The organism is Lacibacter luteus, assembly GCF_004118265.1.
GTDB lineage: Bacteria > Bacteroidota > Bacteroidia > Chitinophagales > Chitinophagaceae > Lacibacter > Lacibacter luteus.
Genome location: NZ_SDHW01000007.1, coordinates 173,015 through 230,685 on the forward strand (window position 1 = coordinate 173,015; position 57,671 = coordinate 230,685).

Consider the following 57,671-nt stretch of genomic DNA (forward strand, 5'->3'; position numbering starts at 1 on the left):
GGCGGTGGCGAATACCCTTGGTGGAAATATGTAAGCCGGCCTAATACAAAGTTCAAAGAAATGCCTCCTGTTAAGCAACGGATGTCGCTGGCCGCTAATGTAGCATACACCTATTTTAATGCTTCTACTATTGATTATAAAGATGTATCGCTTTCTACTGTAAACTGGTATGGTGTAACAGAAGAGTTTAACGAAATACAGCCGGTTGAAATGGGCTCGGGCCGCTACCTTTCTAACAACGAATTTGCTTATGGCACAGCCAGTGTTGTTATGGGTTATAATGTTGCTGAAAAATTATTTGAGAAAGCTGAATATGCTGTTGGTAAAACAGTAGACATTAAAGGACGTAAAGTGAATGTGGTGGGTGTAATTAAAAAGCAGGGACAAAACCTGTTAGGCGGTTGGGATTTTGATAACGTAATTATTATTCCTTACCGTTTTGCCAGTCAGATTGGTAATGAAGCAAGAAGCGATGGATTTATGTTGGTGAAGGGAAGGGAAAATGTACCTGTGGAAGATATGAAAAACGAATTGCGTGGTGTAATGCGCAGTGTACGTAAGCTTAACCCTAAACAGGAAGATAATTTTGCATTGAATGATGTTAGCACAGGTGCAACACAGATCACTTCCATTTTTACAGGTATGACCATCGGTGGTATCTGCATTACCATTCTTTCGTTTATTGTAGGCATTTTTGGTGTTGCCAACATTATGTTTGTAACTGTTCGTGAACGTACAAGCATCATCGGTTTAAAGAAAGCCATTGGTGCGAAACGCAGAACTATACTTGCCGAATTTTTAATGGAAAGTGCATTTCTCTGTATACTTGGCGGTATTATTGGTTTAGTGATGGTGTTTGGGTTAACGTTCATTTTATCTGCAGCATTTAAGTTCAAAGTATTTATTTCAATAGGTCTCTTTCTCGGCGCAGTAATGGTTTGTATACTTACCGGAATTCTCGCAGGTATTATTCCGGCTTTTATTGCGGCAAAAATGGATCCTGTAGTAGCGATACGAAGCAAATAATATGAGTGATGAGTAATGAATGATGAATCGGCAGGTTGCTGTATTTTTACATTTCTCATTTTTCATTTTTAATTTTTAATTTCCGTTTTGATCACCATTCTCGCCATCGAATCTTCCTGCGACGAAACTTCAGCATCCGTTTGTCGTAACGGTGTTATTCTTTCTAATGTAATTGCAACACAGGCTGTACATGAACAGTTTGGTGGGGTTGTACCAGAGTTGGCAAGCCGTGCACACATGGAGAATATTGTACCCGTGGTTGACAAAGCGTTAAAAGAAGCAGGCGTGGAAATGAATGAGCTGAGTGCAATTGCGTTTACGCAGGCTCCCGGTTTAATCGGTTCGTTACTCGTGGGCGTACAGTTTGCAAAATCGTTGGCACTGGCGTTGAATATACCGCTGATAGCTGTGCATCATATGCAGGCGCATGTACTGGCCAATTTAATTCCGCAAGAAAAACCTTCGTTCCCTTTTTTGTGTTTAACAGTTAGTGGCGGACATACGCAAATTGTATTGTGCGAAACGGCTACACAAATGAAAGTACTTGGCGAAACCATTGACGATGCGGCTGGTGAAGCGTTTGATAAAACAGCAAAGTTGTTGGGGCTTCCGTATCCCGGAGGTCCGCTGATTGATAAGTATGCACAGCTGGGTAATGCTGATCGGTTTAAATTTCCCGAGCCACAGATACCCGAACTCAACTTTAGTTTTAGCGGATTAAAAACATCCATTCTTTATTTTTTACGCAATGCAGGAACGAGTCTTGTGTACAAAGAAGAGTTCCTTGCAAGCGAAGAAGAACAGCAAAAATTTATTGCAGAGAACCTCAATGATATTTGTGCATCTGTTCAACAACGCATCGTTTCTATTTTGCTCAACAAGTTAAAAAAAGCAGTGAAGCAAACAGGTGTGCAACAAATTTGTCTGGCTGGCGGTGTAAGTGCCAATAGTGGTTTGCGAAAAGCTTTTGCTGAGCTGGGCGAGAAGCACCATTGGAAAACATTTATTCCTTCGTTTGAATATTGTACCGATAATGCCGGCATGATTGCTATTACTGCTTATCATAAATATCTTGCCGGCGATTTTGTATCACTTGCAGTGCAGCCAAGTGCAAGGGCTGAATGGTAAAGAAGAAGCCGTTAGTCGATAGTAATTAGCCGCAAGTAATCCTCATCATTCATTACTCATTATTCATCACTCATTGTTCATGCCCAATAATTATTTTCAATTCAAACAGTTTAAGATACAGCAGGAGAGAGCTGCGTTGAAAGTAAGCACCGATAGCTGTTTGTTTGGAGCGTGGGTGGCGGAAGAAGTACGAGGTAAGAAGTACGAGGTACGATCTGCGGCAGCACCATTCACTATTCTTGATATTGGCGCAGGCACAGGGTTACTCATGCTGATGTTGGCGCAGAAGTGTAATGCAGCAATCGATGGAATTGAAATTGATGAGCCATCATATTTGCAGGCGAAAGAAAATAGTGAAGCATCAAGATGGAAGGAACGATTGCAGTTGTTTCACGCAGATGTAAAGCAATTCAGCTTTTCACATAAGTATGAATTCATCATTTCCAACCCGCCTTTTTACGAAGGCGATTTAAAGTCGGATGCTGTAAACCGAAATGTAGCAATGCATGATGCAGGGTTGAAGCTGGATGAATTGATAGCCATCGTTGCAAACAACTTAACCAACAATGGTTGTTTTGCTGTATTGCTTCCATATGCACGTGCAGCGTATATGATTGAATTGGCCGCTGCAGCAAATCTTCATCTGCAAAAACATGTACAGGTAAAGCAAAGCGTAAAGCATGGCTTTTTCCGTTCAATGTTGTTGTTTACCCCAATAAAAACTGAACCTGTTGTGGAAGAGCTTGCCATTAAAGATGCAAACAACGAATACACAACTGCGTTTGTAAGTTTGTTGGGAGATTATTATTTGTATTTGTAGGTAATCCGTCAGACGGAGATTTGTTTCGCACTTCTAATTTCGTACCTCGTACTTGCTAATGTGTCAGACGCTCTTCGAGACGTCAGACACCGGCATATTCCTTCAGGTAACTGTATTCTTCCGTTAATACACCAGCTTTAAGCATCGTTGCTCTTTCAAGAATTGAAGAACCACCTTGCACCAGATCTTCTAAAACATACTTTATTAATTGCTCTCCAAAATAGCGGGATGCATCACGTGGCAATTCGTTAGGCAAATTACCTACAGCCATCACATCAACAGAGCCAGGTAAGTAAGGTGCTGTTTTTTGTAAGGTGATCTTATCTACACCATACACAGGTTCAGCAATTGTTGAGTCGCCGATGTTGATGGGGATAGAGCCACCCGTATCATTTGTAATATCTGCAATTGTTTTAATTTTGAACGATGCATTGCGGAATTCATCTAAAGAAAACAGTGATGGAATTGTTTTATCCCAGTACACACCATTAAGCAGAATATCGCTTTGCTTTACAAAAGGAGCGAAGCTGCATTTGTATTCTTCGGGATGTTCATGGAAATTATCACGGTTGTACGTACCATCATCTTTACGTTCGTAAAGATCTCTTCCTTTCAAATGCACATACACAGGATACTCGTATTGCCGGTGAAGGTAATCGAATGGTTCCACTTCGTTTACACCCAACAGATTCATGATTTCGAGTAAGCCATGTGCAACACGGCCACTGCCGGTAATAGCAATTTTAATCTTAGGCAATTTCAATCCGAAATAAGTATGGATGAGCTGGCGGTAATCCCTTACATCACCAACTCTTCCCAGTTTAAAGGCACCGGTTCTGTTGCCAAACGCCATCATTCCATTATGTGCACCTACAACACCTGCAAAAAAACCAAAACCAATAATACGTTGTCCGTCGTCGTGTGTTAAACATTCGTAATCGATAAGTGTGATCTTTTTTTCGATCATCGCATGCATCAGCTTTCGGTTATGTGCCTGCGCTTTTTTTGTATGCGAAAAGAAAAGATAAGTCTTGCCGTGAATCAACTCATCAACAGGTACTTCTTTAATGCCAAACAAAACATCGCAAGAGCTCAGGTCATCCGTTACAGTTACACCGGCACTTTTATATTCTTTATCGGTAAAGCAACGGGTGGGCGAAGATTGAACCAGCACTTGTACATTGTTGCTATTCTTTAAAATCCATTTGCATTGCGTGGGAGTAAGCGCTACACGGTTATCTGCAGGTGTTTTTCCCTCTCTGATGAGTCCTATTGTTAACATACCAATCGTTTGTTTGCAAGATAAGTTTTCGCACAAAAAAATGAAGACATAAAAAATTTCACAGGGAAGCAAAGTTTCTGTAATATTGCACCCCCTTCCGATAGCTATCGGAACCAAAACGCCCGGGTGGCGGAATTGGTAGACGCAGCAGACTCAAAATCTGCCGTTCGCAAGGATGTGAAGGTTCGAGTCCTTTCCCGGGCACATTTTTTTTCCCGTCTTCGTTAATGAAGGCGGGTTTTTATTTTCAGGATGTGATTTTTTGCTGATTGGCTTTTCTCATGTGAAGCACAGCAAACATCTTCTCCTTTGTCATCTTCCTCTCATTTATTGGTTATGCACATACTGTAACAAGTTTTAACGAAATATCCATTTGTTGAACCTGTACCTTTGTAAGCCAATCGTTCGGTCAACAGCTGTTAAAACCCCTTGCTGAGCGAACAATTTCGTCTTTCGTTTTTTATTATTACGTAAATCAATCACCATGCGAAAAGGAATTGCCGAAGCACGCAGTGCAACTATTGAGTTTAACAAGAAGAATCTGGATCAGTTACAAAGCAAAGGTTACAAGTTTGTGCAGATCAAAGGACTTACGGTTGACAAGCATTACGATTATGTTGAACCGCATTTTTTGGTATTGGTGCCAATGAAAGAATTGCCGACGGATCCTTTTAAGCGTGACATTTATGAACCACTTGGCAGCGATCTTCTAAACCAATGGGCTACAGAAAAAAACGAATACCCCGAGATCGTTATTGCCAATAACCTCAACTGAGCATGGCTACATACTCCCTGAAGACTGTACAATATATTCCTGTTGATATTGATACAGCGTGGGATTTTTTTTCCAATCCCAATAATCTCCAGGCGATAACTCCCAAAAACATGGGTTTTAAAGTTTTGTCGAAACACACAACAGCTAAAATGTATGCAGGGCAAATCATTGAATATCATGTGAGCCCGGTATTAGGTATTAAGCTGTATTGGATGACGGAAATAACACATGTAAAAGAAAAAGAGTTCTTTGTTGATGAGCAACGGTTCGGCCCTTATCAATTATGGCATCATCAGCATCATTTTAAAGTTGTAGATGGAGGTGTAGAAATGACGGATATTGTTCATTATCGAAATCCACTTGGCTTTTTGGGCAATATTGCAAACTGCTTGTTTGTACGAAAACAGTTGAAACAGATTTTCGAATTCCGCTTTAAAGCAGTGGAAGAGCTTTTTGGTAAGTGGCATGAATCTGTTCTTACAAGAATAGAATTTTTCAAGGCCGCATAATATTATCCCGGAAATCAGTACCTGCGGTTATTTACTTTTATATAAGTAACATACTTCAGTCTTTTTAAGATAGGATATGATCTAATTTGTTTATGTAAAGAATATTATTTCAATGCTTTAATATCCATTGTCCACGCATATGGCCCAGTGGTTCGGTGTTCTACACTAAGCAATAGGGTATTATCTGTTAACGTGCCTACAATTTTAGTTGGAGCGAAGCCTCCCATAGGTGCAGGCACATATTGCAACTTGTCTCCCGAAACAGAAACTTCTTTATAAACGAAGTCTTGCATGCCTAAGTTACTAATAGTTATTTTAACGGTATTACGGGAGCCGGCGTGCTCAATGGTAATCTTGGATTCTGATAAGACTGTGTCCTTGATTGCACTTGAAGAGTCTCGAAGAAAGTATTTTGTACTTCCTTTGTAAACTCCAGTCATTTTTTTTGCATAATCTTTTTTACATGCTATAAATATTAACGAAAGAGTAAGCAAAAGAAATGCTTTGAAGAAGTGTTGCATAAGTTTAAGTGTTTTTGCATTGGCAATTTATTTATTTTTTTTGAAGGACAGCTGTTTGTTTTTTACAACTGCATTAAAAATCAGACAAATCAAGCTTAACAAGAAACTTAGTGGTTTTATTCGGTGACTTGTTGATTACCGGTAATGTCATTAGTAAATATTGGCATTGCTTTTTAATTTAAGAGAGCAGCAAGAGGTAAACTGTAAAGTAACAATACCTTTTCTTAATTTGTAGTGCAATAATTCATTGCATTTGAGCAGATATAGATAAACTGTGGGTTGACTGATTGCTAACGACCTAAATACAATTTGGCCTGTGTATTGATCGAATTATCAATTGAATAAATTACATGGTTTATTCTTTTCGCTTTTAAAGGCTGATTTTCAGGATTGTCAAATTAAATAAATATTAAAGTTTGAGCAAAAAGAAACTCGTTGTATTAACAGGTGCAGGCATCAGTGCAGAAAGTGGTTTGCGCACTTTTCGTGATGGTGATGGTTTGTGGGAAGGTTACCAGATAGAAGAAGTTGCCACTCCACGTGCATGGCAAAGAAATCCGCAACTAGTGTTGGATTTTTATAATTACAGAAGGAGAGATGTAGCAGCTGCACAACCCAACGCAGCACATTATGGTTTGGCCGAATTGGAAAACGATTTTGATGTAACCATCATTACACAAAATATCGATGACCTGCATGAGCGTGCCGGCTCAAGCAATATTCTTCATTTACATGGTGAGATTTTTAAAATACGCAGCGAACGTGATGAAGAATTGATCTACGGGATCAAAGGCGATATAAAGCTGGGCGATGTAGCAGAAGATGGAGCGCAACTTCGTCCGTATATTGTTTGGTTTGAAGAAGCAGTGCCGATGATCGAAATAGCATTGCAAATTGTGCATGAAGCTGATGTTTTTGCAGTGGTTGGCACATCGCTGGTTGTTTACCCTGCAGCAGGATTAGTAACGGTAGCCGATGATAAAATACCGAAGTTTATTGTTGATAAAAAGATACCTTATACATCTTCGGTATACAATGTAACAGCCATTGAAAAACCGGCAACAGAAGGCGTAAAGGAGTTAAGGGAATTATTGTTGCAATTGAAATAAATGACTTGCCTCAGGCTTAAGCCAAGGGCAAGTCATAAGCAAAAAAGCTGTTCCTTTTGGAACAGCTTTTCTTATTTGGAAAGAATTCAATTATTGAAACTTCTTTGCATCTTCTAAAAACTGCGCCAAACCAATATCGGTTAACGGATGCTTTAATAAACCTGTAATTGAACTTAAAGGACAGGTACAAACATGTGCACCGGCTTCTGCAGCCTGTACAATGTGTAATGGAGTACGGATTGATGCAGCCAGAATTTCTGTTTCAAAACCCTGCAGTGAATAAATATTTGCAATCTGACTGATGAGTTCCATACCATCCCAGCAGCTGTCATCAATACGACCGATAAAAGGAGAAACATATGTTGCACCGGCTTTTGCAGCAAGAATCGCTTGTCCTGCGCTGAATACCAGTGTGCAGTTTGTTTTAATACCGTTATCGCTGAACCATTTCAGGGCTTTGATGCCGTCTTTGATCATTGGCACTTTTACCACAATGTTCGGATGAATGGCAGCCAGCTTTTTACCTTCTTCCACGATGCCATCAAAATCGGTGCTGATCACTTCTGCACTGATGTCGCCATCTACCATTTCGCAAATGGTTTTGTAATGCTGCATAACAGCTTCAGTTCCTTTAATGCCAACTTTGGCCATTAACGAAGGGTTAGTAGTAACACCATCGAGAATACCTAATTCATTCGCTTCCTTAATTTGAGAAAGGTCTGCTGTGTCAATGAAAAATTTCATGATAAACGTTTGATTGTTTTGAAGATGAAAAATAATAATGGCTTGTAAGGGTCATCTTCAACAGAAAATAAAAAAATGGCAGGTTACTTACATCGCACCGCTACAACCGCCTACCCTTGCTGCGTTCCCACCCTGGGGGAGTTCAGCAGGAGCTGGTCGTGCAAGACCTGCCGCCGCAAAGATAGGGGAATGCAGGTGAACTAATGCAATGAGCAATGAAAAATGTAGAATGAAAAAACAGAATGGTTTAAAATAAAAACCCCCGCAATTGCAGGGGTTAAAAATGAGTTGACAATTCTTACCGTGGCGATACGGTGAACTTCTGTCCGGATTTTGTAATTCGTACAGGAAATTTTGTAGAGCCGTCTTCTGCTACAGCAAAAGCTACATCTGCAAAAGAGTATATTTTTCCGGAAGCAGTTCCTTTAAAACGAATAGTGTACTTGCCTGCTTTCTGTATGTCGTAGTAATCAAGAATAACTGAATAATCTCCATCGGCTAAAGAACTAGGCAGATTCATTGTTTCAAAATCACTGTCATTGTCGCTATAGTCAATAAGATCAGAAATTGGTAATGCCGCTAACTGACTTTCTGATGTAATATTTCCTTTTACAAGCAAAACATCAATATCTGCTCCAACCGTGGCACTACTGTTGTCGGTGAGCGACCAACTTGTATAAATTTCAAGAGCTGAACTTTCGGTAATTTCATTAGCAGGAACATCATTTTTCTTTTTACAGGCAAACAAAACTGAGCTCACAAAAAGAATAGCTCCTAAACGGAAAGAAATTTTGCTGATTTTCATTTGATTAATTTTTAGTGTTAGGCCGCATTGCAATGTATCGGAAAAGACAATAGCTGTTTTCGTAGTAGCCTCTGTGTTTAGAGATGCATGTTGTGCGGTTAGATTATTGGTCAAAAATAAATCTTTCAGTTGAAGACTTTACTATAAAAGGCGATTATTATTAAAGTTGGGTCTGTTGGCAAGTGAGTTCGCCTGCGTCATTCCGATCAACTCATCAGCACGGCCACCAAGCGGACGGTAATATACAAGAATTGTGTACATATTCTCCGCTTCCCACCAGTTGCCTTCTGTTACATCGGCACTTATTTGTTTTGTTGTTTTATCTCTTGTAACATAAATGTAATCGTACAAAGCCTGCTTCAAATATTGCTTGTTTTCATACATGCCTGTTTCTGCATTAAAAGTTAATCGGTTAGCTGCAGTAAGTTCGTAGTTGGTCAACTCTCCGAAGAGGTATATTTCTTTGCCGGATATTTCTTTACGATCGGGTGTGCTGTAACGAAACCATACTGTTGCATAATCGCCCTGCCAGTAAGGATTATTCTGTTCAATATTCATTAGTTGATACATGCCATTGTAATCACGGTAATACATGTACCGCAGATCTTTCCGTTCGCCTTCGGGTTTTATAAATAATGTTTGGCTGTTATTACTGTAATCGCCTTTTTCAATACGATCGGTTTGTAAACGGAAACTGGTTAAATCAACCCAACGCCATTCTTTCTGTGCAGGAAACAGCGCCTGATTTTCGGTATTGTACTCCAATACATTTTGTTTGATGAATGTTGGCTGCAGATTGGTAATAGCGTTGTCCCAGCGAAAGTTTTGCAGTATCACCACTTTTATCTGCTGAAAAATATTGGTAGGCTTAATGTTTTGCACGTTTACACTAAACTGAAGTTTCTGTTGCGTTTTAGCAAGTGATGTATTAAACGGCTGTACAATGCTTGCACCTGCTGTTACTTTTGTATCAATTACCAGAAAGCGTTTGGTAAATGCTACTTGCGATGTATCGCCATTGGTAAACACTTTTAAAATGTAATTACCGCTGCGTGTTGGTGTAGTGTTACGGTCGGGCAGGCTGCAGCTGTAATGCGTATAACGGGTAAGCACCAGCGAAGAGTTACGGTAGGTGTTGATGCGTACATTGGAAAAGCCTTTCATGTAATCGAACTGACTTAACATGGCAGGTGTCCAGTCGGCATTGCACAATGTGAATGTGTAGGAATAATATTTTACATCGGCATCCATATCATCAAAATGCAACTCCAGCTGATCGCCGCCGTTTAAACGTATAATTGGATAAGCCAGCTGATCGCCTTTAACATGAAACTTAACCGAACGGATATTGGGTTTAAAAATGCGGTCGGTTTCCTGTGCATGAATGGCTGTTGCAGAAAACAAAAAAAGAATACAAACAAGCTGTTTTTTGAAGAGTTGATGCATACCGGTATTGCTGAAACTGTTTGGTTTAAGATTCAAATTACAGCGAAACGGTTGCTTTCTCATGTATGGTTGGCAACCTTTTCTAATAATCCATTAGTTTTACAGTCATCTCAAAGATAAAGATTTGAATATTGCTTCCTTTATAGCACGGCGTTTGGTTTTCCAGAAGAATCAATCCTTTTCACGCTTTATTATCCGTTTATCTACTGCAGCAACGGCTATCAGCGTAGCGGTGATGATCCTGGCTTTTGCTTTTGTAGAGGGATTTCAATACACGGTCAGTAGTAAAGTGTTCAGCTTTTGGGGGCATCTGCGTGTACAGCAACAGCTATCATCAACATCGGGATTGGCCGAAGAATTACCTGTTGAAAAAAATGATACCGTTTACCGAACAATAAAAGCCAATCCGAATGTGGCATTGGTAGATGCCTTTGCTACAAAATCGGCCATGCTCAAAACAAATGAAACCATTGAAGGTGTTTTGCTGAAGGGTATTGAAAAAGATTTTTCGCAGGAACGGCTGCTGCCTTTTCTCATCGAAGGGAAATGGATCGCATTTGATGACAGTCTGCAGAATAACCAGGTACTTATTTCGCAATACACATCCCGGCAAATAAATGCAAAGGTGGGCGATAAAGTGCTCATTTATTTTATCGATAATAATTCAACCGTACCACGTGTACGACCGGTTACCGTGAGTGGTATTTATAAAACAGGTATTGAGGAATACGATAAAACGTTTGCCATTGTAGATATGAACCTCATCCGCCGACTCAATGGATGGACAGCAACACAGATAGGCGGTTATGAAGTAACACTCAAAGATTATAAGAAAGATTATAGCACCAATAACCAGCTGCTCGATCAGTTACCTGTTGTTTGGTTCAGCACACCTCTGCGTGAAATTTATCCAAACATCTTCGATTGGCTTGCTTTGCAAAGCACCAACAAACAGGTCATCTTAATTATCATGTGTATTGTAGCTGTCATTAACCTCATTTCCTGTTTAATTATTCTTGTGCTGGAACGTGCACGCATGATCGGACTTTTAAAAGCTACCGGCGCTACTAACGGACAGGTACAAGTTATTTTCTGGAACCAGGGATTGATCATTACCCTTACTGGTATTTTGCTGGGTGTTGTATTGGGTTTGGGTATTTGCTTTCTGCAACAGGCAACGGGGTTTATCAAACTCGATGAGTCGGCTTATTATGTTGCAACGGCTCCCATAAAAGTAATCTGGTGGCAGGTGCTGCTGATTATTGCAGTTACATTTTTTGTGAGCTTTATTATCCTGTTTGTTCCTTCGTTGTTGGTGCGCAAGATGAGTCCTGTAAAGGCGTTGCGGTTTGAGTAATATGTGTCTGATATTTTGAAGAGTGTCTGACACATCGAAGAAGCAATTACTCTTCATTCAAAATAAATAATATCTTCAAGTTCTGTTTCCGTCTCTCTGAATCCGCTCAGCCATATTGTTAACGATCAGTTTTTCTTATCAATGAATTCATCTACAGAAAGCAAGTTGCTATCCCAACAATCACTCAGGCGTTTATTCGGCGAAATGAACGATGAACAGCTCGAAACGATTTTATCCTTTACCAACATTCTCGAGTTCAAAACCGGTGAATATGTTTTTCAGCAAGGAGGCCGTGGGCATTCGTTTTATATTGTCCTATCGGGCCGTTTCAGGGCCATGCAGAAAAAAGAAGAAGGCATTTTTATTCTTGGTGATATTTCTGCAGGCGAACCTATTGGCGAAATCTCTTTGTTTACACGAGAGCCGCACAGTGCTTCTGTGATGGCCCTGCGTAAATCGAGTCTGCTGCAACTCGATGATGCTGCTTACCTGCAACTGGTGCAGCAGTTTCCTTCTTTTGCAAACAGCATTACACGGTTTATTATTGAGCGGTTAAAACGCAATGCTCATCAAACAAAAATGGATGCAGCGCCGAAAAATATTGCTGTTGTAAATCTGCAGCCTTCAAATGATGTAAGCGAATACACAGCGGCTATTGAACAGCAGCTGTTAACCATGGGTTTTGCTATCAATATCTACGATCATCAATCGTATACCGAAGACGATACACACAGCAGGTTCGATGATATGGAAAAATATGCCGGGCTTAATTTCCTGGTATGCGATATCGAACATCCGGGATGGGCAAGGCAATGCATTGCTTATTGCGATCTTGTAATTATTGCAACAGATTTTAAAGCAGAGAGTCCATTATACAGCATCGAAAAGGAGCTTGGCCTTTACAGCGGTAATGAATTGAACAGGAAAATGTATTTGTTACTACTGCACGAAGAAGATGCAGCATTACCGTACGATACCGGCAGATGGTTAAAAGACAGGCCTGTGGCATTACACCTGCATTTGCGCAAACGCAATGCTGCTGATACAAGGCGTTTTTGCCGCATCATTACACACCAGGCTGTAGGTTTGGTATTGGGAGGAGGCGGAGCCCGTGGGTTTGCACACATTGGAGCTGCACGTGCATTAATGGAACAGGGTATCGAGTTTGATTTTATTGGCGGCACAAGTGCCGGTGCTGTTTATGGAGCCGGACTTTCTTATTTTGATTTTAATTATGAGCAAATTCAATCTGTTTGTAAAAAGGCGGGAGAAAGCAAGCTCACATCCAACGACCTTACATTGCCGGTTGTTTCGCTCATGAGCGGTAAAAAGATCCGTAAGTTTTTAAGCGAAATGTATTCCGATTCGCACCTGGAAGATTTGTGGGTGAACACCTATTGTGTATCGACTGATTTTTCAAACGCTACATTAAAAGTGCATGAAAGCGGATTAACAAGTCAGCAGGTGGCGGCAAGTATGGCTATACCCGGTGTATTTCCTCCCGTTATCATTAATCGTCACTTACATATTGATGGAGGTGTAATTGATAATCTGCCGGTAGAAGCAATGTATAAAAAACCGGTTCGGCACATTATTGCGGTTTCGTTATCGGCCGAAGATTCTCCCGAAATTGATTTGCCTGAAATACCTTCTTCCTGGAATTTATTCTGGAACAAACTTACCAATGCAGACGGGCATCAATTACCCGGACTGTCATCCATACTCGTCAATAGTATTACCATCAACAGCCGTCACAGGCAGGAGAGCAGTAAGCCGCATGTGTCAGTATTTCTTGAGCTCGATCTGAAAGAATTTAAATTCCTCGATTGGGAAAACTGGCAACAACTCATTGAAAAAGGGTACGCACAAACAAAGCAGCAAATAGAAACTACTGCTTTGGCTGCGCAATTCTGGAAATGAAACGAAGCTGTTTAAGCATGCATTACCATTACGGGTACATCGCTGTGGAAGACTAATTCTTTTGTATGACTGCCTGCAAAGATCCTTTCGAGTAAATTGTGTTTTTGCGGAATAACCAGCAGCATTTCAATACTGTATTTGTTGGCGTACTCGTTCAATCCATCGACCATGTCTTCTTTATCAATAAAATGATATTGCGGATGGTAATGTTCAAACATGGTTTCCACCAATCCGCTTTGGAAAGGCGTATCGCTGGTCCATTGCCTGTTTTTGAAATCAACATTCAGCACATGTAAACGGGCACCCGTAGCTTCAACAAGTTCCTTTACCCTGTCGTCGGGTATAGTTCGCACCACATCACGAAAATCGGTGGTTAAACCGATGTCGTTGATTTTTGTAAACACAGCATTTTCAGGAACAATCAATACCGGTACTTTGCAATGTTTTGAAATGCTGAGTGTATTGCTGCCAATCAATGCTTCTCTCGCTTTACCTGCGCCTGTAATACCCATTACAATAAAGGCGATCTGCAACACTTCGGTTAAATCCTGTATTACATCAACCAGCTTACCATCAAACAACAGCTGCTCTATTTTTACCAATGGCCCCAGCTCTGTAAGTTGATTTGCCAGCAATTGCAATTCTTTCTTTTTTATTTCACGCATATGTTCCGGCGATACTTCAATACCCTGGTAAAGCGGAAGAATAAGCGGTTGTTCATATGCATGCACAAGCATCAGTTTTCCTCCAACTTGTTTCGCATAATGAAGTGCATAAGAGGCGGCGTTGAGTGAGGTTGAGGAAAAATCAACAGGAACAAGAATTGCTTTCATGTGATGTTTTTTATAATGATTTGCCCGATAAGTTTTATGGTACATTTCATGTGGTAAGTTTTTAATGGCTTTGATTACTACACGTATTCTCCTGAAAAGTTTATGTTGTCAGGTTTGAGCAAGTAGACTTTTTTCAGATTAACGCATTCACCAAATCATGCTATAAAACTAACATTACAAAAAGGATTGAACTATGACAAATGTCAGAGCTTCCGCAATCTTCAATCAGCGGGTGGGAGAAACTGCAGGAAAAAATAAAAAGCGTTCAGCAGCTTGCCTGAACGCTTTTCAGCTATAAAAAAATCATTGATTTTATAATACACCTTTGGTTGATGGCAGGTAATTGCTCAACGGATCACGCTTTACCGCCATGCGGATGGCTTTTGCAAATGCTTTAAAGATGGCTTCTATTTTATGATGTTCATTATCGCCATGACATTCGATGTTGAGGTTACACTTTGCCGCATCGCTGAACGATTTAAAAAAGTGGAAGAACATTTCTGTTGGCATTTCACCGATCTTTTCTCTTGTGAATGTTGCATTCCAAACGATCCAGTTACGGCCGCCAAAATCGATGAGCACTTTTGCATCGGCTTCGTCCATGGGCAATGCAAAACCATAACGTTCCATACCTCGTTTATCGGCTAATGCTTTGCCAAATGCTTCACCTAAGGCAATGCCGGTATCTTCAATGGTATGATGTTCATCAATATGCAGATCGCCATGCGTTGTAATGTTGAGATCCATTTTACCGTGGCGTGCAATCTGGTCGAGCATGTGATCGAAGAAACCAAGACCGGTGTTGATGACCGCTTTGCCGCTGCCATCTACATTCAACTCTACTTTTATTTTCGTTTCGTTAGTGTTGCGTTCGTGCACCACTGTACGCAAACCCAGTTTCAGGAATTCATAAATTTCTTTCCAGTGAATGGTTTCTAATGCAATGGTTGATGTACGCAATTCAGCAACTTTATCCTGTATTTCAGCTGCACCAAGATTTGCATCGTTGTTGATCCAGATAGCTTTTGCTCCGAGATTTTTTGCCAGCTGTACATCGGTAATACGATCGCCGATAACAAATGAATTGGCCAGATCGTATTCGGGGTTGTTGATGTATTTGGTAAACATACCAACACCGGGTTTACGAGTAGGCGCATTCTCATGCGGAAATGTGCGATCGATCAACACATCGCTGAACACAATGCCTTCGCTTTGTAAACTGTTTACCACAAAATTGTGTACAGGCCAGAACGTATCTTCCGGAAAACCAGTTGTACCCAAACCATCCTGGTTAGTAGGCATAACCAGTTCATAATCGAGTTCTGCAGCAATTTTGCGCAGGTAGAAAAATACATCAGGATAAAAACTGAGTTTATCGAAGGAATCAAGTTGATAGGTTGGTGGCGCTTCATTAATAAGTGTACCATCCCGATCAATAAACAAAACCCGTTTACCTGTTATTTGTGTTGTTGACATCTGTTGATTTTTTCTTGTGTCCTTTGTGATTGCTTCGTGTTCTTTGTGATACAATGTAGTTACACAAAGGGCACAGAGTTACCACTAAGAGCGCTAAGTTTATTTAATCTTTGCTCTTGCTGCTTTTACTTCTGCTGCAGTTACCAAACTATATTTATTGCCAAAGCTGTTGCGTACATAGGTTAATACATCTGCAATTTGCTGATCGGTTAAGTTTGGTTGCGCCGGCATGGGATTGTAATAGGTTTCACCATTGATTGTGAGTTCCTGTTCCATTCCTTTTAAAACAATATTAATGAGCTGTGGTTTTGCACCTGCTACCTGTTTGGTTTTTATCAATGGGGGATTTAATCCCTGTAAACCTTTGCCATCCTGTAAATGACAAACCGCACAGGTTTCGTTGTAAACTTTTTTACCACGATCCATCGAAGCTTTTAAATTCGGCTGTTGTAAGCTGAATGAAAACAGACCGATACTTGCTGTAAGTATAATAGCAATTGAAAGTTGTTTCATCGTTTGGTATATGATTGGTTGAGGCAATAAATTTACTGCACCCGCAGCAAATGCCTGTTATCTTTTCTTAAGCGATAAATGAACGGAGTGCATCCAGCAGTTCATCGTTTTCTTTTGCTGTACCAACGGTAATACGCAGGCAACCTTCGCAAAGAATTACTTTGCTTCTGTCCCGCACTACAATTTGTTTGGCCAGCAGGTATTCATAAATACCTCTTGCATCAATCACTTTCACCAGTAAAAAATTGGCATCGCTGGGATAAATTTTTTCTACAACAGGAAGTTGAGGCAATTCAGTTTCCAGTCGCTTACGTTCATTCACCAGTTCTTTGATCATCGCATTCACATCTTCCATATTATCGAGTGCTTTGATCACCAGTTCCTGCACGGCTTCGCTGATGTTATATGGAGGTTTGATCTTGTTATAAACGCTGATGATCTCTTCACTTGCGAAGGACATACCTAAGCGCAAACCTGCCAATCCCCATGCTTTACTGAGTGTTTGCATCACCACGAGATTTGGATAATCAGCCAGCAGTGTTACCAATGAACGTTGACGGGAGAAGTTGATGTAAGCTTCATCCACCACCACAATGCCATCGAAATTGTTCAACACCATTTCAATATCGGCAATGTTGATGCTGTTGCCTGTTGGATTGTTGGGCGAACAGATCCAGATGATCTTTGTGTGTTCATCCACCAATGTTTCCATGTGTGCAAGGTTCAGCTGGAAATCATCGAGCAACGGAGCTTTACGTAATTCAATATCGTTGATGTTGGCACTTACTTCGTACATGCCATAGGTAGGCGGACAAATAACCACATTGTCAACACCCGGATTACAAAATGCACGGTACAACAGATCAATACATTCATCGCTGCCGTTACCAATAAATATTTGTTTCGGCGAAACACCCTTGATGGCTGATAATTTTTCTTTGATCTTTTGCTGATACGGATCGGGATAACGGTTATACCATTTCACCAGTGGTGAACCAATGCTGTTTTCATTTGCATCGAGATACACTTTCGCTTCACCGTGAAACTCATCACGTGCAGAAGAGTAGGGAACAAGGGCTTTAATATTTTCCCTGAGTAAATTGTTTAAATCGAATGACATGTTATAGTGAATTGTGAATGGTCAATGGTGAATGAGTGCAACTGCTGTATTTACTTGTAACTATCGGCTAAAGGCTATTGATTTCTCTTCCTCACTGCTTCCGCATGCGCCAGTAATCCTTCCGCCTCAGCCATTAACTCAACTGCTTTACCAATCTGTTGCAAACCTTCTTTACTTAATTTCTGAAAAGTGATCTTCTTGACGAAGCTATCAACACTTACACCGCTGTATGCTTTTGCATAACCGTTGGTGGGCAATGTATGATTGGTGCCGCTGGCATAATCACCGACACTTTCGGGTGAGTAGTTGCCAAGAAAAATAGAACCGGCGTTGATGATCTGCTCTGCAATGGCTTCATCGTCTTTACAACTGATGATGAGATGTTCGGCAGCGTATTCATTCACCAGTTCGATCATTTCTGCAACCGTTGGTAACAATATTGCTTTGCTGTTCTCCAACGCTTTTGCTGCAAATTCTTTTCTGGGTAATGCTTTCAATTGTTCTGCAGTTTCTTTCAACACAGCATCGATCATTTGCACAGAAGTGCTCACCAGCAATACCTGCGAATCAATACCATGTTCTGCCTGCGATAAGAGATCGGCAGCAACAAACGAAGGGTCTGCTGTATCATCGGCCATAACACATACTTCACTTGGTCCTGCAGGCATATCAATGGCTACACCATCTTTCTGCACCAATTGCTTTGCTGCCGTTACATATTGATTGCCTGGTCCGAAAATTTTATATACCTGGGGAATAGTTTGTGTGCCATAAGCCATTGCACCGATCGCTTGTGCACCACCGGTTTTAAAAATTTTGGTAATGCCCGCCAGTTGTGCAGTGTATAAAATAGCAGCATTGATCTTTCCATCTTTAGAAGGCGGCGTACAAAGAATAATTTCTTTACAACCTGCGATCTTAGCAGGAATCGCCAACATTAAAATGGTTGAGAACAAAGGAGCGGTACCGCCCGGAATATACAAGCCTACTTTTTCAATAGCTACTGTTTTACGCCAGCAAAGAACGCCGGGCATTGTTTCGATTTTTTCAACAGTACTTACCTGTTTGCGGTGAAAGGTTTCGATGTTTTGCTTAGCTAATGCAATAGCATCTTTCAATTCATTGCTGAGTGAAGCTGAAGCTGCATCGATCTCTGCATTGGTTACCTGTATTTCCGTAACCGTCACTTTATCAAAGATGGTAGCAAAACGTTTCAATGCTTCATCGCCGCTTGCCTTTACCTCGTGCAAAATGTTTACCACGCTTGCTTCCAACGATGATGCTTCAATAGCCGGACGCTTGAGCAATTTGCTCCACTCACTTTTCTTTGGATGTTTTATGATCTGCATATTTCTCAATCGTTCCTACGGAACGAAACGTTTTTGTTTTAAGTCCCCCCTTTCAGGAGAGGATTTAGGTGGGGTTACATCACCATTTTCTCAATAGGTACCACCAAAATTCCTTCAGCACCTGCTGCTTTCAATTGTTCAATTTTTTCCCAGAACTCATCTTCGCTCAATACACTGTGTACGCTGCTCCAGCCGGTTTCTGCCAATGGTAAAACCGTTGGACTTTTCATACCCGGTAATAATGCAATGATGTCGTTAAGTTTATCATTCGGTGCATTCATCAACACATATTTGTTGCGTTTTGCTTTCTTCACAGCCTTAATGCGGAACAACAATTTATCCAACAGTATTTCCTGTTCTTTATTCAGCTTGTTGTTTTTGATCAACACCGATTGCGATTGCAGAATGGTTTCTACTTCTTTCAATCCATTCATGAAAAGGGTAGAGCCGCTGCTTACCAAATCAACCACTACATCAGCCAAACCAATACCCGGCGCAATTTCCACACTGCCGCTGATCTCGTGTACCTCACCGTTGATATTGTTCTTCTTCAAAAACTCATTTACTAAGAACGGGTAACTTGTTGCAATACGTTTGCCATCGAGGCTTTGTACACCCTGGTAGGTTTCGCTGCGGGGGATCGCCAAGCTTAAACGGCATTTGCCAAAGCCAAGCTTCTCAACAATCTCGGCTTTCTTGTTTTTTTCAAACAATACATTCTCACCAACAATACCAATATCGGCTACACCATCTTCCACATATTGCGGTATATCATCATCACGCAAAAAGAAAACTTCCATCGGAAAGGTGTCGCTTTCTGTTTTTAAACGGTCTTTTACATTGCGTAATTCAATACCACATTCGTTCAACAGTTTTACTGAATCGTCGTAGAGTCGTCCGCTTTTCTGAATAGCGATACGGAGCTTTGCTGGTTTGTCGCTGCTGCCACCACTTAATTCGCTGAGTGGGGTGTACTTTTTTTCCTGCATCATAATTAGTTTATGCTTGACCTGTCAGGTCGGTGTTAAGTCGTTTGTTCAGTTCAGACAATAAAAAAAGGCCTACGTTCCGTAAGCCTTTTTACAATATTGTAGAACACAATACACAACCGGCTTACCTGTTAGGGCAAGTATGATGATGGTGTGTATGTGTGTTTGAAATCATGGCGCAAAAATAAGGTGCTAAATTGAATCGGCAAATATTTTGTTGAGCGGTATGGAATAAATTTTTTCCTGCGGTATTTTCGAAATCCAAAACAAACAATCATTTGTATGAGAAGCGTATCTGTTTTACTCTTATTCTTTCTTGCAATGAAAACCATTGCACAGGATGCGGTAAATTATCAATTACCACCCAAAGACATTATGGATCTTGCACTGGCAAAACCTACACCAACTGTTAGTGTAGACAGTAAAGGCCAATGGATGTTATTGATTGAACGTAATACGTATCCGCTGGTTGATGAACTTGGCCAGCCGGAAGTACGTGTTGCGGGTTTGCGTATCAACCCTGCAAATTTTTCGCAAAGCCGCCAGAACTACATTAACAATTTTACAATCAAGAATATTGCTTCGGGCAAAGAATATAAGATCAGCGGATTGCCTGCTAACATGCTGGCAAATGCAGTATCATGGAGTCCTAACGAAAAGAAATTTGCATTTACCAACAGCACCGGTTCTGTTGTTGATTTGTATGTGGTAGATATTGCAACACAAAAAGCAACGAAAGTAAACAAGACTGCTTTAAACGTTGTGCTTGGTGCTGCGTTCAGTTGGCTAGATGATAATACAGTGTTGTATAAAACCATTATCAAACCTGCATCGGCAATGCCCAAGCGCCCGATTACGCCGAAAGGACCAACAGTACAGGAAAGCTATGGCAGTGCTGCACCTCGTCCAACTTTCCAGGATATGATTAAATCGCCTTACGATGAATCGTTGTTTGAATTTTTTACATTGGCACAATTGGTGAAGAATGTAAATGGTGTTGAAACAAAGATCAATCAACCTGCTATTTATTCCGGCATCAGTGCATCGCCCGATAAAAAATATTGGTTGGTACGTACCATCAGCAAACCGTTTTCGTATGTAGTACCTGCTTTTGGTTTCAACTCAACCGTTGCAATACACGATGCAGGCGGAAAATTTATAAAAGAGATCGCTAAACTTCCTTCTGCAGAAACTGCTCCCGCAGGTAACGATAATGTGCAGGATGTTCCCCGCAGTATTGAATGGCGTGATGATGAAGCGGCAACCGTTGTATGGTGCAAAGCATTGGATGGCGGGTTAATAAAAAACACAGCAGAGTATCGTGATGCCGTGTATGCGTTGCCTGCACCTTTTACCGCACAGCCGAAAGAATTGTTTAAAACAAAAATGCGTTATGGTGGCACTACCTGGGGCAACAGCAGTTTCGCATTGGTGCAGGAAGTATTGCGCAGCAAAGCACAAACAAAACTGAGTAAGCTGAATCCTTCAACCGGTGAAATGGAACTGTTGCAGGAACGTAGTGCAAATGATGCATACAATAATCCCGGTTCACCTGTAACAGAAAAAAACAGTTATGGTCGTGATGTAGTGATTCCGCATGATGGAAAACTATTGATGAATAACACAACAGGTGCATCATCAAAAGGTGATCTGCCATTCCTTGCCTATTTTGATCTTGCAACAAAAAAGAATGAGATCATCTGGCGTTGTAAAGAAGATGAATATGAAATGGTGATGGATGTATTGGATCGTAACAGTCTTACAGTGCTTACAAGAATGGAAACACAAACGGTGGTGCCTAACTATCATGTAAAAACATTGAAAGGAATTGTACCCGGTGGTGGAAAGCAGATCACTGATTTTAAAAATCCATATCCGCAACTGGAAGGAGTGAGTGTACAAAAAATATCATACAAACGTGCCGATGGTGTTGATCTTACAGGTAATCTCTATTTGCCTAAAGGATATGATGTAAAGAAAGATGGTCCGTTGCCGGTGTTGATGTGGGCTTACCCACGTGAGTTCACCAATGCACGTGATGCAGCACAGGTACGTGGATCGAAAAATACATTTACACGAATAGGCTGGGGTGGCCCTATCTTTTGGGTAACGCAAGGCTACGCTGTGTTGGATAATGCAGAGATGCCGATTGTAAGTACAAGTGCTGATAAAAAACCAAATGATGATTTTATAGAACAGTTGAAATTAAATGCACGTGCTGCTATTGATAAATTAGCATCAATGGGTGTGGGCGATAGTACACGTGTTGCAGTTGGTGGTCACAGCTATGGTGCATTCATGACAGCGCATTTGCTTTCGCATACCAATTGGTTCAAAGCTGGTATTGCCCGCAGTGGTGCGTACAACAGAACATTAACGCCGTTCAGTTTCCAGAACGAAGACCGTACGTACTGGCAGGCGCCGCAATTGTATTTTGATATGAGTCCGTTCAGCTATGCACAAAAACTGAAAACACCAATTCTGTTGGTGCATGGCGATACAGATGATAACACCGGAACTTATCCCATCCAGAGTGAACGGATGTTCCAGGCATTGAAAGGTAATGGTGGTAATGTGCGTTATGTAAGCTTACCTTACGAAGCACATGGTTACCGTGGTAAAGAAAATATTCTTCATTTGTTGTGGGAAGAGCATATGTGGTTAGAGAAATATGTGAAGGGGAAGAAGTAATGAATGATGAGTAATGAATAATGAGTCGGGCATGAACGAAAGTTTGTGCCCGATTTTTTGTGGCGGTTGGTTATTTGAGTAACGGTTGTTGAAAAGTGAATTACAAATCAATGGTTCTTTAAACAAGAAGGTTCGTATATTTAAATCTTAGCGATCATGCTTGGACGACCTCAGGACTTACAACATATTGTGAAGAAAGAACGAACAAAAAAATAAATTTAAATAATGACTTCTAAACTTCATTTGACATTCGGATTTTTTTTAGTAATACTTGTTGCTTCATGCGGTAGTTCAGACAAAAAAGAAAATCCTGATAAAAATGAGGCGATTGCAAAGACGCTTGCGAGGAAATACAATGCAGTTGCAAATTGGGATACGACAGCATCCTATACATCGCATTTTCAAAATATGTTTATTGCTCAAAACAAACCCATTCTTTTTAAGGGTAGAGTGTATGATATCGTAAAAACTGATAGCAATTATGTAGTTAAAGTTTTAGACGAAAGAACAGATGCTACTCATAATTTTCTTGCAATCATAACATTTTCAACAGTACAATTAGATTCACTTTACAGTGGTAATCAAGCGACAAGAGGAGTGTTTGTTTTTAAAGTCACTAAAGTAAAATCTTCAGACCCCTCAATTAAAGCAGACATGGAAAGCGATGAAGATGGTTCATATACTTACACACATCTTAGTGATGATGCAGGTACGATGATAACAATTTTTACAGGTATTGCGATTGATTGCCAGCTTGAGGAAATAGACGAATCAAAATAAATGAAAAACAATATTTTTTTACTTCTTGACACAGTTATAAAGTTTGCGGTTGCGGCTGCACTAATAATTGCAGCAATGACTAAACAACAATACAGTTATTACAATTTTCTTCGTTGGTTTGTAATGATTCCATTTATTTATTTCTGTTATAAATCATTCAACCAAAAACAAATGGGGCTTTTTATATATTTTGGGATTGTTGCTATCTTGTTTAATCCGTTTCAGAAATTTTGGTTTCAAAAACAGATATGGCACATAATTGATTTTTTAATTGTGGGTATTACAATAGTGACAATATTTTATGACTGGTTCTTATTTGTAAAAGCTAAAAGTGACAGACCTAAAAACTAATAAATCATGTACGGAAAAATAATTGAACTAATTAAATTGATTCTGGGATTGATACTTTTATTTATACCAGTATTGACAGGAATTATATTTTGTTTGGAGAGTTTCAAAATCTTAAATCGTTCTTTAAATTATGCAAATTTGTCAGGTATTTGGCGACATGGTGATACTGGTGCTTCAAACACTTCAATCTTTTTAGGACTTTGCGGGCTTGCGGGAGCATATCTACTTGCGAACTATAAAACAAATACACAATAAGTGCAATAAATAAGGTTAATATTAGTTTTGATGTACAGACCTTAATAGATGAAATTATATGAACCGCTAGCATGGGTTTGAAGAAGCAGAGTTTAAGAGCCTATATAATACTTTTCTGCTTTGATTATCTCTAGTTTTTCACAACAACGATAGTTTTGAAATTCCCTACCTTCGGCAACCACCGAACCATTTGCTGAAATTTTATGGAACACAATAAACAACAAGACATTCTTGAATCAATGCTTGATGAATATATAGCTATTTTAGATAAGTATTATCCGGATGTTATTGATAATATTGGTTATTCAGGCTCAAATTTTCATTCAAGAATTTCTAGGTATTTTAGGCACTATAAAAAGACGCCGTTTTATTTTTCAGGGGAATTAAAATTCGTTCATTGGACTAGTTTAAATAGCTTATCCTCGATAGTTAATAATAGTGAAGTAAGATTATATAATCTAATAAATTCAGAAGATAAGGAGGAGTTTTCGTACGCCGGCAAATTGTTATCTCTTTCAGAGCCTCAAATATCGACAATAAAGGATAGTTATTTTACTGCATCCTTTTGCTCGTACGAGAATCTTAACAGCAAATATTTATGGAAGAAATATGGTAAAGATTACTCAGGAGTTGCAATTGTATTTTCACTAATCGACAACCGAGATAAATGGGAAAATTTTTTTCTTTCAAAAGTTTATTATAAGCTTGACGCAAAATTTGAAAATTTCCAAAGGGAGATTGATGACTTGAAAAGAAAATACAATGGTCACCCAACATTTATGAGTGACATTTGGCGATTTGCAGGGTTTTTTAAGAAAGAACAATACGAAGATGAAAAGGAAGTCCGACTATCTTACATTTTTCCTTTCAAAAATGAAGTTGAATATTTACGGTACGTCAGAAAAGAACTCAAAATTGAGATTGGAAGAAATCGGATTGTAAGCTACATACCTTTAAAGCTGTGGATCGACCCGAACTCATCCTATCTAAAAACATTAGATATAAGTGAACGGGTTAATGATACCTTTTCGTTAACCAAACCGGATTTACCACAATTTAAAATCGAAGAGATACATTTTGGCAATAAATGTGGTTTGACACCGGAGGAATATTACAGGTTCGGAAGGCAGCTAAAAGAAATATTTCAATGGAGACTTGGCTATTCAATCGAACTTCCCTTGAATTTATATAGCTAAGCACTTTTTATCAGCAAGGTCTCCCAATAAGTATAGCTGAGTATTTTGTTCTTAGTAAAGTTTCTCAAAAAACATTTATGCAGAACAACAACTATATGCAAGGAGAGACGTTGCTACGAAGTATAATAGGAGATTCAAATCTTCTCAACTTTTTTTCCAATCACCGCAAACGTTTTCAATGATGAGAATCAGTTGCAGAAGAGAAAAAACTTCACCGCTGTCAGTTGTTGCTGTTGTTGTTTAAAGCTGCAAACAACTAACTTTACGCCCGACTCTTAACAACTATTGATTATGAAACAAACAATCGGCTGCATTGCAGCATTGCTGTTCCTGTGTGTGTATACGTTTGCACAGGAGCTGCGTTCTCCCAACGGAAATTTAGTCTTACAGTTTAATGTAACCGCTACCGGTGCGCCGCAGTATCAACTGGCGTACAAAAACAAAGCAGTTATTAAGCCCAGCACATTAGGCCTGGAATTAAAGAACGACAAAAAATCATTGCTCAACGATTTCGCTATTGCATCTACTCAAACAGCTACGTTCGATGAAACATGGCAACCGGTGTGGGGCGAAGTGAGCAACATCCGCAACAACTATAATGAGCTGGCAGTGACCCTGCAGCAAAAAGAAACCAATCGGCAGATAATCATTCGTTTTCGTTTATTCAATGATGGGTTGGGTTTCCGTTACGAATTTCCTTCGCAGAAAAATTTCAATTACTTCGTTATTAAAGAAGAGCATAGCCAGTTTGCCATGACGGGTAACCACACTGCCTGGTGGATCGCCGGTGATTATGATACGCAGGAATACGATTACACCCGTTCCCGTTTATCAGAGATACGTGGTTTAATGAAAAGCTCTATTACAAGCAATGCATCGCAAACACCTTTTTCACCTACAGGTGTGCAAACAGCATTGATGATGAAGAGTGATGATGGTTTGTACATTAACCTGCACGAAGCGGCACTCATCAATTATTCCTGTATGCATCTGAACCTGGATGATAAGAATTTTGTTTTTCAAAGTTGGTTGACACCTGATGCAGTGGGTGATAAAGGATATATGCAAACACCTTCTACTTCTCCATGGCGGACTGTTATTGTAAGTGATGATGCAAGAGATATTCTTGCATCGAAGATCACGTACAATTTAAACGAACCAAGTAAGATCAAAGAAACATCGTGGATAAAACCAGTAAAGTATGTGGGTGTGTGGTGGGAGATGATCACGGGTAAAAGTAATTGGTCGTACACGAACGATTTTCCTGCAGTACAGTTAGGTGTAAGCGATTTCAGCAAAGCTAAACCGCATGGTAAACATGGCGCCAATACGGCGCATGTAAAAGAACTGATCGACTTTGCGGCACAACATGGTTTTGATGGCGTGTTGGTGGAAGGTTGGAATGTTGGTTGGGAAGATTGGTTTGGTCAGTCGAAAGATTATGTGTTTGATTTTGTAACACCGTATCCTGATTTTGATGTGGTGGGCATTCGTGAATATGCAAAAGCAAAAGGCGTGAAGATGATCATGCATCATGAAACATCTTCTTCGGTTCGGAATTACGAACGACATATGGATACTGCTTACAAATTCATGAAAGCAAATGGTTACGATGCGGTAAAGAGTGGTTATGTAGGAAACATCTTACCAAGAGGTGAGCATCATTACAGCCAGTGGATCATTAATCATTATCAATATGCAATAGAGCAGGCAGCACAATACCAGATCATGGTGAATGCACATGAAGCAGTTCGTCCAACAGGTATTGCACGCACATGGCCTAACTTAATTGGTAACGAAGCTGCACGTGGCACCGAGTTCCAGGCATTTGGCGGATCGAAACCAAATCATGTAGCAGTACTTCCTTTTACACGTTTAATTGGCGGCCCAATGGATTACACACCGGGTGTGTTTGAAATGGACATCAGCAAATTAAATCCCGATAACAATTCGCATGTAAACAGTACGCTTACCAATCAACTGGCATTGTATGTTACCATGTACAGTCCGTTGCAAATGGCTGCTGACTTACCGGAGAACTATATGCGTTTTGCAGATGCATTTCAATTCATCAAAGATGTGGCTGTTGATTGGAGCGATAGTAAATATCTTGAAGCAGAACCCGGCACATACATCACTGTTGCACGCAAAGCAAAGAAAACAGGGAAGTGGTTTGTGGGCAGTATAGGAGGAGAGGAAGCCCGTACATCAAACATTGCATTTGATTTTTTAGCGGACGGCAAACAATATATTGCTACTGTTTATGCTGATGCAGCAACTGCACACTATAAAACAAATCCGCAGGCGTATACCATTACCAAAATTGTGGTGACCAATAAAAGCAAGCTGAAACAATGGGTAGCTCCGGGCGGTGGTTATGCTATCAGTTTTGAAGAAGCAACACCGGAAATGATCAAAGCGTTGAAGAAAAAGAAATAGTTTTTCGTTTATTGTTTCTGGTTTTTTGTTCGATCCGGCGTGAACGTTTTGTTTGCGCCGGATTTTTATTATCGGTACGGCTGCAAGCCGTCAAACCATTTGCAGCTTATACCATTAACAAGAAGTAGAAGATGTCTTGCCAGTTAAATTGTCGGTTTGCTACTTTTTTTGCATTCAATCCATCAATAATATTGTTATCTAAAAAATGATCATGTCTACAATCCTCATTACCGGCGGCACGGGAACCTTAGGTAAAAGTCTTTCAGCTTTGCTAAGCAGTCAGAATATACCGCATATGATCGGCAGCAGGAACGCTGAAAGTGGAAAGGATCATAATGTAACAATGGATTTGCTGCAGAACAAAGCTGTTAAGGAAGCAGTGGAAGGAAAACAAGTCATTTTTCATCTTGCCACAGATCTTAAAAAAGATGCCTTACTCACCCAAAACCTGTTACAGGCAATCGGTACGAATCGGAACATTCATCTTGTTTATATTTCTATTGTTGGCATTGATAAAGTGCCGTTTGCTTATTACAAACAAAAGCTTGCATCGGAAAATGCAATCAAAGCATCGGGTATACCATTTACCATTTTACGGGCAACACAGTTTCATGAGTTTATTCACCAGATCATTACAACGTTTTTGAAATTTCCTGTTGGATTGTTGCCAAAGAAGATTATTTCGCAACCAATTGATGCGTCAATTGTGGCAGCAGAGTTGTATAGGTTGTCGAAAGAAGAACCAGTTGGAAAAACAATAGAGATAGGTGGAGCAGAGGCTCTTACGTTGGAGGAAATGGCAAATGAATGGATGGAGCAAAGCGGAAAGAAAAAACTGATCTTTAATTTACCAATTTGGGGAGAGCTTGGCCGCACATTTTGTAATGGTAGTTTAACAACAGCGAACAGTGTGAAACATAGCAAAAGCTGGAGGCAATGGCTGGCGCAGCATTTGGTGGAAAAATAACTTATCTATTGATACTCATACTTTAAAAGTACGCTCATTATTCTGCTGTTGCGTACTGGCACAGTAATTGGAAAGGCCTGTGTATTGTTCATTTAAATCAACTACAATATGAAAATGAAAAGAACACGGACAATCGTTGCTGTTTTTCTTTTTTCAGCAATTGCATTAGTGAGTTGTAAAAAAGAATCGGCAAGTGAAAGTGAGCAACCGTATACAGCTAATTGTAATGGCGATAGCCAAGCACCACCCAATGGTTCAACAGCAACAGCAACATTCAACGGAAAATATAACAGCAGCACAGGTACATTTTCCGGAACACTCACCTATAGTGGTATTACACCAACAGGCTGGTATGTACAAAAAGGAACAACACTTGTAAACGGTGAAATAATTGCATCGTTAGGTGCAGTGGTTACATCACCGGTTTCAATCAATATTCAGTTAAGTGCATCGGCTGCAGCAGAATTAAAAGCGGGTAACTGTTACGTAAATATTCAATCGGCAGCTTATCCATCGGGAGAGATCAGGGGTAAATTGGTTGCAAAATAGATCCTGATAGCATAAAAATTTCCTGTAGTAAGCGGGAGTTGTAAAAAAAGGAGCAATTGTAAATACATTGCTCCTTTTGCTTTTTTAATGAGATTATACTGTTTGCTGTATCAGCAGTTAAAAGGCTGCATCGTCTTCAAGTATCTTCTGCACCCGTCCAATCTGTCCGTCTTCTAAACGTACTTTGATGCCACGGTGATGTTTGGGCGCACTCGTGAGCAGATTTTTTACAATGCCTTCGGTAAGTGTACCGGTACGTTGGTCTTTCTTTAGTACAATCAACACCAGCATTCCGGGTTTAATATTTGCACGAATTGTTCCTTCCATTTTCTGTAATTATTTTTTGTAAGCCTCTTGTAACGCTTTTACAAGCGAAAGTAGTTTTGTCTGAATAGTATAACCTTCTTCTATATCGCCAACCGGAGCAACATGCAGTAAAAGCAGGCTGTTCGATTTGTTGTATTGCTGTTCATTTCCTTTCGCAATTGCTGTACTTACCGATTGATAGCTTGTGCCTTCAAAGCCGATATAATAATCAAAGAATACATCTGTTATTTCAGAAACCGGCATAATATATTTTTGAAACAGCACTGCACTGTCTGTCTCAAAACGTCGTACAAGTACAAGCGACTCTTGTTCTATACGGAACGGTTTTGTAATTGTACCCAGTTCTATCGGCATTTCATTTTTTGTAAAGTCGGTGCAGAGCTTGTGCAGGTATTTCAGCAATGCCTGTTCTGCTTTTTGCTGTTGCTTGTTTTTGGCAGGCGTTTGCGTGTAAGCGGTAAGTAAGAAAAAAGTAAATAACAGGCAGAAAGATAAACGGAAAAATATTGTTGCCTGCGTTTTAAAACTTTGGGGCATTGCGGTTTGGTTTAAGCGTTGTGTACATAACTCAGATTGTAAAAACTTATTGTACAAAATCCTCCCGCATTGGACTAAACACATCAATCAGAACTCCTTTTTCCAGGCACAGCACACCGTGCTCAACATTCGATGGTATGTGAAAGCCATCGCCGGTGCTTAAAATTTTCTTTTCACCTGCGATCTCTACTTCAAACACACCGCTTTCAATATGGGTTATCTGTACATGCACATGTTTATGCAGGCTGCCGATTGCGCCTTGTTCAAAATCTACTTTCACCAGCATCAGCGATGGGTCGTACGCCATTATCTTACGGCGAATGCCTTCACCTGCAGTTTGCCATTCAAATTGTTTGTCTTCAATAAATCCCGGTTGATGTAACATGCTGCAAAAATATTTATTCGGCAACAGTTCACCAACGGGTACATTTGTTGCCGTACATTCAACCAATCGGGATCATTCGTTAGGGTTACTTCATAAACAGAAGCTGTAACCTTATAATCTGAAAAACTGAACATGAACGGAAAAGAGATCGCAACTTTTTATGCGTCTAGCAAACAAAAATGGAGACAGTGGTTGCAAAAAAATCATGATAAAGAACAATCGGTTTGGCTGCTTTGCTATAAGAAGCAAGCAAACATGCCCACAATAAGCTGGAGTGATGCTGTTGATGAGGCACTTTGTTTTGGATGGATAGACAGTACACGAAAATCGTTAGGCGATGATCGGTTTATTCAGTTTTTCTGCAAGCGAAAACCAAAGAGCAATTGGTCTAAAATTAATAAAGCCAAAATTGAAAAGCTAACCGACGAAGGACTTATGACCAAGGCCGGCTTTGCAAGTGTTGAACTGGCAAAGAAAAATGGTTCGTGGAATGCGTTAGACCAGGTTGAAGAATTACTTATTCCCAAAGACCTTGCAAGTGCATTTCGATTACAGCCCGGATCGAAAAAATATTTTACAGGTTTAAGCCAATCGGTTCAGAAAATATTGTTGCATTGGGTTGCAGCAGCTAAGCGCTCCGAAACACGACAAAAACGAATTGATGAACTTGCCGAACATGCAGGCAGGCAAACAAGACCCAAACAGTTTCTATAAACCTTCCTCGTTCGATATTATTCTTCAGTATTGTTTACTCCGGCCAACCGCTCTTATCAATATTGGGAATAATGCGCAATGCATTTTTGTAATACACTTTCTTTAAAATGGAATCGGGGAGTCCCATACCATACATGGCCCAGTATGCATGGTATTTTTTGTGATAGGGAAAGTATTCGTCTTCTGTTTCCAGTACACGGAAATAGGTTGCATATTCCGAAGGAACCCAGCTGTCTTTGCCAAATAAAATACGATCTTGGTATTTGGTAAAAAATGCTTTGGCTGCTTTGGGTTGTCGGCCAAGTTCTGCTATTACAGCTCCAAACTCTACAACAACATTCGGCATTTCATCGAGGATAGTGCTCAACTTTTGCAGATCGTTGGGATACCAGCCGAAATGTGCAGCAATGAATGTGGTGTTCTTATGTTTTTTAAAAAGATTGTGTTGTTCGTTAATGAGTGTCTCCCATGGCACAGGATTATCTGCACCACGTTTGCGGTTGGGATTAATAATGAGTTCAAGCCAACGTTCATTGCTGTTGTCTAACGGATCCCAAAACGATTTTGGATCGGCTGTATGTATAATCACAGGAATTTTTAGTTCACCTGCTTTTTTCCACACTGCATCAAGACGTGCATCATCAACTGTTACACGGTTGCCGTTTATATCTTTCACACTAAAACCAAGACTCTTGTAGATTTTTAATCCGTTTGCACCATTCTTTACATCTTCTTCCAGTTGCCTTGCAGCTTTTTCGCCCCAGCCGGGTTCGCCCACGCCTTTAAAATCAACATTGGCAAAAACAATAAAACGTCCGGGTTTGTTTTGCTTGGCATTATCAACAGCTTTCTTCAGTTGATCGCCTGTGCCGCCACTTAAGTTCACCATTACACGCATGTTGAGTTTATCCATATCAACAGTGAGTGTGTTCAAATCCATCGACGGCATTTGAAACTGGTGATTGTGTACATCAATAAAAGGGAATTTCGATTTCGACAACGGATGCTGCGGCGTTACCAGCGTTGATGGCGGATTGTAACTTTCAAAATCAATTTTTTGTTGAGCAGTTGCAGTAACGGTAAGCAATAATGAACCGATGATAAAATATTTGTGCATGGGTTGATGAGTCGTTTAGCTTCATCAAAGAAAAGCATCAATCAAAAACAACGGTTTCCGCTTGTCATATTTTTAGTAAAACAAATGATAAAAAGTATGAGCTGCCATACACGCAAACGTCATTGCGAGGCACGAAGCAATCTTTTGTGACGAATAGATAAATTGTTATTGATTGCTCCGTGCCTTGCAATGACGCTTTGGTCAGAACATTTTATTTAGCAGTTGCTGCAGCAACAGAAGCTCTGTCCATATAATGAATGCTGCGGTCAATTTTATCATTGGCATCAAAATGTTGCGCCATGTGCATCCATTGTGTCATTGTTTTTCCGGTTTTATATTTTGCATCAACCCTGTACCAGCAAAGCAACCACACACCAGTAGCTTCTGTGCTTTGTGGTTGATTCACTTTTACCGGCAGGAAAATAAGATTACTGAATTTGAGCGAATCAATCACATTAGCTCTTCTGTCTTTCCAGTAATCCATAATTGCTTTTTTACCAGCAAGACTGTCGCCTGTGTTCCATTGGTAAACTGCATTATCGGCAAATGCTTCCAGCCATGCGTCTACATGACCTGCGGCTAAATGTTCCAGCCCGCTTTTACCAATTTGTGCATATTTCTGATCGGCAAATTCTGCCGGCTGAGGTTTGGTTTCTCCTTCGGTTGTTGTGCTGGTTGTAGTTGTTTCTTCGGGCTTGGGGTTGTTGCAGGCTGCAAACAGCAAAAAGCCCACGATTACAAGAATGAACTGTTTCATGTGTAATTGATTTAAATGTGAAAAATGTGGAGGGCAGACCAAAAGATTGGATTCACATTGTGCGGAAGGAATAAGAAAGCTATGCAATTAAAATGGCAATGTCAAGAGGAAAGAAAGTTTATGGTTTGTGGTTTATAGTTTGATGTTTGGTGATGATTATTTGATTGTGCTGAGAATGGCTGCAACCATAAACTTCAAACTAAAAACAATAAACTGCAGCGATAAGTGTACAACTTGACAACGACAGCATGACTGACGGTGGTAAGTTTTTTTCTTGCCTTCAATCATTCTTTGTCCTCTACAGTGCCTCTACTTTTACTTCCGTATTTCAACACATTCATAAGCACATCTGCGATTGCCGTTTTCTTACCGTCCATGTGCTTTCAAAACAAAATTCAACATTATGGCAACTGTTAAAAAGCCAAGCAAGTATGTGTATTCCTTTGGGGGAGGCAAGGCCGATGGCAACGAATCGATGAAAAATTTATTAGGTGGTAAAGGTGCTAACCTGGCCGAAATGGCGGGTCATCCAAAATTGCGCTTACCTGTACCGCCGGGTTTCACTGTTACAACAGAAGTATGTACCTGGTATTATGCCAATAAAAAAGCTTATCCGAAAGTGTTGAATCAGCAGCTGAAAGATGCCATGATGCAAATGGAAAAGCTGATGGGCAAAAAGTTTGGCGATGTAAAGAATCCGTTGCTGGTATCTGTACGTTCAGGAGCACGCAGCAGTATGCCGGGAATGATGGAAACAGTATTGAATGTGGGTTTGAATGAAGAAACCATTAAAGGAATTATTGCACAAAGTGGTGATGCACGTTTTGCGTATGATGCTTACCGCCGTTTGATCATGATGTATGCAGATGTGGTGATGGAAAAAGCAGGTGGTATTGAACCGAAAGGCGGCAAAGGCATTCGTAAAGTGCTCGATGAAAAACTTGAAAAACTAAAACATAAAAAAAGCTATCAATCCGATACTGATCTTACTGTTGATGAATTGAAAGCATTGGTAAAAGAATTTAAAGCAACGGTTGTAAAAGTATTGGGCAAAACTTTCCCAGAAGATCCGTACGAACAATTATGGGGAAGCATTGGTGCTGTGTTCAGCAGCTGGATGGGTAAGCGTGCAATTGAATATCGCCGCATCGAAAAAATTCCTGACGAATGGGGTACAGCTGTAAACGTACAGGCCATGGTGTTTGGTAATATGGGCGACGACAGTTGCACCGGTGTTGCCTTTACACGCAATCCCGGTAATGGTGAAGATAAATTCTATGGTGAATACCTGGTAAATGCACAAGGTGAAGATGTTGTGGCGGGTATACGTACACCTGCACCTGTAAACGAGTATTCAAAAAATGCGCAAAGCGAACATTACGATACGCTGGAAAAATTAATGCCTTCATTGTATAAAGAATTGTACGGCTATCAGCAAAAATTAGAGAAGCATTACAAAGACATGCAGGATATTGAGTTTACAATTGAAAAAGGAAAACTCTTCATGTTGCAATGCCGTGTTGGTAAACGTAATGGTGTGGCTGCTGTGCGTATGGCAACAGAAATGTATAAAGCAAAACAAATTGATGCGAATACAGCCATCCTTCGGGTAAGTCCGAATCAGCTGGTTGAACTGTTGTTGCCCATGCTCGATCCTAAAGCAGAAATAACACAACCTGTTATTGCAAAAGGGTTGCCTGCCGGCCCTGGTGGTGCAAAAGGCCGTGCCGTATTTACATCGGAAGATGCGGTTGCATGGGCTGCAAAAGGAGAGAAGGTGATTCTTGTTCGTGAAGAAACATCACCCGAAGATGTGGATGGTATGCACAAAGCACAAGCCATTCTTACAACAAAAGGTGGCATGACATCACACGCTGCTCTTGTTGCACGTGGCTGGGGTAAATGTTGTATTGTTGGTTGTAGCGATATTGAAATTCATGTCAACTCAAAAATGTTCCATGCAAAAAATGGTGTGGTGATCAAAGAAGGTGACTGGATCAGTTTGAATGGAACCAAAGGCTTGGTGTATGAAGGAAGTTTACCATTGGTGGATATTGATATTGAGAAAAACCAATCGTACAAAGATCTGATGAAGCTGGTGGATAAAACCAAACAGATCGGCGTGCGTGCAAATGCAGAAACTCCGGCTGATGCTGCAGTAGCATCGAAGTTTGGAGCAGAAGGTATTGGTTTGTTCCGCACCGAACATATGTTTTATGGCGAAGGCAGTGAAGAACCATTATTCCTCTTGCGTAAAATGATCGTCAGCAAAACAGAAAAAGAAAGAAGAGAAGCATTGAATGCACTCTTTGTATATGTAAAGAAAGATGTGAAGGATACACTGGCTGTTATGAATGGTCATCCTGTAACTATTCGATTACTTGATCCACCATTGCATGAGTTTGTACCACACGATACAGAAAAGCTGCAGGAGTTGAGTAAAGAACTCGGCATTCGTATGAGTGTGTTGAAACGTCGTGTGTTGGCATTGCACGAAAACAACCCGATGCTTGGTCATCGTGGTGTGCGTTTGGGTATCAGCTATCCCGAAATTACAGAGATGCAGATCAGGGCCATTTTTGAAGCAACCGTTGAACTCATCCGCAAAGGCAAAAAAGCATTGCCTGAAATTATGATTCCGGTAGTGTGTGGTAAACATGAGTTACGTCATCAGAAAGATATTGTTGAACAGGTGTACAAAGAAACCTGCGAAAAAATGAAGGTGAAAAAAATTCCTTACCTGTATGGCACCATGATCGAAATACCACGTGCTGCTTTAAAAGCAAACAGCCTGGCAATGGAAGCCGATTTCTTCAGTTTTGGTACAAACGATCTTACACAAATGAGTTTTGGTTTCAGTCGTGATGATATTGGTGGTTTCTTACCCAAATATCTTGATCTGAAACTGCTGCCTTACGATCCGTTCCAAACCATCGATCAGAGTGGCGTGGGCGAGTTGATCAAAATCGGCGTAGAACGTGGCCGTGTTACAAAGCCCAATCTTAAGATCGGTATCTGTGGCGAGCATGGTGGCGATCCGGATAGTGTGGTGTTCTGTCATAAGATCGGAATGAACTATGTGAGCTGTTCACCGTTCCGAGTACCCATTGCACGGCTTGCAGCCGCACATGCAGCATTGGAATTTCCGAGAAAATAATGTTTGATTGTGATTGAAAGTAAAAAGCCTCCCTTAGTGGAGGCTTTACTGTTATGCGTTGTACTCTTAATTGAGTTGATCTTTAATTTCATCCATATCAATACCCATGTGGCTTTCACTGTACACACACTTACCATCTTTAATAATGAGTATTTGTGGCGATTCGTGTTCTACAGCAAATTTCTCAGCAATGGCATTTGAAATGGGGCGATAGTTTAACAGATCGAGGTAATGAAAATTAGCATTGTCCGGCACACCGGCTTTCTCCAGCCTGTTTTTAGCAACAGAGCTGATGCTGCAACGGGTGCTGTGTTTGAAAATTATTTGCGGCTGTTGTGTACTTAAATGAATAAGCTGATCCAACTCTTCGTTGGAACGTAAATGCGTCCAGTTCATCTTGCAAATTTAAGAAATATCGGCTTAAGCTCTGAAAGGTTTGTTGCTTTGGCTGGTAGGACATCCATAGCCTCTTTTGCTGCTTGCGCAGGAAGTAAATACAAAAGCTGCAAGTGCAACTGCAAGAATTGATAAAACTACTTTTTTCATAATTAAACGGATTTTGGAGCCGTAAAGTTACTGGTTTTTAATAAATCTCAGTTTTTTTCTAGGATATAACGACGGAAGCTTCATTTTCAGTATAAAAGCATGCCTTTGTTTTAGTTATTTTTGCGCATGAGCCAACAAATTCCCCTCGGATTCGACAGTACTAATCAGCCAGCTAATAACGAAATGAACCTCCAGCTTAAACGCCCCTTAGCCATCATCGACCTGGAAACCACCGGTGTAAACATCAGCAGCGACCGCATTGTGGAAATTGCCGTAATAAAAGTTTCGCCCGATGGAAGCCGCCAGGTAAAACGTAAACTCATCAATCCCGAAATGCCTATTCCTCCGGGAGCAACTGAAGTACACGGCATCAGCAACGAAATGGTGAAAGATGCGCCAACTTTTAAACAGGCTGCCAACGAAATAAAAATGTTCATCAATAACTGCGATCTGGCAGGTTATAATTCCAACCGCTTTGATATTCCGTTATTGGTAGAAGAGTTTTTGCGTGCAGGTCTGGATATTGAATTGAACGATCGCCACCTGCTCGATGTACAGCGTGTGTTTCATATGATGGAACAGCGCACACTCAGTGCTGCATATAAATTCTATTGCGATAAAAACCTCGAAGGAGCACATAGTGCAGAAGTAGATGCGTTGGCTACTTATGAGGTATTGGAAGCACAAGTAAAACGTTATCCGCAAATGGGAGCCGATGTGGAAGCTATTGTCAAATTCACAGGTGAAGATCAGATTGTTGATTTTGCCCGCAGGTTTGTAATCGAAAACGGCGTCGAAGTATTCAATTTCGGAAAACATAAAGGTAAACCCGTTACATTGGTGTTGAAACAGGAGCCACAGTATTACGATTGGATGATGAAGGGTGACTTTCCGTTACATACCAAACAAAAACTTACCGAAATATTAAACCGTACGCTGTTAAAAAAGAACTAAACGGTTAGAAACTACAAAGAAGTAACAACGACTGTTTTTGAAATAACCTAACTTGCACTGCAATACAACAAGTGGAAAATTTAGTAATCATACCAACTTACAATGAGAAAGATAATATCGAGAATATTATCAAAGCTGTGTTTACATTGCACAACAATTTTCATGTGTTGGTGATAGATGATGGATCTCCCGATGGTACTGCACAGATCGTAAAACAATTGCAAACTGTTTTTCCAGGTAAATTATTTATTGAAGAACGTAAAGGCAAGTTAGGTTTAGGTACGGCCTATATCCACGGGTTTAAATGGGCTATTGCAAAAGGCTATAATTTCATTTGTGAGATGGATGCCGACTTCAGTCATAACCCTGCTGATCTTTCACGTTTGGTGGAAGCCTGCAGAGATAAAGGTGCAGACTTAGCTGTGGGCAGTCGTTATACTAAAGGTGGTGCTGTTGCCAACTGGCCACGTAACCGGATATTTTTATCAAAAGGCGCATCGCTGTATACACGCATCATTACATGGATGCCGGTGATGGATCCCACAGCCGGTTTTGTTTGTTACCGCCGGCAAACACTGGAAGCCATGAACCTCGATGGAATTACATTTGTTGGTTATGCTTTCCAGATCGAAATGAAGTTTGCTGCATGGAAGCTGAAATTCAAAATAGCTGAAGTGCCTATTACTTTTGTCGATCGTAAGTTCGGCGTTAGTAAAATGAACAAGGGTATTGTTAAGGAAGGTATTCTTGGTGTGTTAAAACTCCGCTGGCAAAGTTTGTTTAAAGATTATCATGCACGCATGAAAAGCAAACCCGAAGCTGTTACAGATTTTACTTCTGAAAAAGTAATGGCTGAAAGTAATTCCTGATTTTATTTTCCACCTCACTATTCTGTTTTTCTTTGATACGTTATGCGTAACGCTTTTCTGCAATTACATGCTGCTGTTTTTCTTGCCGGCTTTACCGGGGTACTTGGCCGTTTAATAGAATTGAATGAAGGCTGGCTGGTGTGGTACCGTATGCTGCTCTCTGCTGTTCTTTTGTTTGTGCTGATGCTGTTTCGTAAACAGATCATCCGTATTGAAAAGAAATACCTGTTACGGTGCATCGGCATTGGTGCACTCATCGCTATGCATTGGGTGCTCTTTTACGGAAGTGTGAAGTATGCGAATGTGTCCATCGCATTGGTTTGTTTTGCTGCAACCGGTTCGTTCACTGCTTTTCTTGAACCGCTGCTATTAAAGCGAAGAATTGATCTGGTTGAAGTGCTGCTTGGTCTGTTGGTGTTGTTCGGCATTTATCTCATTTTTCATTTTGATGTGCACTATAAAACGGGGATACTGTTAGGAGTTGCAGCAGCGTTTCTTTCTGCTCTGTTTCCTATTTACAATAAGCAGTTGATTCAGCATGTGCCGGTTTCTACATTAACCTTGTATGAACTGAGTGGAGGATGGCTGCTGTTGAGTTTGGTGCTGCCTTTCTATTTGCAAATCTCACCTGCAACAAAACATTTACCCTCATTAAGCGATTGGTTTTGGTTATTGATGCTGGCATTGTTCTGTACGGTGCTTGCTGTGCAGCTGTCGGTAAATGCTTTGAAGAAGATTTCGCCGTTCACAGCTAATCTCACATACAATCTCGAACCTGTTTATGGTATAGCATTGGCATTCCTCATCTACCATGAAGAGAAAGAATTAGGCGATGGTTTTGTATGGGGCATCCTGCTCATTGTTGCCAGCGTGGTTATTCAAACGTTGAGGGTGTGGAGAGAGAGGAGAGTTGCGAAATAATTTCAGTTAAGAGTTAAGGGTTATGAGTTACGGGTAGTCCTCAACTTGTACACTGCACTTTTCTGTTATAAAAATTTTACCGCAGAGAACGAGAGGAAATAGAGTCGACACAGAGTTTCATGAATTGTATAAACCACTCCCTGCGTTTTACTCTGCATCTTCTTTCTCTGCGGCGAAGAAAAAAATAAAAGTTACGAAGTTGAAACTAGTCGTACTTCCAACTTCGTAACTCGTACTTTCAAATTAGAATTCTAAAATAAACCCAATCGTTGGTGTTACACTCGGATCGTTGTTTTGCAGAATAACCGGAATGGCATTGCTGCCATCGGCTGCAATGGGTCTGCCGTTTGTTGTTGCAAATCCACTGTTATCGGGTGTGCGTTGAAACGTGTATTGCGGAAACGCCGGACTTTTTGCTACATACCAATTGGTAACATCTAAAAACACATCCAATGTCAGGCGTTTAAAATTCCATTTCTTATCAATACGTACGTCGCTTGCATGAAAAGCAGAAAGGCGATTTTGATTTAAACGATTGTAATCAAGCACACCTTCACCAATGCTCAGATAATTTAAACGACTGGCTCCTTCGTTAAACGGTGTAAATGGAGCACCACCCTGATAACGGAATTTCAAACCCAGCTCCCAGTTGCGTGGAAATTTATAGCCCCATGTTACACTTAACAGGTGACGGTTATCCCATGCACTGGCAACGTATTTTTTATCAGCACCTGTAAACTGACTTACAAATAAGGTATAACTGAACACACCGTAAAAACGATTGGTGAGTTTCTGCTGTGCAAACAACTCAACACCATAAGTGCGTCCCTTGCCTGTGTTTACAATATCTTCATTACCGAGTATATTGAAATCGCCGCCCTTATTGGCAAGATTAATGCCATCACGCACACTCACCGGCATTTGATCGTATGCTTTGTAAAATGCTTCAACAGTAAAACGGGTTGTGTTCTTTGGTAAAAACTCAAGACCAATTACATAATGATCGCTGCGTTGATATCCTGCATCACGGTTTACATAATCATTAATACTGTTTTTGAAACCAAGAATAGTGTAAGGCGATAGTTTGTAATAGCGACCAACACTTGCATTCACATTCCATTTATCACTCAACACATAACTGATGCCCACACGTGGACTGAATGTCTGCAGCAGATTCATACCCTCATCGGTAAATGTATTGCCATCCATACGCACGCCCAAGTTGATGCCTAAACGATCAGCAAAGAAACGTTTACCCAGCTGTGCAAAGGCACCCAGCTTGACAAAGTTGTTCGATGTGTTGAAGTTGGCTTTGATCTCCGGTTGCACCAAATTGCCCATTGTGTCTCTTATGGCTGCACGTACTCGTGCAAAACCTTCGTTGCTGAACTGCGGATTTTGTACCACTGCACCATAACTGATCTTCCATCCGTTCTTTGTTTGATTAACATCGAAACGAAGTTTGTTTTCAGTTTCATTGGAAGTAACATCCAACGATTGCTCTGCAGCAACCGGATTGAGATTATCTTCAAACCTGGTGATGTTATTGTTGAATGCATTGCGGCTGAGAGCAAGATTCCAATAGCCGTTTTTAATGGTGCGGCGCAAGGTTGCACCAACGGTATAATTCCATTGATTGATATTGGGATTACTGTTGAGAATGTAGAGCTTTTCGGGTGTTGCTTCTGAAGGTGCTGCAAAACTGAATTCATCAATAGCACCAACGCCCAGCAAGGTCAACGTTGTTTTTTTGTTGAATTGGTGTGTGACCTTGTATTGAAAATCCCAATAGTTCGGACGAATAGGTAAGTCGAGTGCTTGAAACAAAAATTGCAGATAACTTCTTCTGGCACTTGCAAGGAAAGTCGTCTTCTTATTATTACTCAGCGGACCTTCAAGCGTTGCTGCCAGTTCGGTTGCGCTTAAGCGTACATTGCCTTGCACACGGTTGCTGTTGCCACGCTTCTGTTTAAATTCAAACACACTGCTTAATGCATTATCATAACGGGCATCAAAAGCCGAAGAACTCAGTTTTACATCTTCAATAAAACTTACATTGAGTATGCCGGTTGGTCCGCCACCTGCTCCCTGTGTTGCAAAGTGATTGATCACGGGAATTTCTATCCCATCTAAATAAAAAACATTTTCACCAGGGCCACCACCACGGATGATAATATCGTTACGGAAACCGCCCACACTTCCTGAAGTTCCACCTACACCGGGCAGCGTGTTAATCACACGACTGATATCGAAGTTGCCGCCGGGATTGGCTTTAATTTCTTCTGTCGTTAAACGTTGTACACTCAACGGTGTTTCCAGCGTTGCCGCTTTTGCAGTGCGCCTGCCCGTAACCGTTACTTCGCCAATGGTTTTGATCTCTTGCTCCATTTCCACCTGTACGCTTATTTCGTTACCGGTGGTAAGCACAATATTGTAAAGGGTAAATGTTTTATAGCCCACTTTCGTAAAAACAATGTTGTACGATTTGGGATCGATGTTGCTGATACGGAAACGGCCCAGCGAATCGGTGATGCTTCCGGCTTCTGTCTTTTCTACGGCTACAGAAACACCATCAAGAGGCAGCTGGGTTGTTTTATTAATAACAGTGCCGGTAATAACCGCTTTGCTTTGTGCGGCCAATGAAATACAGGCAAGACTCAAAAAGAAGGACAGGATGATCTTATTCATAAATTATTAGTTCCACTGGTGTAAAACATAGTTGGGCGCAAATTGTTTAATTTATCTTGTACAAATAAATATAAAACTGTTCATGAGAAAATTTCTTGTTGTGTTGCTGGCGGCTTTGCCGTTGGCATTACTCGCTCAAAAAAAGCCCCTCGACCATTCGGTGTACGACCGTTGGCAGTCGGTGCAGGGCTCACAAATCAGTAACAATGGTAAATGGGTGGTTTACCAGGTAAGCCCGCAGGAAGGCGATGGTGATCTCATCATTCAATCGAACGATGGTGCTTACAAAAAAGTAATTGCACGTGGATACGGTTCTGTGATAACAGAAGACAGCCGTTATCTGATCTTTAAGATCCGTCCGTTGTTTAAAGACACACGTGATGCACGCATTAAAAAGAAGCGCCCCGATGAAATGCCAAAAGATACACTGGCCATTGTGGAACTGGGAAAAGAAGATGTGTGGAAAACAGCAAGAGTAAAAACATTTAAAACACCTGAAAAGGGCAGTGGCTGGGTGGCTTATCATTTAGATAAAGCATTGCCCGAACCACCAAAGCCTGCTCCTAAGCCTGATTCGCTTACGCAGATAAATAAAATGATGTCGATAGCCGATTCGTTGTTGCGTGTGGCAGATAGTTTAAAGAACAAAGCCAATGAAGCAAAAACGAAAGGTATGTCTGCATTGCAAGCGCCTAAACGGGAAGCAAGACCAGCTAACCGTCCTGCTGCAGATCCTGTAGAAGAGGGAACTGAATTGGTAGTACGCAATATGAAAACAGGCGAAGAGAAAAAGTTTGCCTTGGTGAGCGAATACTATTTCAGCGAACAGGGAAATGTATTGCTCATTGAAACAACAAGAAAGAATGCTGATACATTAAGCAAAGCAACTGTTTACTGGATGAACACAGCAACAGGAAAGATCGATACGGTGTTGAAAGGATTTAATGATGCAAAGAATTACGCAATTGATGAAGCGGGTACGCAAGTGGCATTTGTTGCTGAACGTGACAGTGCAACTAAATCGCTGAAGAAGTTTTATAAACTCTGGTATTACAAAACAGGAAGTGATAGCGCCCGTTTGCGTGCTGACCGTAATAATGCAGGTGTAAAGAGCGGCCTCACGGTAAGTCCTGACTATATCAACAGGTTTAGCAAAAATGGTCAAAGATTATTCTTTGGGTTGTCGCTGATCCGTCAACCAAAAGATACAACGCTTGTTGAGTTTGAAACAGCACGTCTTGATGTTTGGCATTATAACGATATGGATCTGCAGCCGCAACAGTTGCTGCAGGCAAGCGGTGAGCTACGTCGTAGCTATACAGCTGTGTTCAATGGCGATGCAACTGCAGCAACAATTTTGAGCGATGAAACAATGGATCGTTTAAGCTTAACACCCGAAGCAGATGCAGATGTTGCAGTTGGTTTCGACAGCCGTACCTATCGCAAACAAAACCAGTGGGAGCAGCATAATTACAATGATGTGTATTTGGTGAATGTAAATACAGGCGAACGTAAACTGATCGGTAAAAAGATCAGAAGCGGTAACATTTCTCCAACAGGAAGATTTGTGGCATGGTTCGACTGGACAAAGCATCAGTACATGGCTTACGAAACAGCTACGGGAAAAACATCGGTATTAACAGCCGATATTAAAGTGCCGTTGTTTGATGAAGATGATGATCATCCCGATGATCCGCCACCACATGGTACCATGGGCTGGCACGAAGCTGATGCAGCCTTGTATGTGTACGATAAGTTTGATATCTGGAAGCTGGATATGACAGGTAAAAACAAGCCTGTAACAATTACCGGTGGCCTTGGCCGTAAAAAGCAGATCACTTTCCGTAATATCGATCTTGACCGTGATGCATTGTTTGTAAAAGATGGTGAAACATTATTGTTGAGCACATTCGATAATAAAGAAAAGGGTGGTGGATTTGTTAGCTATAAACTGGGCAGCAGTTTCAATTTAAACGAAGCAATCCCTGTAACTTATCCTTCAGCTATCAACGGATTTGGTGTGCAGAAAGCAAAAGACAGTGATGCGTTTATTTATACTGCCGCAACACCGCAAATGAGCGGCGCTGTTTTCACTTCAACTATTGTCAATGCACAAAACCATGCCGCTGCAAAACAGTTAAGTTTTATCAACGAACAACAGAAAGATTACAACTGGTACACAGTTGAACTGCATAAATGGAAAATGTTTGATGGTAAAGAAAGCGAAGGCTTATTGTTTAAGCCGGAAAATTTCGATCCTAACAAAAAGTATCCTGTTATTTTCTATTTCTACGAAAGAGATACCGATACTCGTTACAACTACCGTACACCTGCACCAAGTGCATCTACTGTAAATATTGCTTATTTCACCAGCAATGGTTATCTCGTTTTCGATCCGAATATTTATTACAAGGATGGAGAACCCGGTGAAAGTGCATACAACTCCATTGTAAGTGCAGCAAAATATCTCAGCAAAATGAAATTTGTTGATAGTACGAAGATGGCGATACAGGGACAAAGCTGGGGCGGTTACCAGGTTGCCTATCTTATTACACGTACAAAAATGTTTGCTGCTGCAGGAGCAGGAGCACCTGTTGCCAATATGTTCAGTGCTTACGGTGGTATACGTTGGGGAACAGGAATCAGTCGACAGTTCCAATACGAAAAAACACAAACACGTTTAGGTGCAACACCATGGCAACGTCCCGATCTGTATATTAAAAACTCGCCTTTGTTTAAAGCTGATAAAGTAACAACTCCATTACTGATGATGCATAACGATAAAGATGGTGCAGTGCCTTGGTACCAGGGTATTGAGTACTTTACTGCATTGCGCAGACTGGATAAGAAAGTTTGGTTATTGCAGTACAACGATGAAGATCACAATCTTGTTGAGCGCCGTAACCGTAAAGACTTATCGGTTCGTTTAGCACAATTCTTTGATCATTATCTGAAAGGAGCACCCATGCCCAAGTGGATGAAAGATGGTGTGCCTGCAACAGATAAAGGAATTGACTGGGGACTGGATATTGTGCAGTAAAAATGACTTGTAAAAGCAAAGGCGCAATCGTTCGATTGCGCCTTTGCTTTTTATGGATGAATGATCATGCAGCATTCAGAAACTTTACAAAGCTCCGTTTCGCAATAGGTAAAAATGTTTCTTCTACAGGGTAGGAAAGATCTGTTTCTATACTGTACACTGCCGGATTAGGCAGTTCCATTTTTTTACGAATAAGTTCGCTTTTGATGTGTTGATAAGTGTTTGTGAAAGAATTAAGCCATGTATCGATAAAGTTTGTTTTGAGTGTGCGGTATTGTTCATCGTGCCGCTCGAAAAAACTAAGGCGGTATTGGTACACATTTGTCAGTTTGGTGTTTTTGTTTCGAAGAAATAAATAGCCTTCGGTTGTATCAAGTGGAATAATACCAACAGGTGCAATGAATATGCTTTGTTCAACCAGTTCGTAAATTTCAGTTCCATTGGTAATGGTCGTTTTCATACAATCGATAGAATAATGCATGATTGTTTCCAGTTCCTGCATCAGTTCATCATCTTCTATCATCTGCTCGTATAATAACTGCAGTTTTTCAAGTTGTATACCGGTGAGTTTTTTAGGAAACTGTTCCTGTAAATATTTTTTGTTTTCACGAAACGCCACCAGGTTGTTGTAATGAAAAATTACATCAGCTAATTGCGGGTAGAGTTTGGCTTCGTTAAAATATTTGTTCACTTCCTGCAGATAGGCGAGCAGCGTATACTTCTTTAATTCAAAATCAATAAAGCCATCTGCAAACCAGGTTTCGGATAATGTTTTCATGCCTTGATGTTTTTACCGGGTGATTGTTCCTTAAATTTACAAAACACGGTTCTCTTTTTAAAACCTTGTTTTATGTTTAAACAAAAAATCATCAACCTGTCATCAGTCTTAACAATTGCTTTACTGCTTGCTTCGTGCAGTAGAAATGCCATTTACATTGTACGCCATGCAGAAAAAGCCACCGCCAATGCAAACATGAGCAGCGATGTACCGCTTTCGGCTGATGGTGAGCAACGTGCACAAAACCTGAAAAAGTTATTGCTTGACAAAAACGTGCAAGCTATTTTTTCAACACCATACATCCGAACCAAATCAACAGCTAAACCATTGAGCGATGCCACACAGGTAGCTGTACAATTATACTCACCAAAAGATACCACCGATCTGTTTATTGCAAGAGTAAAAGCAATTCAAAAAAGAAATGTATTGATCGTTGGTCATTCAAACACTGTAGATGGTTTGGTAAATAAACTGATGGGACAACAACTCTTAACCGATCTTCCAGAAACAGAATACGATAACCTGTTTATTGTAAAGCGGAAAGGCAAGAAATATTCTTTCGAAAAAAGGAAGTACTAAATACATAAGTGAAAATCTGTACATAGTATTTACTTCAGGTTTAAATGCAAGTGATGGATATGCTTTAAAAAACGAACAGTTGTGAAAGGTGTTTGTAGTACAAACGACATATCTATGCCTGTAAAGTTTTCATTTTTGAAATAAGAGCTTGAATGAGAGGCGTTTGGAAATACTGTGGAAATTTCGTGCATTGCGTGAAAGTCAATGTGGTATTGAATTTGCGTAATTTTATCACAGGGAAAAAATAGTGTTTTAGCGTGGTAGTTTTGATTGGAAAATCAAACTGGCTTGGTTTAATTTTACTATAGGAATTATAAAGTACAATATCCAGTCCTTACAGAAGAACCTTAATCCGCCAGCCATCGAACTAATTTAATTCCCATTTTTTACTGATGAATAATTAATGATGTTTTAATGAAACATTATTGATTGATGATTTGAACTTTTAAAAGGTTACAGGCGAAGTGTAAGCTCGTCTGTAAGAAAAGGTGAGCAGTTTTAAACGGTGTATTTAAATTAACAAACAATATCTAAAAAAAACCATCATGATTTTTTTTAAACCCCGTACCTGTGTTGCAGCAATACTCTGCGTAACGCTTTTTATGGTTGCCTGTAAAAAAGAAGCTTCCGATAAGTCGGTTGAGGAGTCTTCAGAATTGCAACAAGTAAAAGCAAGAGGACTGGTAGCAGATAATCCGCAAACAGTAAGCAAAGTTCCCTTGATTGTGTCTGCAGATCTTTTAAGTAAAACAAGTGCAGACCCCACTCTGTTAATTGCATTAAAAGGAAAACCTGTTAGTACAACTAAAGATGCAACTCCCCCTGTTATAAGCATAACATCTCCATCGGCAGGCGCTACTGTTTCCGGTACTGTTGATGTTACAGTAAATGCTACTGATAATGTAGGAGTAACAATGGTGAGTTTAACCGTAGATAATGTTTCTGTAAGCAGCAGTACAAGTGCTCCGTTTACAATGTCGTGGAATTCTGCCTCTGTTACTAACGGAACACATACACTGAAAGTAACTGCAAAAGATGCCGCAGGAAATATATCTTCAAACACAATACAGGTGAATGTTAGTACAGTAACCAATACTGATGTAATAAATCCTGTAGTAAGTATTACTTCTCCGGCCAACGATGCATCTGTTACAGGTACAGTAAATATTACTGCAACTGCAACAGATAATAAAGCCGTTAGTACAGTACGTTATAGTATTGATGGTACAGTTGTTGGCAGCAGTACAACTGCTCCTTACAACTTTTCGTGGAATACATCAAGTGTTGTAGCAGGTATACATACAATTACAGTAACAGCAGTTGATGCTGCAGGTAATACAGGAGCACAATCGATACAGGTAACAGTTAGTACAACTGTCTTACCACCTGCACCGTTACCTTCAAAACTAACCTTGTATATGCCTTCTGTTGGATACCAGGGAAGCGAAGGATCCTGTGTTGCATGGGCTGTAGCTTATTACGCCCGTTCTGCAGAAGCCTATTATCGTTCTGGTGCTGCCGGTTACAGCCAGAGTGTAAATGTTTTTAGTCCTGAGTTTCTTTATAATCAAACAAAAAGTTCAATAGACTGCAGCAGTGGATCATCTGTACTTTCTGTTCTTGATTTTGTTGTAAGAAATGGTGTTTGTACCTGGCAATCGATGCCATACACAAGCGGAAGTTGCAGCCTGCTGCCAAGTTCTCAACAGAGTTCAGAAGCTGCTTTGTACAAGATCAGCTCTTATTCAGCAGTGTTAACAACAGATATTACTGCAATTAAAACATTGCTATCGCAAAAGCACCCGTTGTTGCTCGGTGTTTCAACCGATCAGCAATTTGATAATGCAGGCCCGGGTTTTATATGGTCGTCTTATGGCCCTGCAATTACATCGCTGCACGAAGTAACTATTTGCGGTTACGATGATGCGTTACAGGCATTTAAAATTGTAAACTCGTGGGGAACAGGCTGGGGCGATGCAGGTTATTCATGGATATCCTATAGCTTCTTATCGAAGCTGAATAACTATGTGTTCACACTTAACTAAATGAGTTTTATAGATAGTAAAAAGGTGCTGCAATTGCAGCACCTTTTTTTATTTCGGCCTCATCAACTAATTTACCTGTATTAATTTGCCGATTGCGGTTTTGTCATTCACTCTTAGTTTGTATATAAGATTGCTTTCGGATAGATTTCTTGCATTATACTGTACGTTCTGTACAACTCCTGCTTTTATAAATCCTTCATACACTACACCAAGTCTTTGGCCCATTATATTGTACACTTCAAGTGTAGCTCTGCCGGAAACCGGTGAGGAAAATACAAAGGTTACTTTTGTATTGAAAGGATTTGGAAAGGCTTTTACATTCAGTTCAGCTCCCACTGTTTCAGCAGCATCGCTTGTTTTAACAGGAGCGCCTGTTACTTTACTCAATTGATCGCCTGTAAGTTTATCTGTTGGCTTTACAATATTTGCCTGAGTTATTATTGGTGCAGCAAATTCAATTACCTGAACACAGCTGGCAACATTACCACTTGCATCAACAGCATACCATGTACGGCTGATGTTAGCACAATTGACATTATTGTTTTGCTGAGGAGCATCTTTATAATAAACAATTACCGAAGCATTTGAACAAGCATCTGTAGCTGTTGCAGTTCCTGTATTTGCAGGCAGTGTTGATGCTCCGCAAGTTAATGCAGTACCCAAAGCAACTGTTCTGTTTGCAGGACATGTAATTACCGGTGCAACTGCATCTGTAACAGTAATTAACTGTGTGCAGGTGCTGGTATTGCCGCAAGGATCAACAGCTTTCCATGTACGTGTAATTGCTTTTCTTGAACAGTTTTCAACTACCACATCGGAAAATGTTACTGTTGCTCCGCAGGCATCTGTAGCTGTTGCAGTTCCTGTATTTGCTGGCAAGGTTGATGCGCCGCATGCAATAGTAATATCTGCTGGGCAGTTTGTAATAACAGGAGGTGTGTTGTCAACTACATTAACGGTTAATTCACACGATTTTGTTGAAAGACCAGATGTGGATGTAAGTGTAATTCTGATTGTAAACTGGCTGTTGCAATTAAGTTGTGTTACAACATTTACACTGTTGCCTGTAGTTGAACCGCTGGTTGCAGCTCCGTTTGTATTTGGAGCAACAATAGTCCACTGTGCTGTAAAACCATCAGGTATTGCATCTGCCACTCCGTTGTTATCAGGATCGTATTTATAATTAGCAGTTGTGCCAGGGCATGGAGCAGGGCCTGTTACAAGACATGGAGGACTTGAGCGACGTATTTTTATTCGTACATCATCCGTGTTAGAACAACCTTTAGCATCTGTTCCTGTAACTCTGAAATCGTAAAAGTCGCTGATGCCAGTTAAACTGTTTACAGTAAATGTTGCAGTTCCATCTGCATTGTATGTAAATGTTATGTCATCTGCATTCGATGGATTCAGCTCTGCCCAAACAAATGTTGTAGGGTTTGTACCGCCCGTACTGGTAGCTGTAAAGTTTACAACTTTGTATTTGTTTGTATTGAGGTTAAACTCATCAACCACTACGTCAACTTCATCTAATTGTGTAATAGCATTAAATACCATATCGAACGGTGCGGTGTTGTCGTTTGTAATCAATCCATCAATTGTTGGCTTAGGATTTATTTTTCCTGAAACAGCTACACGTTCACTTTCACAATTAATACCATTTGCTCTGCAGCTTACATAATAAGTATAAGTACCTGCTGCACTGCCTGCAGGAATAGTTAATGTACTTCCGTCGGCAGAAACACCATCAGCAGCGCCTAATGCAGTACCACCGCTTGCTGCAGTGTACCATTTTGGACTGCTGCCTATACCACTGCAATTGGCAGAAAGAACTAATGCATTTGGATAACAAATTTCGCCACCTGTAGGTGTGGGAGGAGGTGGAGTTATATTCAATTCGCCTGTTACTAAATCCTGTAAGGATGCATTGAGCGATTGAGAATTTCGGGTTGATAACAGGAAGGTTGAAAAGCATGGTTCAATACCAAGTGCTGTTAAATTAAGATCGCCTTCAAAAAATGCGCCTGCATAAACAGTCGTATTTTGTCCGTTTACTTTTACAATTTTTGTGGTAGAAGGATAATCGGGCGAACCACCACTTGTTGCATATTGCCATGTTTCAACTCCATCTATTTCTACACGGCTGTAAGTTGGAACCGGAAATACTTCTGTATTTACAGCAGCGTTACCATAAGTTGTAGAAACACCCGGATCTATTTCGGTGATTACCTGGAAATCGAAGCCGGCCTGGTTGTTTGCTACAATAAGATTGTAGATTTTCATTTTAGGATGTGCACCGCCACCTTCAAAAGCACTTACAATAAAAATATCGCCGGTATACACATTGTCGTTCGGGTTTGTATCGAGTGTGTGATTTCCAATAAAAGTGCTGGTAGAACCTGTTTTGGGTTTTAAACCTACCGCATTTCTAAAAAACCAGAAACCAAAATTAGCATCACCGTTCAGCGAGGTTCTGTCGCCAAAAAAGTAAAGGTGATTTTCGGGATTAGCTTCGGTGCCTAAATTTTTCATAAAGGAACCTGCATTGGCAATGTCTGTTTTGTTATTGGTGTTACCAAGATTCCAAACCCACGTTGAAATAGGATTGGGGTCTGCAGATCCTTGCGTGTATTGATCGTCTGAACTTGTAGATACATTAAACACATCATGTTCAAATCCCGATGAGAAATTTATATTGCTTAATAAGCCCGGCCATTCGCAAGGATTACCATCAATATGTGGACGAAGCAATGGCGGATTACACGGCAATTGTGCATTAAGGTTGAAATATGCAACTGTAAATAGTAAAAAAAAGAATGCAGTTTTTGTTGTAGATGCAACTTTGGACATAACAAGACTCACTGAGTGTCCGACGGTACATCGTTGGGTTGAGTTACTCATAAATTTTAGTTTTAATGATTTAGAATAAACTTCCCCATCTTTAAAAGGTGGTTTGGTTACAGGAAACATAGTTAAATGATGTTCTGTTCCGGTTTGCAGTAATTGGTTGTTGCGAATAGTAAGAACAATAGTTCTCCATCCTGTAAAAAAATATTACAGGATAGATCATTATTACAGATCCGGAAAAGCAGTAAACAGCGTCGGGCAGTTGTAATGAAAATTTATGGAAGAGTTATAGCAATAAAATAACCTATCAGTTTCTCTGATATAAATAACATTTCCAACATCACTTATTTAGCCAGGTGGTGGATACTGAGCAATTAAAGAAAGCTATCAATGTGCATTGGGTGGTGTATTTAAGGTTTATAAAAGGTTCAATAAAATGTATAGCGAATGTGTTGCACTGCATGAGCATAGCAATACATTATCTTCTGAATTCAAATACATAACGCCTTGTTCAAACAGAGCTATCTGCCCGGTTGTAATTAACTCCTTGCGATTGGTAGATTTCAATACGAATTAAAATAATAAGAGTACAGAAAGAGGTTGACAGGGGGTAGATATGATAATAGTCAGGAAGAGTGCCGATTAGAAAAAAGTATCATTGGGTAGTTTCAGCAGCTTTACTTTCATCAACCATAGTTGTAGTTGGCTGTTTAATAAAAGCGCTATTTTGAAATTAATGAGTTACACAAATTACAAGCTACAAATTAGAAATGCAAGTGTTTAGTAAAAAATGCTTAATTGAAAATTGCAAAAACTTTTGTGTCAAAAAAAAGCTAACTGCACTTGTAAAAATAGAATTTGTTCGTTGTTGCGGTAAGTATAAAAAGAAAGCCGCATGCAATGCATGCGGCTTTCTTTTTATACTAAGAGATCAAATGTCTCTATCAGGATTAAAATTCTGCAACTCGTTTGCAACAGCAGTTAAGAAAGTTGCACCGAGGCTGCCATCGATAATACGATGGTCGTAGCTCATGCTCAAATACATCATGTGGCGAATGGCAATACTGTCGCCATGCGGTGTTTCAATTACCACAGGTCTTTTCTTAATGGCGCCAACAGCCAGCACAGCTACCTGCGGCTGATTAATAATTGGTGTGCCCATTAAACTTCCGAAAGTGCCAACGTTGGTTAAAGTAAATGTACCGCCAACAGTATCATCAGCTTTCAACTTACCATTACGGGCAGCATCTGCAAGGTTGTTTACCTGCTTGGTTAAACCAACAAGGTTTAACTGATCTGCATTTTTAATAACAGGAACAATTAAGTTGCCGCTTGGTAAAGCTGTAGCCATACCAATGTTAATGTCTTTCTTTACAATAATTCTGTCGCCATCAACAGAACTGTTAATGAGCGGATATTTTTTAATACATTTTGTGATTGCTTCAATAAAGAGTGGTGTAAACGTAATTTTTGTTCCTTCACGTTTTTCAAACTCTTTCTTCATTTTATCTCTCCACTGTACCAGGTTGGTTACATCTGCTTCGCTGAAACTTGTAACATGCGGACTGGTATGCTTGCTCTTTACCATGTGGTCGGCAATAAGTTTGCGCATACGATCCATTTCAATGATCTCTACATTACCACTGTAAACAGTTGGTGCAGTAGATGCAGCAGGAGCAGGAACATTATTGTTTGCTGCTGTTTCAACTCTGTTCATCGGCACAACCAATACCTCTTCTTTGCTTGCAGCTTGCGGCGAATAGCTGGCAGCTCCGGTTTTACGTGTACCCACATATTGCAGAATATCACGTTTGGTAACCCGGCCGTCGTTACCTGTGCCGGGAATCTTTTCCAGTTCAGCCATGCCAATGCCTTCCTGTGCAGCAATATTCAACACCAACGGAGAATAAAAGCGAATACCATTTGCAGGCGCACTTACTCTTGCACCGGCAGGTTGATAAGGAATTGCAGCATCTTCTTCTACAACTTCAACAACCGATTCCACAACCGGCGTATGTACAGGAGCAGTTGTAACAGTTGTTTCTGCCGCACCTGTTTTTATACGGGCAATAACAGCACCAATAGGCACAACATCATTTTCATTAAACAACAATTCGCTTAAAACACCTTCTGCAGTGCTTGGTACTTCACTGTCTACTTTATCGGTAGCAATATCAAGCACCGTTTCATCCATTTTAATACTGTCGCCCGGTTTTTTGTGCCAGCGTAAAATGGTTGCTTCCATAATACTTTCACCAAGTTTGGGCATCACTAAATCAACTAAAGCCATAAATGAGTTTTGATGTTTTATTTTTTGTTTCGCCGGCTACAGCATCTCTGTTCATCACCGGTTGTGTCACTCACTTGTGCAACACTGCAACCATCAGCTTGCTGAAAGCCGCACCGGAAAGCTGGACAAACAATCGTTAATCGGGCCAAAGGTAAGGATTGACGATCTAATTCAAGTTGTCGCCTTTAATAAAACGGTAGAGCAATAGCATCGCATGCGCAGCTGTTAACTCAATATTTTTTAAACGGTCGAAACGGAAATACAGTTTTTTTGCAATTGCTTTTTCTCTGGTACCAACGGCCACCCATACAGTACCAACCGGTTTATCGGTTGTGCCGCCGCCGGGCCCCATAACACCACTTGTTGCAATGCCATAATCGGCAGTGGTGGTGTTTAACAAGCCGGTAAGCATTTCCCGAACAGTTTCTTCGCTAACAGCACCTTTTACTTCGAGTGTTTCATGGTTTACACCCAGTACATCTTCTTTTACATCGTAGGCATATGCTACAACTGTTCCTTTAAAATAAACCGATGAGCCGGGAATAGAAGTAAGTAAATGTGCAATATATCCACCGCTGCAACTTTCGGCAGTTGCCATTGTTTGGTTTTTGCTCAGGAGTAATTTGCCAAGCGCTTCTTCTAAGGTAATGTCTTCGTTTATCACCATATGTTCTGCAACCTGTTGCTGCAGTTCTGTAAACTGTTCGTCAAGTTCCTGACTGAGTTTTTTTTCATCGTTACCCGTAGAAGTTAAACGCAACCGAACCATGCCATAATTAGGCAGGTAAGCCAGTTTAATATGTGCAGGTAATGCAATTTCCCATTCGTTAATCTTATCGGCCAGAAACGATTCGCCTACACCTGCGGTTAACAATGTACGGTGCAGGATAAACGGAAGATGAAAGTCTTTTTGTAATAAGGGCAACACTTTATCCTGCATTAAGCCCTTCATTTCATGTGGTACACCGGGCATAGAAACATAAATGCAGTTACCCTTGCGAAAAAGCATGCCGGGTGCTGTACCCCGCTTGTTCATTAAAACAGTACACACATCGGGCACTTCTGCCTGTTTGATATTGCGGTCGATCATGGGTCGGTTCAGTTTGCGAAAGATTGCAGTTACATGCTGCAGTACATTTTCGTCCATAATCATTTTGCCGCCAAAATAATCGCACAATAAAGGCTTGGTAATATCATCGGCAGTAGGGCCGAGGCCACCTGTAAGCAGGATAATTTGTGCATGTTCACTTTCTTCATCCAGTGCCTGCCAAATGTCTTCTCTTTTATCGCCAACTGCAACTCTCCGTTTTACCCAAACACCGATCTTATTCAGCTCTTGTGCCATCCACGCACTGTTGGTATCAATGGTTTGGCCGATCAATAATTCATCCCCAATGGTAATAATGGAGGCATAGATTTGTTGATTCATCATAATAATTAAATGCCTGTTCCTTTGTAAATAGCTGAGAGTGGAAGGTTGAATTGTATGGTTTCGATCAAAATGCTTTTATCACCTTCAACCGGTGTATTGTAAACCCATTTGCCATCTGGTTGCTTCTTGACAATATAAATGCGTTGTTTTATTGTATCAATCATAAAATACTCCTTGAGTGAAGGGATCAACTGATAATATAAAAGTTTTCTTCCTTTATCTACATTTTGCGTAGAGGGAGAAAGTATTTCAAAAATAACGGCAGGATTTAAAAGAGTATCAAACTTATCGTCTTCCAGTTCTTCTTTTCCACAAACAATAATTACGTCAGGGTACATGTAAGAGCTTCTGTCTGCATTGGTGGTTCTCATATTTTCTGCTAACACATTACATTCTTTGTCTTCGAGAAATTTGCCGATCTGTATTGTAAGATTAACAGCGATTTTGATGTGCTTTAAACTCGCACCACTCATGTTATACACTTGCCCGTCGAAATACTCATGCTTCTCATCGGAAGCACGTTCCATTTCAAGGTATTCTTTGGGCGAAATGAAATTGTATTTGGGAGCCGGCTCTTTTACAAGATTATCCATACTTTAAAATTAATTGAAAGAGGGGATAAGTACAAGTTACTCAACCTTTGTTAAAATAGGGACGAACGTGCTGTGCCAAAGCTTCGGGCATTGTACTGCGGGCCATCGTTTTTGCATCAAGAAAATACAGGACTATCCGGCCGATGGTTAATAATTTTCCTTCTTCGTTATATACTTCGTGATGAAATTCGATGCGATGATCGGTGGGTAATTCCCGCAGCTGTGTTTTAATCGTAAGCAAATCATCATACTTCGCCGGCCGAAGAAATTTGGTATGCAGCTCCACAATGGGCATTACAACTCCACTTGCTTCCATTTCTTTGTAGGTAAAACCCAATTCACGAATCGCTTCAGCACGGGCAACTTCAAAGTATTGTGCATAATTGCCGTGGTATACCACATTCATCTGGTCGGTTTCGGCATAACGCACTCGTACCGTTGTTTCGCTGTTAAACATTGCTGGGGTGCAACAGATAGGTTGCGCTATTTACTTAATTAATCCATCAACACTTGCTTTGCCGGGACCGCATAACAGAATTGCAAAGAAGCCGGTTAAATACAAGGCTGCCACTTCTCCTTTTGCAAACAAGGCACTGTTGTGCGCAACAAAAAATGCGTAACCCATTGCGATGATAATGGGAATAACAGTAAAACGTGTAAACAAACCAATGGCAACGAAAATAGAGCAGAAGAACTCTGCAAAAACAACCAATACAAGTGTAGTGGTGCTGCCTATGCCGAAGAGATTTACAAAATGATCCTTCCTGTCAGCAAAATTTACCAGCTTATCGTAACCATAGTTTACACACAAACTGATGCCGAACACGAGCCTTAATAATAAAAAGGAAATGTTAAAAGCTGTAGCCGAATAGTTGATGGACAAAAGTTTCTTCATACGAACGTTGTAGTTTAGTTGCTGTACAGGTAAGCATTACAGCAGGGTTTTGTTCATGTATATTGATTTCGTTTGCGAAATTAACGGAACACAAACTTTTATCCACAAAAATCTGGAATGGTGTTTGAACGGTAACGGAGAGTTTACCTTTACCCGGTACAACAGACTTTAAGAGAACGGATAAAATATTTGCCAACGATGAACGTTTACCCGCTAATGAACAGCCGCATTACTTACATTCTGTTAATTGCATGTTGCAGTTTTACCTTGCAGTTAACTGCACAAACAACAGCAATCAATAACGATCCCCAGGCACGCTTTAAACAGGCGCAGGAATTTTTTCTTAACGATCAATACAGTCTTGCACTACCGCTTTTACGTGAGTTAAAGCAGGAAGTACAAACATCTACTGTACTTAACAGCGGCATACAGGTGCAGGAAATTGATTATTACCTGCTGGCTTGTGGTTTACAGCAAAACGATGAAAGGGTAGTTGCACCCAGCCGTGAGTTTATAACGGTGGTGCATAACCAGCCCCGCACGCAACAGCTCAGTTTTCATTTAGGTAACTACTATTTCCGAAAGCAACAGTTTACCGATGCACTGGAGTTTTACGAAAAAGCCAACATCGCCAGTTTAAATAACGAACAGATATCGGAGCAGAAATTCAGAATAGGTTACTGCTATTTTACATTAAAGCAATACCAGCAGGCAAAGCCGCTTTTTAATACAATCCGTCAACTGCCAACCGATAAATATTACCTCGATGCGAATTACTACTATGGCTTTATTGCTTACAACGATAAACAATACAACGAAGCATTGGGCTGTTTTGAAAAAGTAAAAGATCACCCTGAATATGGAAAGATCGTTCCGTTTTACATTGCTTCCATTTATTATTTCCGTGGAGAAAAAGACAAGGCTATTAAAATTGCGGAAGATGCAGTAAAGCGTCCGAATATTCTGTACGATCTTGAAATGAAGCAACTGCTCGGGCATGCCTATTTTGAAAAGAAAGATTACAAGCGTGCATTACCGTTGCTGGAAGAATATGTAAACAAATCGGAGAAGGTTACCCGCCAGGATCTATACGAGTTGAGTTTTTGTTATTATCAAAATAACCAGCTTACAAAAGCTATTGATGGATTTAAGCAGTTAAGTGGCAGTGAAGATTCGCTTAGCCAGAGTGCAATGTATTTGCTGGGCGATGCTTATTTAAAAACCAATCAAAAAGAAAATGCCCGTAATGCCTT

General features: G+C 40.4%; 51 protein-coding genes, 1 tRNA gene and 1 other RNA gene (2 of these 53 running past the window's edge). 26 read left to right on the forward strand and 27 right to left on the reverse strand.

Annotated elements, in window-relative coordinates; all coding sequences use genetic code 11:
• The 3 genes from ESA94_RS18920 to ESA94_RS18930 all read left to right on the forward strand — a co-directional run.
• Positions 1–1,026 carry the 3' portion of an ABC transporter permease gene (locus ESA94_RS18920; RefSeq protein ID WP_129132516.1) on the forward strand. 222 nt of this gene lie to the left of the window's left edge, so only the last 1,026 of its 1,248 coding nucleotides appear in the window; the start codon falls outside the window, past its left edge; it ends in the stop codon at positions 1,024–1,026.
• A gap of 87 nt (positions 1,027–1,113) precedes the next feature.
• Entirely contained in the window at positions 1,114–2,154 is a 1,041-nt protein-coding gene (tsaD, locus tag ESA94_RS18925; protein ID WP_129132517.1) for a tRNA (adenosine(37)-N6)-threonylcarbamoyltransferase complex transferase subunit TsaD, read from the forward strand.
• 79 nt (positions 2,155–2,233) lie between these two features.
• Positions 2,234–2,974: a tRNA1(Val) (adenine(37)-N6)-methyltransferase gene (locus ESA94_RS18930; RefSeq protein WP_129132518.1), complete on the forward strand. Its 741-nt coding sequence runs from the start codon at positions 2,234–2,236 to the stop codon at positions 2,972–2,974.
• An 82-nt stretch (positions 2,975–3,056) separates the two neighbouring features.
• On the opposite strand, the gene ESA94_RS18935 is transcribed toward ESA94_RS18930, so the two are convergent.
• Positions 3,057–4,256 carry an NAD(P)-dependent oxidoreductase gene (locus ESA94_RS18935; protein ID WP_129132519.1) on the reverse strand — a complete coding sequence of 400 codons (1,200 nt, stop codon included), beginning with the start codon at positions 4,254–4,256 and terminating at the stop codon, positions 3,057–3,059.
• Between the two features lie 120 nt (positions 4,257–4,376).
• Here ESA94_RS18935 and ESA94_RS18940 point away from each other — a divergent pair.
• The 3 genes from ESA94_RS18940 (at position 4,377) to ESA94_RS18950 (ending at position 5,540) form a co-directional block, all read left to right on the forward strand.
• Positions 4,377–4,460: transfer RNA gene (locus ESA94_RS18940), tRNA-Leu, on the forward strand.
• Positions 4,461–4,740: 280 nt separating this feature from the next.
• Positions 4,741–5,031 carry a hypothetical protein gene (locus ESA94_RS18945; protein ID WP_129132520.1) on the forward strand — a complete coding sequence of 97 codons (291 nt, stop codon included), beginning with the start codon at positions 4,741–4,743 and terminating at the stop codon, positions 5,029–5,031.
• 2 nt (positions 5,032–5,033) lie between these two features.
• On the forward strand, positions 5,034–5,540 hold the full coding sequence (locus tag ESA94_RS18950; RefSeq protein ID WP_129132521.1) for an SRPBCC family protein: 507 nt from the start codon (positions 5,034–5,036) through the stop codon (positions 5,538–5,540).
• A gap of 104 nt (positions 5,541–5,644) precedes the next feature.
• Here the strand turns inward: ESA94_RS18950 and ESA94_RS18955 are convergent, their stop codons facing one another.
• Positions 5,645–6,061 (reverse strand): hypothetical protein, encoded by a 417-nt coding sequence (locus ESA94_RS18955; RefSeq protein WP_129132522.1) that lies wholly within the window; start codon positions 6,059–6,061, stop codon positions 5,645–5,647.
• A 416-nt stretch (positions 6,062–6,477) separates the two neighbouring features.
• Here ESA94_RS18955 and ESA94_RS18960 point away from each other — a divergent pair, with 416 nt between their 5' ends.
• Positions 6,478–7,170, forward strand: coding sequence for an SIR2 family NAD-dependent protein deacylase (locus tag ESA94_RS18960; protein WP_129132523.1), 693 nt, complete (start codon positions 6,478–6,480; stop codon positions 7,168–7,170).
• Positions 7,171–7,260: 90 nt separating this feature from the next.
• Here the strand turns inward: ESA94_RS18960 and fsa are convergent, their stop codons facing one another.
• The 4 genes from fsa to ESA94_RS18980 all read right to left on the reverse strand — a co-directional run bounded on the left by fsa (position 7,261) and on the right by ESA94_RS18980 (position 10,165).
• Positions 7,261–7,914 carry a fructose-6-phosphate aldolase gene (gene fsa / locus ESA94_RS18965; RefSeq protein WP_129132524.1) on the reverse strand — a complete coding sequence of 218 codons (654 nt, stop codon included), beginning with the start codon at positions 7,912–7,914 and terminating at the stop codon, positions 7,261–7,263.
• 73 nt (positions 7,915–7,987) lie between these two features.
• Positions 7,988–8,087: signal recognition particle sRNA small type (gene ffs / locus ESA94_RS18970), an RNA gene on the reverse strand.
• A 125-nt stretch (positions 8,088–8,212) separates the two neighbouring features.
• Positions 8,213–8,719: a hypothetical protein gene (locus ESA94_RS18975; RefSeq protein WP_129132525.1), complete on the reverse strand. Its 507-nt coding sequence runs from the start codon at positions 8,717–8,719 to the stop codon at positions 8,213–8,215.
• Between the two features lie 141 nt (positions 8,720–8,860).
• Complete coding sequence (locus ESA94_RS18980; protein ID WP_129132610.1) at positions 8,861–10,165, reverse strand: type IX secretion system plug protein; 1,305 nt, start codon at positions 10,163–10,165, stop codon at positions 8,861–8,863.
• A gap of 124 nt (positions 10,166–10,289) precedes the next feature.
• Between ESA94_RS18980 and ESA94_RS18985 the strand changes: the two genes are divergently transcribed.
• Both ESA94_RS18985 and ESA94_RS18990 read left to right on the forward strand, forming a co-directional pair.
• Positions 10,290–11,522, forward strand: a complete 1,233-nt coding sequence (locus tag ESA94_RS18985) for an ABC transporter permease (protein WP_129132526.1) — start codon at positions 10,290–10,292, stop codon at positions 11,520–11,522.
• A 141-nt stretch (positions 11,523–11,663) separates the two neighbouring features.
• Positions 11,664–13,442, forward strand: a complete 1,779-nt coding sequence (locus ESA94_RS18990; RefSeq protein ID WP_129132527.1) for a patatin-like phospholipase family protein — start codon at positions 11,664–11,666, stop codon at positions 13,440–13,442.
• A gap of 11 nt (positions 13,443–13,453) precedes the next feature.
• Here the strand turns inward: ESA94_RS18990 and ESA94_RS18995 are convergent, their stop codons facing one another.
• The 6 genes from ESA94_RS18995 to hisG form a co-directional block, all read right to left on the reverse strand.
• Positions 13,454–14,275 (reverse strand): universal stress protein, encoded by an 822-nt coding sequence (locus ESA94_RS18995; RefSeq protein WP_164972796.1) that lies wholly within the window; start codon positions 14,273–14,275, stop codon positions 13,454–13,456.
• Positions 14,276–14,587: 312 nt separating this feature from the next.
• Positions 14,588–15,751, reverse strand: coding sequence for a bifunctional histidinol-phosphatase/imidazoleglycerol-phosphate dehydratase HisB (gene hisB, locus ESA94_RS19000; protein ID WP_129132529.1), 1,164 nt, complete (start codon positions 15,749–15,751; stop codon positions 14,588–14,590).
• A gap of 99 nt (positions 15,752–15,850) precedes the next feature.
• Complete coding sequence (locus ESA94_RS19005; protein WP_129132530.1) at positions 15,851–16,264, reverse strand: c-type cytochrome; 414 nt, start codon at positions 16,262–16,264, stop codon at positions 15,851–15,853.
• A 67-nt stretch (positions 16,265–16,331) separates the two neighbouring features.
• Positions 16,332–17,384 (reverse strand): histidinol-phosphate transaminase, encoded by a 1,053-nt coding sequence (gene hisC / locus ESA94_RS19010; RefSeq protein WP_129132531.1) that lies wholly within the window; start codon positions 17,382–17,384, stop codon positions 16,332–16,334.
• Between the two features lie 74 nt (positions 17,385–17,458).
• Complete coding sequence (hisD, locus tag ESA94_RS19015; RefSeq protein WP_129132532.1) at positions 17,459–18,733, reverse strand: histidinol dehydrogenase; 1,275 nt, start codon at positions 18,731–18,733, stop codon at positions 17,459–17,461.
• A 74-nt stretch (positions 18,734–18,807) separates the two neighbouring features.
• Positions 18,808–19,725, reverse strand: coding sequence for an ATP phosphoribosyltransferase (gene hisG, locus ESA94_RS19020; RefSeq protein WP_240671105.1), 918 nt, complete (start codon positions 19,723–19,725; stop codon positions 18,808–18,810).
• A gap of 279 nt (positions 19,726–20,004) precedes the next feature.
• Here hisG and ESA94_RS19025 point away from each other — a divergent pair, with 279 nt between their 5' ends.
• From ESA94_RS19025 to ESA94_RS19060, 8 genes are all read left to right on the forward strand, one after another.
• The gene (locus ESA94_RS19025; protein WP_129132533.1) at positions 20,005–22,413 is read left to right on the forward strand and encodes a S9 family peptidase; all 2,409 of its coding nucleotides are present in this window, start codon (positions 20,005–20,007) and stop codon (positions 22,411–22,413) included.
• Positions 22,414–22,638: 225 nt separating this feature from the next.
• Positions 22,639–23,193: a hypothetical protein gene (locus ESA94_RS19030; protein WP_129132534.1), complete on the forward strand. Its 555-nt coding sequence runs from the start codon at positions 22,639–22,641 to the stop codon at positions 23,191–23,193.
• Positions 23,194–23,544: a DUF6804 family protein gene (locus ESA94_RS19035; RefSeq protein WP_129132535.1), complete on the forward strand. Its 351-nt coding sequence runs from the start codon at positions 23,194–23,196 to the stop codon at positions 23,542–23,544.
• 6 nt (positions 23,545–23,550) lie between these two features.
• Positions 23,551–23,799: a hypothetical protein gene (locus ESA94_RS19040; protein ID WP_129132536.1), complete on the forward strand. Its 249-nt coding sequence runs from the start codon at positions 23,551–23,553 to the stop codon at positions 23,797–23,799.
• A gap of 203 nt (positions 23,800–24,002) precedes the next feature.
• Positions 24,003–24,995, forward strand: a complete 993-nt coding sequence (locus ESA94_RS19045) for a DUF2971 domain-containing protein (RefSeq protein WP_129132537.1) — start codon at positions 24,003–24,005, stop codon at positions 24,993–24,995.
• A 291-nt stretch (positions 24,996–25,286) separates the two neighbouring features.
• Positions 25,287–27,434 carry a glycoside hydrolase family 97 protein gene (locus tag ESA94_RS19050; RefSeq protein ID WP_129132538.1) on the forward strand — a complete coding sequence of 716 codons (2,148 nt, stop codon included), beginning with the start codon at positions 25,287–25,289 and terminating at the stop codon, positions 27,432–27,434.
• Positions 27,435–27,645: 211 nt separating this feature from the next.
• On the forward strand, positions 27,646–28,401 hold the full coding sequence (locus ESA94_RS19055; protein ID WP_164972797.1) for an SDR family oxidoreductase: 756 nt from the start codon (positions 27,646–27,648) through the stop codon (positions 28,399–28,401).
• A 114-nt stretch (positions 28,402–28,515) separates the two neighbouring features.
• Entirely contained in the window at positions 28,516–28,950 is a 435-nt protein-coding gene (locus tag ESA94_RS19060) for a CHRD domain-containing protein (protein WP_164972798.1), read from the forward strand.
• 117 nt (positions 28,951–29,067) lie between these two features.
• On the opposite strand, the gene ESA94_RS19065 is transcribed toward ESA94_RS19060, so the two are convergent.
• The 3 genes from ESA94_RS19065 to ESA94_RS19075 are packed head-to-tail and all read right to left on the reverse strand — an operon-like array spanning position 29,068 to position 30,199.
• A complete protein-coding gene (locus tag ESA94_RS19065) occupies positions 29,068–29,277 on the reverse strand; it encodes a YwbE family protein (protein WP_129132541.1) in 210 nt (69 codons plus the stop codon).
• 9 nt (positions 29,278–29,286) lie between these two features.
• Positions 29,287–29,814: a hypothetical protein gene (locus ESA94_RS19070; RefSeq protein WP_129132542.1), complete on the reverse strand. Its 528-nt coding sequence runs from the start codon at positions 29,812–29,814 to the stop codon at positions 29,287–29,289.
• 46 nt (positions 29,815–29,860) lie between these two features.
• Positions 29,861–30,199 (reverse strand): cupin domain-containing protein, encoded by a 339-nt coding sequence (locus ESA94_RS19075; protein WP_129132543.1) that lies wholly within the window; start codon positions 30,197–30,199, stop codon positions 29,861–29,863.
• Between the two features lie 255 nt (positions 30,200–30,454).
• Here ESA94_RS19075 and ESA94_RS19080 point away from each other — a divergent pair, with 255 nt between their 5' ends.
• On the forward strand, positions 30,455–30,913 hold the full coding sequence (locus ESA94_RS19080; RefSeq protein ID WP_205756018.1) for a YdeI/OmpD-associated family protein: 459 nt from the start codon (positions 30,455–30,457) through the stop codon (positions 30,911–30,913).
• Positions 30,914–30,947: 34 nt separating this feature from the next.
• Here ESA94_RS19080 and ESA94_RS19085 read toward each other — a convergent pair whose 3' ends face one another.
• Both ESA94_RS19085 and ESA94_RS19090 read right to left on the reverse strand, forming a co-directional pair.
• Positions 30,948–32,030 carry an amidohydrolase family protein gene (locus ESA94_RS19085; RefSeq protein ID WP_129132545.1) on the reverse strand — a complete coding sequence of 361 codons (1,083 nt, stop codon included), beginning with the start codon at positions 32,028–32,030 and terminating at the stop codon, positions 30,948–30,950.
• Positions 32,031–32,241: 211 nt separating this feature from the next.
• Positions 32,242–32,787: a nuclear transport factor 2 family protein gene (locus tag ESA94_RS19090; protein WP_129132546.1), complete on the reverse strand. Its 546-nt coding sequence runs from the start codon at positions 32,785–32,787 to the stop codon at positions 32,242–32,244.
• A 403-nt stretch (positions 32,788–33,190) separates the two neighbouring features.
• Here ESA94_RS19090 and ppdK point away from each other — a divergent pair, with 403 nt between their 5' ends.
• Positions 33,191–35,944: a pyruvate, phosphate dikinase gene (ppdK, locus tag ESA94_RS19095; RefSeq protein WP_129132547.1), complete on the forward strand. Its 2,754-nt coding sequence runs from the start codon at positions 33,191–33,193 to the stop codon at positions 35,942–35,944.
• Positions 35,945–36,010: 66 nt separating this feature from the next.
• Here ppdK and ytxJ read toward each other — a convergent pair whose 3' ends face one another.
• Positions 36,011–36,340, reverse strand: a complete 330-nt coding sequence (gene ytxJ / locus ESA94_RS19100; RefSeq protein WP_129132548.1) for a bacillithiol system redox-active protein YtxJ — start codon at positions 36,338–36,340, stop codon at positions 36,011–36,013.
• Between the two features lie 24 nt (positions 36,341–36,364).
• Positions 36,365–36,490, reverse strand: coding sequence for a hypothetical protein (locus tag ESA94_RS21765; protein ID WP_262708041.1), 126 nt, complete (start codon positions 36,488–36,490; stop codon positions 36,365–36,367).
• A gap of 183 nt (positions 36,491–36,673) precedes the next feature.
• On the opposite strand from ESA94_RS21765, the gene ESA94_RS19105 reads away from it, so the two are divergent.
• From ESA94_RS19105 to ESA94_RS19115, 3 genes are all read left to right on the forward strand, one after another.
• Complete coding sequence (locus ESA94_RS19105; protein WP_129132549.1) at positions 36,674–37,444, forward strand: 3'-5' exonuclease; 771 nt, start codon at positions 36,674–36,676, stop codon at positions 37,442–37,444.
• 71 nt (positions 37,445–37,515) lie between these two features.
• On the forward strand, positions 37,516–38,313 hold the full coding sequence (locus ESA94_RS19110) for a polyprenol monophosphomannose synthase (RefSeq protein WP_205756019.1): 798 nt from the start codon (positions 37,516–37,518) through the stop codon (positions 38,311–38,313).
• 42 nt (positions 38,314–38,355) lie between these two features.
• A complete protein-coding gene (locus tag ESA94_RS19115) occupies positions 38,356–39,234 on the forward strand; it encodes a DMT family transporter (protein WP_129132551.1) in 879 nt (292 codons plus the stop codon).
• A gap of 243 nt (positions 39,235–39,477) precedes the next feature.
• Here the strand turns inward: ESA94_RS19115 and ESA94_RS19120 are convergent, their stop codons facing one another.
• A complete protein-coding gene (locus ESA94_RS19120; RefSeq protein ID WP_129132552.1) occupies positions 39,478–41,922 on the reverse strand; it encodes a TonB-dependent receptor in 2,445 nt (814 codons plus the stop codon).
• 82 nt (positions 41,923–42,004) lie between these two features.
• On the opposite strand from ESA94_RS19120, the gene ESA94_RS19125 reads away from it, so the two are divergent.
• Positions 42,005–44,962: an alpha/beta hydrolase family protein gene (locus ESA94_RS19125; protein ID WP_129132553.1), complete on the forward strand. Its 2,958-nt coding sequence runs from the start codon at positions 42,005–42,007 to the stop codon at positions 44,960–44,962.
• A 64-nt stretch (positions 44,963–45,026) separates the two neighbouring features.
• Here the strand turns inward: ESA94_RS19125 and ESA94_RS19130 are convergent, their stop codons facing one another.
• Positions 45,027–45,740: a hypothetical protein gene (locus ESA94_RS19130; RefSeq protein WP_129132554.1), complete on the reverse strand. Its 714-nt coding sequence runs from the start codon at positions 45,738–45,740 to the stop codon at positions 45,027–45,029.
• 72 nt (positions 45,741–45,812) lie between these two features.
• Here ESA94_RS19130 and ESA94_RS19135 point away from each other — a divergent pair, with 72 nt between their 5' ends.
• Together ESA94_RS19135 and ESA94_RS19140 are read left to right on the forward strand one after the other, a co-directional pair.
• A complete protein-coding gene (locus tag ESA94_RS19135; protein WP_164972799.1) occupies positions 45,813–46,319 on the forward strand; it encodes a SixA phosphatase family protein in 507 nt (168 codons plus the stop codon).
• 545 nt (positions 46,320–46,864) lie between these two features.
• The gene (locus ESA94_RS19140; protein WP_129132556.1) at positions 46,865–48,364 is read left to right on the forward strand and encodes an Ig-like domain-containing protein; all 1,500 of its coding nucleotides are present in this window, start codon (positions 46,865–46,867) and stop codon (positions 48,362–48,364) included.
• Between the two features lie 66 nt (positions 48,365–48,430).
• Here ESA94_RS19140 and ESA94_RS19145 read toward each other — a convergent pair whose 3' ends face one another.
• From ESA94_RS19145 to ESA94_RS19170, 6 genes are all read right to left on the reverse strand, one after another.
• Positions 48,431–51,262, reverse strand: a complete 2,832-nt coding sequence (locus ESA94_RS19145) for an Ig-like domain-containing protein (protein ID WP_129132557.1) — start codon at positions 51,260–51,262, stop codon at positions 48,431–48,433.
• 877 nt (positions 51,263–52,139) lie between these two features.
• Entirely contained in the window at positions 52,140–53,498 is a 1,359-nt protein-coding gene (locus ESA94_RS19150) for a dihydrolipoamide acetyltransferase family protein (RefSeq protein WP_129132558.1), read from the reverse strand.
• Positions 53,499–53,664: 166 nt separating this feature from the next.
• Positions 53,665–54,930, reverse strand: a complete 1,266-nt coding sequence (locus ESA94_RS19155; protein WP_129132559.1) for a CinA family nicotinamide mononucleotide deamidase-related protein — start codon at positions 54,928–54,930, stop codon at positions 53,665–53,667.
• A gap of 5 nt (positions 54,931–54,935) precedes the next feature.
• Complete coding sequence (locus ESA94_RS19160; protein ID WP_129132560.1) at positions 54,936–55,523, reverse strand: Uma2 family endonuclease; 588 nt, start codon at positions 55,521–55,523, stop codon at positions 54,936–54,938.
• Positions 55,524–55,563: 40 nt separating this feature from the next.
• Positions 55,564–55,953 (reverse strand): acyl-CoA thioesterase, encoded by a 390-nt coding sequence (locus tag ESA94_RS19165; protein ID WP_240671106.1) that lies wholly within the window; start codon positions 55,951–55,953, stop codon positions 55,564–55,566.
• 57 nt (positions 55,954–56,010) lie between these two features.
• Positions 56,011–56,418: a DoxX family protein gene (locus tag ESA94_RS19170; protein WP_129132562.1), complete on the reverse strand. Its 408-nt coding sequence runs from the start codon at positions 56,416–56,418 to the stop codon at positions 56,011–56,013.
• 198 nt (positions 56,419–56,616) lie between these two features.
• On the opposite strand from ESA94_RS19170, the gene ESA94_RS19175 reads away from it, so the two are divergent.
• Positions 56,617–57,671, forward strand: partial view of a tetratricopeptide repeat protein gene (locus ESA94_RS19175; RefSeq protein WP_129132563.1) — the 5' end (the start) only. 2,005 nt of this gene lie beyond the right edge of the window; the window shows 1,055 of its 3,060 coding nt (coding positions 1–1,055); it begins with the start codon at positions 56,617–56,619; its stop codon lies off the right edge, out of view.

Coding starts and splice junctions, on each gene's coding strand:
- ESA94_RS19170 (WP_129132562.1), bottom strand. CDS start 56,418: ATGAAGAAACTTTTGTCCATCAACTATTCGGCTACAGCTTTTAACATT.
- ESA94_RS18980 (WP_129132610.1), bottom strand. CDS start 10,165: ATGCATCAACTCTTCAAAAAACAGCTTGTTTGTATTCTTTTTTTGTTT.
- ESA94_RS19070 (WP_129132542.1), bottom strand. CDS start 29,814: ATGCCCCAAAGTTTTAAAACGCAGGCAACAATATTTTTCCGTTTATCT.
- ESA94_RS21765 (WP_262708041.1), bottom strand. CDS start 36,490: ATGAAAAAAGTAGTTTTATCAATTCTTGCAGTTGCACTTGCAGCTTTT.
- hisG (WP_240671105.1), bottom strand. CDS start 19,725: ATGATGCAGGAAAAAAAGTACACCCCACTCAGCGAATTAAGTGGTGGC.
- ESA94_RS19050 (WP_129132538.1), top strand. CDS start 25,287: ATGAAACAAACAATCGGCTGCATTGCAGCATTGCTGTTCCTGTGTGTG.
- ESA94_RS18975 (WP_129132525.1), bottom strand. CDS start 8,719: ATGAAAATCAGCAAAATTTCTTTCCGTTTAGGAGCTATTCTTTTTGTG.
- ESA94_RS19090 (WP_129132546.1), bottom strand. CDS start 32,787: ATGAAACAGTTCATTCTTGTAATCGTGGGCTTTTTGCTGTTTGCAGCC.
- ESA94_RS19040 (WP_129132536.1), top strand. CDS start 23,551: ATGTACGGAAAAATAATTGAACTAATTAAATTGATTCTGGGATTGATA.
- ESA94_RS19135 (WP_164972799.1), top strand. CDS start 45,813: ATGTTTAAACAAAAAATCATCAACCTGTCATCAGTCTTAACAATTGCT.
- ppdK (WP_129132547.1), top strand. CDS start 33,191: ATGGCAACTGTTAAAAAGCCAAGCAAGTATGTGTATTCCTTTGGGGGA.
- ESA94_RS19115 (WP_129132551.1), top strand. CDS start 38,356: ATGCGTAACGCTTTTCTGCAATTACATGCTGCTGTTTTTCTTGCCGGC.
- ESA94_RS19065 (WP_129132541.1), bottom strand. CDS start 29,277: ATGGAAGGAACAATTCGTGCAAATATTAAACCCGGAATGCTGGTGTTG.
- hisC (WP_129132531.1), bottom strand. CDS start 17,384: ATGTCATTCGATTTAAACAATTTACTCAGGGAAAATATTAAAGCCCTT.
- ESA94_RS19055 (WP_164972797.1), top strand. CDS start 27,646: ATGTCTACAATCCTCATTACCGGCGGCACGGGAACCTTAGGTAAAAGT.
- ESA94_RS19060 (WP_164972798.1), top strand. CDS start 28,516: ATGAAAAGAACACGGACAATCGTTGCTGTTTTTCTTTTTTCAGCAATT.
- hisB (WP_129132529.1), bottom strand. CDS start 15,751: ATGTCAACAACACAAATAACAGGTAAACGGGTTTTGTTTATTGATCGG.
- ESA94_RS18935 (WP_129132519.1), bottom strand. CDS start 4,256: ATGTTAACAATAGGACTCATCAGAGAGGGAAAAACACCTGCAGATAAC.
- ESA94_RS19030 (WP_129132534.1), top strand. CDS start 22,639: ATGACTTCTAAACTTCATTTGACATTCGGATTTTTTTTAGTAATACTT.
- ytxJ (WP_129132548.1), bottom strand. CDS start 36,340: ATGAACTGGACGCATTTACGTTCCAACGAAGAGTTGGATCAGCTTATT.
- ESA94_RS19130 (WP_129132554.1), bottom strand. CDS start 45,740: ATGAAAACATTATCCGAAACCTGGTTTGCAGATGGCTTTATTGATTTT.
- ESA94_RS19150 (WP_129132558.1), bottom strand. CDS start 53,498: ATGGCTTTAGTTGATTTAGTGATGCCCAAACTTGGTGAAAGTATTATG.
- ESA94_RS19045 (WP_129132537.1), top strand. CDS start 24,003: ATGGAACACAATAAACAACAAGACATTCTTGAATCAATGCTTGATGAA.
- ESA94_RS19160 (WP_129132560.1), bottom strand. CDS start 55,523: ATGGATAATCTTGTAAAAGAGCCGGCTCCCAAATACAATTTCATTTCG.
- ESA94_RS19025 (WP_129132533.1), top strand. CDS start 20,005: ATGAGAAGCGTATCTGTTTTACTCTTATTCTTTCTTGCAATGAAAACC.
- ESA94_RS19085 (WP_129132545.1), bottom strand. CDS start 32,030: ATGCACAAATATTTTATCATCGGTTCATTATTGCTTACCGTTACTGCA.
- ESA94_RS18930 (WP_129132518.1), top strand. CDS start 2,234: ATGCCCAATAATTATTTTCAATTCAAACAGTTTAAGATACAGCAGGAG.
- hisD (WP_129132532.1), bottom strand. CDS start 18,733: ATGCAGATCATAAAACATCCAAAGAAAAGTGAGTGGAGCAAATTGCTC.
- ESA94_RS18995 (WP_164972796.1), bottom strand. CDS start 14,275: ATGAAAGCAATTCTTGTTCCTGTTGATTTTTCCTCAACCTCACTCAAC.
- ESA94_RS19075 (WP_129132543.1), bottom strand. CDS start 30,199: ATGTTACATCAACCGGGATTTATTGAAGACAAACAATTTGAATGGCAA.
- ESA94_RS19145 (WP_129132557.1), bottom strand. CDS start 51,262: ATGAGTAACTCAACCCAACGATGTACCGTCGGACACTCAGTGAGTCTT.
- ESA94_RS19035 (WP_129132535.1), top strand. CDS start 23,194: ATGAAAAACAATATTTTTTTACTTCTTGACACAGTTATAAAGTTTGCG.
- ESA94_RS19080 (WP_205756018.1), top strand. CDS start 30,455: ATGCCCACAATAAGCTGGAGTGATGCTGTTGATGAGGCACTTTGTTTT.
- ESA94_RS18950 (WP_129132521.1), top strand. CDS start 5,034: ATGGCTACATACTCCCTGAAGACTGTACAATATATTCCTGTTGATATT.
- ESA94_RS19120 (WP_129132552.1), bottom strand. CDS start 41,922: ATGAATAAGATCATCCTGTCCTTCTTTTTGAGTCTTGCCTGTATTTCA.
- ESA94_RS19125 (WP_129132553.1), top strand. CDS start 42,005: ATGAGAAAATTTCTTGTTGTGTTGCTGGCGGCTTTGCCGTTGGCATTA.
- ESA94_RS19105 (WP_129132549.1), top strand. CDS start 36,674: ATGAACCTCCAGCTTAAACGCCCCTTAGCCATCATCGACCTGGAAACC.
- ESA94_RS18955 (WP_129132522.1), bottom strand. CDS start 6,061: ATGCAACACTTCTTCAAAGCATTTCTTTTGCTTACTCTTTCGTTAATA.
- ESA94_RS19140 (WP_129132556.1), top strand. CDS start 46,865: ATGATTTTTTTTAAACCCCGTACCTGTGTTGCAGCAATACTCTGCGTA.
- ESA94_RS19155 (WP_129132559.1), bottom strand. CDS start 54,930: ATGATGAATCAACAAATCTATGCCTCCATTATTACCATTGGGGATGAA.
- ESA94_RS18990 (WP_129132527.1), top strand. CDS start 11,664: ATGAATTCATCTACAGAAAGCAAGTTGCTATCCCAACAATCACTCAGG.
- ESA94_RS18945 (WP_129132520.1), top strand. CDS start 4,741: ATGCGAAAAGGAATTGCCGAAGCACGCAGTGCAACTATTGAGTTTAAC.
- fsa (WP_129132524.1), bottom strand. CDS start 7,914: ATGAAATTTTTCATTGACACAGCAGACCTTTCTCAAATTAAGGAAGCG.
- ESA94_RS19005 (WP_129132530.1), bottom strand. CDS start 16,264: ATGAAACAACTTTCAATTGCTATTATACTTACAGCAAGTATCGGTCTG.